The organism is Dehalobacter sp. TeCB1, from assembly GCF_001707455.1.
Taxonomy (GTDB): Bacteria; Bacillota; Desulfitobacteriia; order Desulfitobacteriales; family Syntrophobotulaceae; genus Dehalobacter; species Dehalobacter restrictus.
In genome coordinates this window covers 1-56761 of the sequence record NZ_MCHF01000020.1, presented here as the reverse complement: position 1 = coordinate 56761, position 56761 = coordinate 1, and the positions used below count along the sequence as shown (strand labels likewise).

Below are 56761 nucleotides of genomic sequence, written 5' to 3'. Positions count from 1 at the left end.
ATGGGAAAAATATCACAAAAAAAATGATACATAATTTTGATCGACTTTTATTTTTAAACGGCAAATAATGGTGTGGTTTTTGGTCGGCAATATAGACTGTTTTGGCCGAATTTAGCCGAAAATAATCAACTGACGGAAATAGACGATTCTTTAATCAACGAACGTTCAGTTATCTGCGGTATGAATTCGCTTTATAGTACATCCGGCTTTTGCAAAAAATACGGATTATGTATAAAATGATATGGAAGCTATATGTATAAAATGATGTGGAAGCTAATAAAAATGAACTAGTGAAAACTAATTATATCTTAGTTTCAGATGTGTAAGGTTCCTTTGGATCATGGAGCGTTATTCTAGTGCATGAAACGGTCATTCGAGGGCGGGCCTAAGAATCCGCTAAGGGCATACCGATGAAGTTCCTGGTGGTGGCTTGGGACGCCCAGTCGTGGGCTGCTGCTGGGAGTTAAGGACAGAGGGGGATCCGCAATGGCATGTGGGCGCTACCCTTTATCCGTGGAGGCCCAGGTACGTGGTTTGAAACATAGCTACGGCTTGGGGATGAACCTGCATTAGGAAGGAACTTAGTGCAGTGTAGCCTGCCTTGAGGTGGAAAAGTTGGAAAGGCGATGATTGGTTAACTGGTGTTGGCAAACATCCGTTATACCTGCCGGAAATTCTTTTCTGCAAAAGAGGCTAGGGTGACCGGGAGTGTTAAGGAAAACTTCTAGAGCGTTTTATTGAGAAGGATTGAAGTGCGGACTAAGTGGCGATCAAGTTCTGAGAAATGGCAACATTTCAGACCAGGAGGAAGGGGAAACCGCCCTTGCAGGAAACCAAAGGGATCCTGGTGGGAAAACCTACTTGACCTAAGCCGCAACATTTACTTCTCGATATCCTACAATCCAAGGGACTACCATCAAAAGTGGTATGTAAGATAAGGTTCTGTATTGTAGGGATAACCCCCTAAATAAGAGTAACTCCAAACCTATAAGATGCTGTTAATAGTTTTATACTGTTGGCAGTATCTTTTTGTAAATTTAGGGGTTTATATCGTGTCCCCAACCGCTTTTCGGCTATTGACCATTCATGGAGCTTTAAATAAATATTTAGTAATAAAAATATTTTGAAAAACAAAATTTTTCTTGAGTAAAATGTTTTATAATAGTATAATTAAGAACAAATAAGAATTTTTTAAATTTAAAATGACGATCATTTGGTAGCCGATTTACACTTCTTCTAAAATTATAAAACTTCTTTTAGAAAGTGAGTAAGCATTTTTGCATACACATTTGGCTGTTGAAAAAAGGAATTTAATAAATTCATTAAAAAACAGACTCATATATGAACAATTGCTAAATAAAGTTTCTCTTATTACTCTTGAAGATAGTGATATAGACGATTGCATAAATAAAAGTCTTCAAGTTCTTGGAGAAACTCTATTAGTTAGTCGAGCCTATTTATTAGAACCTTATCAAGAAACAAATATAAATAATAATTTTGTATGGGTTTCGCCCGGTATCGTGCACGAAAAAAATAATCTTCATGATATGTCGGAATGTTTTACACCTTGGTTACTAAATCAAGTGGAAAATAATAAAATAATATGTTTTTCAGACATTGAAGATATTCCCGATGAGATGACAAAAAAAATAATACTTAACCAAAGGATAAAATCTCTTTTTATTATCCCGTTATTTGTTAAAAATATATACTACGGTTGTTTAGGTTTTGATGTATGGGGAAATTATCGTGAATGGCTGGAAGTTGATGTTAACTTTCTCCAGTCTATTGCTAGAATTCTTTGTTCAACTATTGCAAATGATATGGCGAAAAAAAGCATGAATTTCGAACGTATTCAATACTGTACTATGTTTGATAGCATCAATGCGGGAATTTACGTTTCGGATATAGAAAACTACAAAATACTTTATGCAAATAAATTTATTAAAGATATTTATGGTAGAGAACCGATAGGAGAGTTATGCTATAAGGTCTTGCATAATAAAGATTATCCATGTATTTTTTGTACAAATCAAATTATAAAAGAAACCAAGGACAAACCATATATCTGGGAACATTATAATACTTTTGTAAATAAATATTTTGAAATTACCAATAAGATAATCCGTTGGAGGGACGGCAGGGATGTTCGCTTTGAATATATGTGTGAAATGTCAAAGTATAAGCAAGTGCAAACGGAATTATTAATGGAAAAGGAAGCAATTAAGTCATTGGAAGCAAAACTAAAAAAAACCAATGAGAAATTACAAATCCTTTCACAATCTACAATTACAGCATTGAGTGAACTGTTAGAACAAAAGGACTCATATACGGCTTCTCATCAAACAAATGTTGCTAATTTGTCTTGTGCTATAGCCAAAGAAATGAAATTACCGGAGGAACAAATTAAAGGAATAAAAGTAGCTGCACTACTACATGATATTGGAAAGATAGCTATACCTTTAGATATACTTAATAAACCTCGTAATTTAACAGATAATGAATTCAATTTAATCAAAGAGCATGTTCAGAATGGTTTTGAAGTTATTAAGACCTTAGACTTTTCCTGGCCAATTGCTAAAATAATTTTACAGCATCATGAAAGAATGAATGGCTCTGGGTACCCAAATGGTTTACGAAATAATGAAATACTTATAGAAGCAAAGATATTAGCTGTTGCGGATACGATAGATGCGATGTCTTCTCATAGACCTTATAGACCTGCCCGTGGTTTAGGAGAAGCAATGGCTGAAGTATTAAAACATAGTAATGTTTTATATGATAGTGAGGTAGTCAAAGCTTGTTTGTCAGTACTTATGAAAGAAAATAAAAAAAATAAAGTTATAACTCAAAAAAATTTTCAATATGCCTCTAACCATAGCGAAATTAATAAAATAAATAAAAATATCGTATGTTATAATATCTAAGAACTTAGACCTCAAGAAGATATGTTATTGGACGAAAAAATTCCTCATATTTGACACAGAGCTAAAAAAGGAGTTTTGCTGGGCTGCTGTTACAGCATTCCTGCAAAACTCCGAATCCGAATATGCATTGTTTCTTAGGACTTTTTTTCAGGGGAAGCATCATCGCGATGATCTATACTGTCAGAGACGATCGAACTTGTACCGACAAAGATGGCGCCCTGGTCGATTTTAAGCTGTTTGGCGGTGATGTCCCCGTAGAGGCGGGAGGTAGGACTTAATTCCAACAGGTCTTCGACCTTAATGTTCCCGCAGACAACACCCGTAATCGTTGCTGTAGCAGAAGAAATATTGGCTTTTACTGAGGCAGACTGACCGATGATTAAGTCGCCACCGACTTCAACAGTGCCTTCGAGCTTGCCGTCTATCCGAATATTGCCGCTCGATACCAAAGACCCCTTGAGTTCACAGTCTTCGGCAATGTATGTAATATTTGTGTTCGTGCTGATATTGCGGATAACCGGTTTTGTGTCGTTTTCTTTTTTACTAAACATGCTTAGCCGCTCCTTTGTTTATTGCGCTTCGGTATAGGTAGTAAAGACTGTCGGGTCAACGAGTTCGCCGTCAACATAGGCCTGGTAGTGAAGGTGGCTGCCGGTGCTCCGGCCGGAATTTCCGCTGTACGCGACAATCTCGCCTTTCTGAACCGTGTCTCCGACTTTGACTGTCAGTTTGGAATTATGGGCATAAAACGTTACAACGCCATAGCCGTGGTCAATCTGCACCCTTCGTCCCCAATAACCGTCATAGCCTGCATAAGTGACGGTCCCGGCAGCAACCGCCTGGACAGGTGTGCCATAATCGCAGGCAATATCAATACCGGAATGAAATTCACTGCTCCAGCCGCCAAAAGGATTGCGGCGATAGCCAAAAGGTGAGGAGATTGGGCCATTGACCGGAAGAATATTCGGTGTCCGGTTCAGCTTGTCTTTGTATTCTACGGAAGCATCATAATACTCCTGCAGGGTTTCCACATGAGAATTGAGCAGATTTGAAGCCTGATCAAGGCTTTCCGGCTCGGAATATGACTGTACGGAGTAACTGCCCCGGCTGACTTCCGTCGTACTTTTCTGCTGGATTTTAAGAATGCCAGCAATTTTAGATTCCAGTGAGGAGATGGTTAACAAGTTCTGATTGATTTCGGATGTCTTTTCATTTAATCTCGCGATTTCCAGATCCTTGGCCTGCAACTGATCTTCAAGCTTATCGACATAGGCAATTTTTTGCTGATAAACATTGATGTAATGAGCCTGGTAAATGTCATAAGCAAAAAGTCCCGTGAAAAAGATACCCAGTGCAGCTGAGCTGGTAACAATCATTTTTTTCGTTTTGACTGAAAACTGAATCTGCCGGGGTGCTTTGTCGTGGTCAGGGTGGATAATAATAATTGAGTATTTGTGCTTCAAAATATCACTCCTGAATAAGACACAAAAAACGAAAATATATTATATTTTCGCGTTTTTGTGAGTCATTAATCCATTTTCTAGGATATACGTGTTTGACTGTCTTGTCAAGGCAGGAAGAAAAATCAAACAAACATCAAAGAAATTTTTAACAAGATATAAAATAATATCTTACCTGTTTTTACGTGTGGTGAAAGTGGTTATAGACTTCTTGGGCGGCCACTGCCGACAAACCGGACTTAATAAATTCTTCAGGTGCAGCATTTTTGATCGCATCCAAAGAATCAAAAGTTCTGAGGAGCATTCTTTTTCGTTTTGGCCCGATTCCGGGGATACCATCCAGCTCCGATGCGGTCATGTTTTTAATCCGCTGCTGCCTGTGGAAAGTGATCGCAAAACGGTGCACTTCGTCCTGGATTCGCTGGATCAGATAAAACACCTCCACTCTGGTGTCAATAGAAAGCTCACGGCCTGCTTGATTGATCAGACTGCGCGTTTCGTGCCGGTCGTTTTTAACCATACCGGCAACCGGAATGGTCAAGCGGAGCTCCTTCAGAGCATCAAGTGCGGCTTTGACTTGTCCTTTTCCGCCATCAACCAGAATCAGATCCGGCATTGCGGATTCTTCTCTCTGCAGACGGGAATAACGGCGCCCGATAATATGCTTGAGGTAGGCAGTATCATCATTGTTGTTCGTGAGCGGAGCAATATTAAATTTGCGGTAGTTTGCCCGAAAGGGTTTTCCGGCTTTAAACTGAACCATACCCCCGACAATATTGCTGCCGAACAGTCCTGAAATATCGAAGGCTTCGATCGTATCGGCCTGAGCGATTCCGAGAAGTTCACATAATCCTGCCATCGTTTTCTGAATCTCTTCATTTTTGTCTTTTTCCAGGTCCATTTTTTCTTTCAGAACAGTCTCAGCATTCGAGGCGGCCATTGCCAGAAGTTGTTTGGTTTTACCTTTTTTGGGTATGGTCAGAGGAAGGATGTCCATGACTGCGGTCAATTGGATTTCAGGAATACAAATCTCATCCGGAATGACCATATCGTCCGTATAGTACTGGATCAGAAATGAAAGAAATGATTCTTCCGGTTCATCGTAGTAGGCAAAGAAGAAACTGTCCCGGGTAACCAGTTTACCCTGACGAAAACAGAAGACCTGAATATTCATTAGCTCCTCATTAAACGCGTAGGCCACGATATCGCGGTTTCGCAAATCACTTAGCGTAATATTTTGTTTTTCACCGATGGTTTTCAGGTCTTGAATCAGATCCCGGTATTCTCTGGCTGCCTCAAACTGCAGCGCTTCGGCGGCTTTGGTCATTTTTCCTTCCAGCCAGTTGATGATGCTTTTTTGATTGCCGCGGAGGAACATGATGGCTTTATCGAGGACCTCCTGATATTGTTCAGGCTCAATAGGATGGATACATGGACCGAGACATTGTCCAATATGATAATAAAGACAGGATTTGGTAGGGATCTGACTGCATTTGCGGAAAGGAAGCAGCCGGTTCAGCAGGCGGGCAGTTTCTCTGGCCGCTGTTGCATTGGGATAGGGACCAAAATATTTGCCGGCTTTTTTGGAAACTTTACGGGTGACAATAATCCGGGGGTGTTTTTCTGATGTTATTAATATATACGGATAAGATTTATCATCCTTCAGCATAATGTTATAGTACGGGTCGTGTTTTTTGATGAGGTTGCATTCGAGCAGGAGAGCCTCAACCTCAGAAGATGTCAGGATATATTCAAAGTCGGTAATTTCACTGACAAGTTTTTGGGTCTTCTGATCATGGGACCCTGTAAAATAAGACCTTACCCGGTTTTTCAGCACCTTGGCTTTGCCAACGTAAATAATCTTACCAGTAGCATTTTTCATCAAATAAACGCCAGGATTATCCGGCAGCAATTTCAGTTTCTTTTGCAGCAAATCCATCAAAATTTTTCACCTCAGTTAAATTGTAGGGGGAATATTTAAAAGATGCAACGTCATATTCTCCAATAAATGGACGTATATTTTCTTGGGGTGGTATTATGCGCAGCAACGCCTGGGGACGTCCTCCTCAAAATGATATCTGGGGCGATATTAAAGTGCTTGCATTATGGATATTCATCGTCGGTATTGTCGGATATTTGCTATTCCCGGATTTTTTTCATAATGTTTACGATCAGCTAACCTCCGCAACTGCAAATACTGAAGAAATAGGCGAAATTACGCTGCCAACCTCAAGTGAGGTTAAGGATACCACAACAGGGGATGGGACGGATACAACTAGTGTCTATAATTCCATCTACACTGGGGATAGTGAAATCTCAGACGGATACTGGGCGTTGTTTGTCGGCGACAACGAGTTTCAGCAACTTTCTTTGTCGACAGAGAGCTATGCGTATATTATAAGGCTGATCGATGGAGATCGGAAAGGGGAAGCAACAAAAATATTGCTGCTTTCCGCTAATGGCAATATTCACAAATACGTGGTCACGGAAGAAGTTTATAATATCCTCTTGAATTTAAATATGATCAATAACCGTTCCGGAACAATCTAGTATTTATTTAAACAGCAGCTTTGCCCCACCGATAAAAAGTGCAAGACCCAGCAACTGCCACGGATTCCAACTTATTCTTTGGACCCCGAAAAGCCCAAAGTGATCAATAATGACCGCAAGGCCGACTTGTCCAAGGATAATGGCTGTCGTGGCATTGCATACGCCGATTCTGGATATCGTTATGGCGACTAAGGCAACGATTCCGACACTTAACGCTCCTCCCAAATAGAGATACCAGGGGATTTGCAGCCATTTATGCCCAAACATAGGTACTTTCCAAGCCAATACGGCCAAAAGGGCAATCAAACTGCCAATGATGTGTACGATCAGCGTCGAAGAAAGCAAAGAAGTTTTTTGCGTCAGCTGTGAATTCAGCGTTCCCTGCACGGCCATTGCAGCTCCGGAGATTGCTGCTAGAACAGCAGGCAGCGAAAAAAATTTTAACATACTCTAACCTCCACTAAATTAGCACATATATTAAAATAAAGATTTGATGTTGGGCAAGAACACCAAGTCAGTAAAAAATATAGTAGTATTTGTTCCGTCTTACAGGGAAAAATGTTGATAAGCAGCTAATGAAAAGAGGTGGCAGAATGAATATAGATCCTGAAATGGTCAGAAGGGCGCAGATATTGCTTACTTTAGATCATTCTTTGCCTCAGGTTAAAGAGATTCTTTTACGGGAAGGTTATTCGGATGATCAAGTGGCTGATCTGATAGATGCGACAGAAGAAGTACTCAATTATTTTGTTCCGCCTGTGTTTGACGACAATAAAATCGCGATAGATATCCGCCATTCCAATAAAGACCTTGACGGTGATCCGAGCCCCGATCTGCTTGTAGACCGATTCAGCGGCAAGATAGAGCTGCTTACTCCTCATTTGCAGGAAACCTGGAGGGTTGCCAACGAAATTCGCAAAACCTTAAAATGTCAATGCCAGTATTTATAACGTTCTATAACAATGAAGAGAACAGAGATGAATATCTCTGTTTATTTTTACATATTGTCTGTTAAATTATGTAGACAGCTATTGGCAAATCAGCAATTATTCATTACTATTATATAAATACGAAATTAACCAAATAATCCGAAAAGTATTAAATGTGGAACATGTATCCAAAGCAGTCTGACAGAACGGGAGGAAAGAAATGAAAATTGCCATTCTTTCTGATACACATATTCGCTATGGACGGAAACTCCCTTCATTTGTCTGGAATGTTTTAAGTGAGGTTGATACAATTATTCATGCAGGAGATGTTGTGACGAAGAGTCTGATTGAGGAACTGGATTTGATTGCACCGGTCATTGCAGTCAGAGGAAACTGTGACTGGTTAATGGAAGAGCTGCCGGAGAAAATCATAGCCAAACTAGGTTCTCTAAGGATTGGTGTTACGCATGGTTATCTTGGATCCGGAAAGAATACCCCGGAAAGGGCTTACAATTTCTTTTCGGGAGAAGATGTAGATATGATTATCTTTGGACACAGCCATATACCTTATAAAAATGTCTATGAAGGGGTATTACTGTTCAATCCTGGATCTCCAACAGAAAGAAGAGGACAGCCACAGTTTTCGATGGGCTTATTAAACTTAAGTGAAAAAGGAAATTTTGATATCCAGCATCTGTTTTTTTAATTATTTTTGTCCTGTCCATCGCACAGTTTGAGGTTATCATATGAAATTTCGCCGCAATAAAATTAAAAGGGAACACAGCATCATAACCGGCGCCCTGGACTGGCTGGAGGATTTGAGTAAGCGCCGCGAAATCACAGACATTATTCCCGGGGTGATTGATGTAACCAATACCAGGGAACGCGGTGCGACCTATCAATACGAGACACCGACCGGATGTAAGATCCTACTGAAAAATGGCGGATCTGTTCAGGAGGCCTTTATCGTTACCCGGAGCCCTGAGGTAGTTAAGGAATGGGCGGCAAAGCTCATGGAAGAAATCAATTATTTTCAAGCTGCTCTCGAAGAGACCAGGGATGCCCTCCCACACAAAGATCACCAGAAAACGGAAACTCGGGCTGCCAAACAAAAAGCTCCGGTCCGGACAAAGTCGGCAAAAGAATTAGTCCGGGAAACTTCAGAAACCTTTCTCAGCAGCAGGGACACTCTGCTTGCCGGGATTAAAGAAGATTATCAGCTCGTGGAAATCAATCGGGGTCTTCGGGATTCCTATGTGGAAAGCCTTGCCAGCATGGGAGATCTGGAAGATCCTAAATTGGAAGACGCTTTGCAGCCGGAGATACGCCAGGCGCTGGAGAAACTGCAGGAAAAGCTCCAGGGAAAGGGAAAAATTCGGCAAAAGCAGCCAAAGCGAAGATGATTGTTTTGGTTGGAAATGGCAGTCATAGCTTTATCAAAAATGACTAAAACTATTTGAAGATTGTCAATGATTATGGAGGATAAAAATTATGGCTAAAGTACTGTATATTAAAGCAAATCCCAAGCCGGATGAGCAGTCGAGGACGTTTCGCCTTTCAGGGAGTTTTATCACCGCCTACAGGCAAAACAATCCTGGTGATGAGATTATTACCCACGATCTCTACCAGGAAGGTGTCAAGCCGCTGTCTGCTGAGGATCTACAATCTGTTTTTGGTCCAAAGGACGCGGATTCCATCAATCATCCCGTTTTAAAGTATGCTTATGAGTTCAAGGCCAGTGATAAAATCATTATCGCTGCTCCAATGTGGAATCTCAGTTTTCCATCCATTCTCAAATGTTATCTGGATAATATTACGGTCACCGGGATTACCTTTCATTACACCGAACAAGGCCCCGTGGGCTTATGCCAGGGAAAAAAAGCTGTTCATATCGTAACCCGGGGCGGCGCTTATTCGGAAGGAGCAGGCGGTGCTTATGAAATGGGTGACAGGTATTTAAGAACAATTTTCGGTTTTCTGGGCATCACCGACTTTACAACAATCGCTGCGGAACAACTTGATGTTATCGGATTTGATGCGCAGGGAGAACTCTCCCAAAAAATGCAGGAAGCCGAAGAAAAAGCCAGAACATTTTAAGCTAGATACTGGTATTAATAAAAATAATAAATATACGAATGACCCGGCTCTTCCGGGGTATTGTTCTGTCTTGATGCTCAGATTAAAGATTACAGGTAAAAATATACATCTATATGAATCATTTTGAAAAATACTTCCAAAATTATGATTGTTATCCAAAAAATATCATGTTATGATTTTCAATATGACTGGTATTAATTTAAAAAAAGAATAGAGATGGGGTTAGTGAAGGAAACGAATCTTAAGCAGGGGTTTTATCTAGTCCTGTTAAAGGCCATGATACTGCTATCAGCGTTTTCAATTATTGGAAATCTTGCCGTAGGCTACCCATTAAGCCTCAATATTAAATGGATTTTTTTACTCGTTTTAGCAGTATGCAGTATATTGTATGAAAGACATAGAGGTTTTTCCGACCGCAGCAAATTTTTGTTCTTTTTGGTTCTGACAGGGATTGTTCTGCCTTTTGGTTTTATCGATGCCGGAGGAAGTAACAGCTTTACGATTGCGTATGTATTTTTTCTCTTGATTGTCGCCAGTTACATTCTTGACGGCTGGTACCGCAATACAATTATCGCTGTGATTATTCTGGCTTTTATCGGTGTCCACACTTACGCCCATTATTTCCCGGAAAGAATACCCATACTGGATCCCGGCAGTTTTTTCGTGGACCAGCTGATTCAGATTCCAATTGTCCTGTTTTTGAGTTTCTTAGTTGTACGCTATTTTGCTGATGCTTACTACCAGACGAATCGAAGGCTCATGCAACTCGCTCACTTTGATGAGCTGACGGGGCTGCTGAACCGAAGAAATTTTAATGAGATCCTACAGCAGCAGTTTGAATCCGGAAATCATAACGGTCATTTGATCATGCTTGATGTTGATAATTTTAAGATGATTAATGATAAAGAAGGACATCTAGCCGGAGACGATGGACTTAAACGTTTGGGGGCTATTTTAAGGCGGTATTTTGATAATGGGAAAAATATGATCAGCCGCTGGGGCGGCGATGAATTTATTATTATTTATTTTGGTGAAAGCGGACACGTGGAGACAGTTTTGGAACAAGTCAAAGCAGAATTTAAAGACTATGTGAAAAATATTGAACCGAAGGTCGACCTTAGTTTCGGGATTGCCCCGTTGCAGGGATGCCAGACCCCGAATGATGTACTGGCAAAAGCGGATGAGGTCATGTATGAAAAGAAAAGAGAAAAGAAGAACAGTTAGCCTGATTTTCTTTTCTTAGAGATTATCGATGTACACTTGTGCTAAAAGACAGCGAGGTGTGCGTTTTTTTTGCTCGGATTTTTAATTGTTGCCAACTATTTGTCATTGACATGAAAGAAAAATTATTTTTCTCACAGATTAGGTAAGTTTATTAAGTCGGTTTTCCTCTGTTCTTGTCTATCCCGCGACCGGTCGGATCAAAGAATTTTGCTCCCTTGGCTTCTTCGGGCAGGTAGTCCTGTTCGACCCAGTTGCCCGGATAAGCATGCGGGTAAAGATAGTCTAAACCATGGCCAAACTTCTTGGCGCCGGGATAAGAGGCATCTTTCAGATGCAGCGGCACTTGGCCGGCTTTGTTTGCTTTGACGTATTCCTGAGCCTGATTGATCGCCGCAACAACAGAATTGCTTTTCGGAGCAGTCGCAATAGCCAGGACAGCTTGTGCCATCGGTATTCTGGCTTCAGGCAGGCCAACCCACTCCAAGGCATTGGCTGCGGCATGGGCCTGGAGCATGACTGACGGATCAGCAAGGCCGACGTCCTCGGAAGCATGCACGATGATCCTGCGCATGATGAACCGAGGGTCCTCGCCGGATTCCAGCAGAACAGCAAACCAATACAGGGCTGCATCAGGATCGGACCCGCGCATACTTTTGATCATCGCCGAAATCATGTCGTAATGGTTGTCACCATTTTTGTCAAAACGGAAGTGTCTTTCCTGAACGGACTCTATGGCGGTTTCCAGATCAATCCTGCGGATCCCGTCTTCAGGAGCTGTGGTCAGAACTGCGAGTTCGAGCGCATTTAACGCCCGGCGCAAATCTCCGCCGGCGAAATCAACCCAATGCTGAAAGGCTTCTGCTGTAATCTCCGTATGGTAATTACCAAGACCCCGCTCATTGTCCTTCAAGGCATTCTCAAGCCCCAGACGGAGTTCATGTTCTGAAAGAAGATTCAGTCTGAAAATCGTGGAACGGCTTAAAAGAGCGGAGTTGATTTCAAAATAAGGGTTTTCAGTGGTTGCTCCGATAAAGGTGATCATACCGCGTTCAATAGCCGGGAGTAGAACATCTTGCTGGCCTTTGTTGAAACGGTGGACTTCATCGCAGAACACAAGCGTCTTCTGCTGATAAAGATGCAGCCTTTCCTCGGCTTTTTCCAGAATATCTCTGAGCTCTTTGACGCCGGAAGAAACAGCATTGATCCGGATAAAGTTTGAGGTTGTTTTATTGGCGATGACCTGGGCCAGGGATGTCTTACCTGTTCCAGGCGGACCGTATAAAATGATCGATGTCACCCGGTCTGCTTCAATGGCGCGGCGCAGAAGTTTGCCGGGCCCAAGAATTTCCTGTTGGCCGATTAATTCTTCGAGGGTACGGGGACGCATTCTGTCGGCCAGGGGAGCAACTTTGCCGGAGTCAAAAGCAGCCGAAAAAAGATTCATTTTCTTTTTCCTCCAAAATTATTCTTGCAGATATACTTGATCATTGATAAACCAATAATAAAAAGGAAATGTTATGAAAGATGAATCCATTATATCAAATAAAATTGCAAAAGAATAACCAGAATGCTTATTGACAAATTCCGATTGGTTTAGTAGGATATAAGCGTACTGACGAAGGGTAACATTTTGCATGGCATGAGGTGAATTGCGTGAGATTTTCTACCAGGGGCAGATATGGCGTACAAATCATGGTTGATTTAGCCCAGCACGCGGCTGATGGTCCGGTTTCCCTGAAGTCTGTCGCTGACAGGCAGAAACTATCTGAGCATTATCTGGAACAGCTCGTTCCTGAGCTGCGTAAGGCAGGGCTGGTCAGAAGCATCCGGGGGCCCCAGGGCGGGTATGAACTGGCCAAGCGCCCTGAACAAATCAATATCGGCGATGTGATCAGGGTACTGGAAGGGCCGATCGCACCAGTCGAGTGCGTTACCCAGTCGGAAGAAGACTGCTGCCAGAAAACAGATTTCTGCGTAACGCGGGAAGTATGGATGAAGGTTAGGGATTCCATCAACGGTGTCGTTGATTCTATTTCTCTGGCTGATTTACTAAAAGAAGCAGGTAGCGGCGGAGAAAACTTGGGATTTCTTCAATAGGTGTCTGAGATGATGATTTTGCTACGATCTGTCAGATAATTGTCGACAGATAAGAGCTGCTTAATGGGGGATAAGATGAAACGAATATATTTGGATCATAGTGCCACAACGCCGGTTGACCCGCAGGTGGCAGAGTTAATGATGGTGTACTTTACAGAGTACTACGGAAATCCATCCAGCGTACATTCCTTTGGAAGACAAGTTCATAAGGCCATCGACGAAGCCAGAGAAAAGGTTGCATCTCTGATTGGAGCAAATCCTTCGGAGATTACCTTTACCAGCGGCGGAACGGAAGCTGATAACCTGGCCATTCAGGGTGCCGCCAGAATAAGAGCAAAAAAAGGCACGCACCTGATTACTTCGGCGATTGAGCATCATGCTGTTCTGGATACTTTTAAATACCTGGCTAAAAACGGCTACGAAATAACCATTGTGCCGGTCGATGAGGAAGGCTTGGTAAGTGTTCAGGATATAGAAAAAGCAATCCGTCCGGACACGATTTTAATCAGTATTATGCACGCCAACAACGAGGTCGGGTCGATTCAGCCTGTCGCTGAAATAGGCCGGATTGCCAGGGAAAAAGGGATCCTGTTCCATGTCGATGCCGTCCAGTCTCTTGGAAAACTGCCAATCGATGTAAATCAGATGAATGTTGACCTGTTAACGATATCGAGCCATAAAATCTATGGCCCGAAAGGGGTCGGGGCTTTATACATTCGCAAAGGCGTCAGGATTTCTCCGCTTGTTTTTGGCGGTTCGCAGGAGAGAAAAGTCCGTTCCGGTACGGAAAACGCTCCGGGGATCATTGGTTTTGGCAAAGCCTGTGAGCTGGCCGGACAAAGGATGGCAGACGAAAATATTGAACTGGTCAGACTCCGTGATAAATTATTCGACGGAATCCTCGCCAGCATTGATCGTGTCAAGGTGAACGGCCCGCGTGGCGCCAAGCGTCTTCCGAACAATGTCAATATCAGCATTAATTTTATTGAAGGAGAATCACTGCTCTTAAGTCTCGATTTGGTTGGAATAGCCGGTTCCAGCGGTTCGGCCTGTACTTCGGGATCTTTGGATCCTTCGCATGTTTTACTGGCCATGGGTTTAAGCCACGAGGTTGCCCATGGTTCTCTGAGGCTCTCGCTTGGCAGACAGAATACGGATGAAGAGATCGATTATGTGTTACAGGAGCTTCCGAAGATCGTGCAGCGCTTAAGAGAAATGTCTCCCTTATATCATAAAGCAATTTGAACTAGCTTAAAGCAAATAGATAGTTCCTCAAAGCAAGTTGAAAGACAGGAATAAGACAGGAGTGAATCAGATGTATTCAGAAAAAGTAATCGATCATTTTACGAATCCCCGCAACGTAGGTGAAATTGAAAATGCAAATGGCGTTGGGCAAGTCGGCAACGCCAAGTGCGGCGACATTATGCGGATTTCAATGGTTGTTGAAAACGATGTTATCAAAGATATCAAGTTTAAGACATTTGGCTGCGGGGCTGCGGTAGCGACCAGTAGTATGGTTACGGAAATGGTCAAAGGCAAAAGCGTGAATGAAGCCCTGGATATTTCGAACGCTGCTGTTGCCGAAGCCCTTGGAGGTTTGCCTGAAGCCAAGCTGCACTGTTCCAATCTTGCCGCAGATGCTGTTCATGAAGCTATCAAAGACTACATCCAGAAAAAGACCAAGGTCTGAGGAAGGATGAAGGTTAAACGTATGAAAGTTGCTGTTGGAATGAGTGGCGGCGTGGATAGTTCCACCGCCGCTGCTTTACTTCAAGAAAATGGTCATGAGGTGATCGGAGTCACCATTGTGACCCATGAAGGCGGACTTGCTGAAACCGCTGCGCTGGAAGCAGCTGAGCAGCTCAGGATACCGCTGCATGTGCTTGATTTCCGGACGGTTTTTAAACAGGAAGTCATTGATTCGTTTGCGGAGAGCTACTACAGAGGGGAAACGCCAAATCCGTGTGTGCTGTGTAACCGGAAAATCAAATTTGGAGAATTGCTGAAACAGTCGCGCAGACTTGGTGCCGACTATCTTGCGACCGGTCATTATGTTCGGAAAATGGTTGACGAAACTTCAGGCCGCTGGCTGATCCAAACCGGGCTGGACGCGAAAAAAGACCAGAGTTATGTGTTATACTCCTTAAGCCAGGAGCAGATTGCCCATGCACTTTTCCCGCTTGGTGATTATACGAAAGAACAGGTCAGGGACTTGGCGAGGAACAGAAAATTGACAGCTGCTGACAGCAGTGAGAGTCAGGAAATCTGTTTTATTCCTGACAACAACTATGCGGAATATATTAGGACGGCAATGGGCAAAGATTCTGAACCAGGTGATTTCACGGATTTCTCCGGCCGCATTATCGGCAGACACAGGGGATTGATCCATTATACGGTCGGACAGCGCAAGGGATTAGGGGTAACATTTGGTAAACCAATGTTTGTGGCTTCGATTGACCCGGTTGGCAACAGGGTAATACTTGGAGAAGGAAATGATCTCTATACCGATGTTCTCTGGGCGACAGATCTGAACTGGATTGCTCTGGAAAGGCTGTCCGGCCCCTTGAAGGTGCAGGCCAAGATTCGTTACAAGGCGAATCCCGCAGCAGCTGTTCTTTATCCTGAAAATAATCTTGTCAGGGTTCAGTTTGAGACTCCGCAGCGGGCAGTTACTCCCGGTCAGTCGGTTGTGTTCTATGACGGGCCGACGGTGTTGGGAGGAGGGGTCATTGTATCGGATAAGTGCGGAATCCGCCAAGATCTTCTTAAGGCAGAATAAGAAGTGATTGACGGAGGGCTGACCCGTGCGAAATACTTCTTTCAGCGATATTTCAGTTTTATGTCATAATATAAAATGCGATATTGCTGAAAGGAATATTATCCTGATATTCCGGCAATAATACTGGATATAATCCTAAGGCAAATGAGGGAATTATGCGGAGGATGAGAGATATTGTCCGGCTCCCGGTGATTGATCTAACTTCCGGGGAACGTCTGGGCTGGGTAAAAGATATCATATATAATGAAAAAGACAATACGGTTTCCGGCGTCATCGTGGAAAAAGATTCTCTGCTCACGCACCCGCTCGAAGACATGAGCAGAGATGATATCGTATCTTTCGGCAAGGATTCCCTTGCTGTTAAGAACCCAGAAGGGAAAAAGATTTCAGGTGCATCCTGGTCTCAGAAAGTCGGAAACAAGGTTTTTAATGGAGAAGGCGATATCAAAGGAACGATAGGCGATATCTATGTGGACAACACAGTCCAAAAAGTACTTGGTTATGAAATATCAGACGGTCTTTTTGCGGATTTGGTGAAGGGCAGGGAGGCTGTATTTGAGGAAAACATTCTTTGCGAGAGCCAGGATGTTGTTGTGATTGAAGGAGGTTCATTGTCATGATTTGCCCGGTTTGCGGGGGACGACAGACCGGAAAGGTCGGTGTGGAACAATACTATTGCTGGGACTGTTTTATTGAATTCAACAGTCATACCGATCAGGTAGTCGTATTTGATTTGGAAGAAGATGGGACACTGGTAGCGTGGGAAGATTTCTTCCTTGAAAGCGAGCAGATCGTTCAGGCTCAGGCAGCTGCTGAATGACGCCGAATTGCCATGTCTATACCTTCATACCGTGCATGTGTAGGATAGAGTTGGCGCTTCGCTTATACCATGGATGGCAAGTAGCGGCAAGGCCAAGAAGCTAAGGCCACGGCCTGTCCATCGGGGGTTGGGATTTTCAAATTCATTTTGAAAAGACCACCCTTTATTTGTCTTAAAACATAACAGGAGGCGAGTATGGGACAGACCAAGCTGCGTTGGATTTTTGGCATCTTGTTGGTTATAGCAGGCTTCCTTCTGTTTATGAAGGTTAAAAAGATTGCTTTTTCTTTTGCAGCAGGCGCCGTTATAGCCTATCTTTTAAGTCCCATGGTCAATTGGCTCGAAAAAAAAGGCCTGCGCCGACGGTGGGCAATTGCCTTGATTTTCCTTTGGATTGTGGTTTTGCTTGCTGTGCTGTTTTTGTTGCTGCTGCCTACGTTTTACCTGGAGCTTGGAAGACTGTCCGTCGTACTGCCAGAGAGGCTGGAAGTCATTTACCATTATGTACAAACTGGGAAAAGTGTCTACCCGCAAAATATCCTGCCTGAAGAGCTCAGCAGATTAATGGATAAAAAACTGATTCAGGGGCAATCCTATCTGACCGGCTGGCTGGAAAAGGTCATGGAAAATATTCCGGCTTTGCTTTCTTCCATCGGATTAATGGTTCTTTCCCCAATTCTGGCCATCTATTTTTTGACCGACTGGAGAAAAATCGCGGATGGGGTTTTAATGCTTGTTCCTGGCAGGATGAGGGAGCAGTGGCACAAGGTATTACAGGAAATTGATTATGTGATCAAACGGTATATCCAGGGCAATATGATTGATGCGGTCATCGTCGGCCTTCTGATCGGCATAGGGATTAAGCTCATCGGTATGGAATATGCGCTGATTATCGGGATCATTTGCGGAATTACCAATCTGATCCCATATTTTGGTCCGATCTTAGGTGGCATACCGTCAATTTTACTGGGCTTAAGCAGATCCCCTCTGATGGCTGTAAAAGTCACCCTGGTAATCTTCATTGTCCAGCAGCTGGACAGCAATCTGATCAATCCGCGTCTGATGAGTAATAAAATCGGGCTTCATCCGCTCTGGGTCGTTTTTGCTCTTTTGGCCGGCGGGGAAATCGGCGGTTTGCTCGGAATGCTTTTTGCCGTTCCACTGGCAGCGGTCCTGCGTATTATCATCAGAAATATTTATTATTATCTGATTGCACCGCGAGATCTGAAGTCAACGAAGAATTAAGTAGGATTTGTGGCTATCAGGTCTGTTGACAGGCAACTTCTCTTTTGGCTATACTTATTTTAGTGTATCAGAAAGTTTATTATTTTAGAGTTGACAAGGCACGAGGAGCCTTCCATATAAGGAGGAAGTAGATGTATACCGGAAATCAACTGCGTGAAATGTTTCTGAAATATTTTGAGGGAAAAGGACATGTTATTCAGCCCAGCGCCTCCCTGATCCCGAAAGATGATCCTACTTTGCTTTTAACGGTAGCCGGAATGGTTCCGTTTAAGCCATATTTTTTAAGGCAAGTGGAACCTCCGTTTTCGAGAGCGACCACCGTTCAGAAATGTGTCCGGACCCCCGACCTGGAGAGTGTCGGCAAAACGGCCAGACACCATACTTTTTTTGAGATGCTCGGTAATTTTTCTTTTGGTGACTATTTTAAAGAGGAAGTCATTCCATGGGCCTGGGAATATATTACCGTCATACTGCAAATTCCCGTCGAAAAGCTCTGGGTGACCATCTATCCAGAGGACGAAGAGGCCAGAAGTATCTGGTCAAAGGCAGGTGTAAGTCCGGATCGGATTGTCGCCGATCCCGAGAATTTCTGGGCTGCCGGACCGGTCGGACCTTGCGGGCCTTGTTCGGAAATCTACGTAGATCTTGGAGAAAGCCGGGGCTGCGGCAAAGATGATTGTGCAATTGGCTGTGACTGTGACCGTTTCCTGGAGGTTTGGAACCTGGTCTTTATGCAGTACATAAGAAATGAAGCCGGTACACTGACTCCTCTGCCGAAGCGAAATATTGACACCGGGATGGGATTGGAAAGAATCGCATCGGTGATTCAGGGAGTTGAATCCAACTTTGATACGGATTTATTTATGCCACTCATCAATAAAACGGCAGAAATCGCCGGCTTGCAATATAAAAAAGATCCGAAGACGGATGTTGCGTTGAAGGTCGTTGCCGACCATGCCAGAGCAGTATCTTTTATGCTGGCGGACGGAATTAGGCCGAGCAGCGACGGACGTGGTTATGTTTTGCGGCGAATCTTACGCCGGGGCATTCGTTTTGCCCGGCTTTTAGGAATTGAAAAGCCGTTTTTGGAACAAATATTCCGTGTTATCCAGGAACATTATGCACACTGGTATACGGAGCTCAAGGAGAATGAAAATTTTATCCTCAATCATTTGCGGCTGGAAGAAAAGAATTTCCAGGCTACCCTCGAGCAGGGCATGCTGATCCTTCAGGATAAGGTGAAAGCGTTCAGAGAATCGGGTCAGAAGATCCTCAGTGGGGAAGACGCTTTTCACCTGTATGAGACCTATGGTTTCCCGGTAGAATTGACGGAAGAAATGTTGCTGGAAGAGGGGATCTCCGTGGATATGGAGTCGTTCGACAAAGCATCGGAAGAACACCGTCTGCTGGCGAAAGAACAATCCCGTCAGATGAAGGCTGCCGGGGAAAACAGCCTGCTCACAGAAAAAGCAAAAAGACTGGGGCCGACCCGTTTTCTCGGTTATGAACAACTGGAAAGTGACAGCATCATTGAAGCGATGTTCAATGAAGAAGGGGAAGTGGATGGGGCCGGTGAAGGAGAGGAAGTCATTTGTCTTTTGGATCAGACACCTTTTTATGCTGAGAGCGGCGGACAGATTTCAGACGAAGGAATCATCCGGACCGGCAAGGCGTATGCTGAAGTACTGGAATTGCGGAAACTTCCGAGCGGCGCGATCACGCACCGTCTGCTGATCAAGGACGGCGTGCTGAAAATAGGGGAAAAGGTCCACACCGTCGTCAATAAGGAAAAACGCAAGGCCATCGCCGGACACCATAGTTCAACGCATCTTCTGCAGACGGCGCTGCGTAAGATCTTGGGAGATCACGTCCAACAGGCAGGTTCTCTTGTTACGAGTGAACGCCTGCGGTTTGATTTTTCACATTTTTCACCGCTTACGGCTGAACAAATTACCGAAGTAGAAAACAACGTGAACAGGAAAATTATGGCGAGTCTTACGGTGCAAGCGGAGGAAATGAGCATGAACCAGGCCCGCGAAAAAGGCGCGATTGCGTTATTTGGCGAAAAATACGGAGAAATTGTGCGTTTGGTCGAAATGGGTGATTACAGCAGGGAACTCTGCGGCGGAACGCATGTCAAAAATACAGGGGAAATCGGCTTGTTTAAAATCATTTCCGAGGGCGGTATCGGCGCAGGCTTAAGAAGAATAGAGGCTGTGGCCGGTATGGAATCTTTGGCATACTTAAGAGAAATGGAGAGCCAGTTCGATGAGATCAGTACGGTGCTGAAAGTTCAACCAAAGGAAAGCGTGAAAAAGGTTCACCTTATGACTGCTCAGATCAGAGAACTCGAAAAAGAAATTCAGCAGCTGAATGCTAAGCTGTCTAAATATGAAGCGGACAGCATCATGAGCAAGGTTCAGGATATCCACGGCGTAAAAATACTTGCTTCCAGGGTTCAGGCCCCGGATATGGAGACACTCAGACAAACAGCGGACATGCTCCGGGACAAGCTGAAAGAAGGTGTCATTGTACTGGGCGCTGTTGCCGACGAAAAAGTAAATCTGGTGACTGTGGTTCATCCGTCGGGGTTAAATGGACTTCATGCCGGCAAAATTATTAAGGAAGTGGCTTCGATTACAGGCGGCGGAGGCGGGGGCCGTCCCGACATGGCCCAGGCCGGTGGCAAGGACTCTTCCAAGCTTGGCGAGGCGCTGGATAAAGTGCCTTCCATAATCCGTCATTTTTTGGGGCATAATAGTTAAAGATTACTAAAAAAGTGAAAATATTTTTAACAAACTGACAGGTAATCTTTGGATCAATGCAGAATAATGTATAACATACTGGTGAAAGAAAGGAGGTATAAACCTTGAGTAAGATGGAAGAAACCATGATGTTCAAATCCCATCCAGGTGACAATTCGCCGCGGGAAATATTGCAACAGGTTTATGCTGCACTGCAGGAGAAAGGATATGATCCGATCAATCAATTGGTGGGTTATTTGATGTCCGGAGATCCTGTCTATATTACCAGTCATAATCAGGCCAGAACCAAAATCCGTAAGCTGGAACGGTATGAATTGCTGGAGGAACTGGTAAAATTTTATTTGCGCGATCTATAAAAAAGATTTTCTTACTTTTTATTTTCACCTTTTTTCTTTAGGAATTTCTTTTGGCATCTGAATACCTTGCGTTTTTTTGAATTTTTTCAATTAACACGAATGGTTCTTATTTTTGCGTTGCGTTTGATTAGCTGCCCTCACAGTACGTGGGGGTTTCGTTTTGGAGGACAGTCATTTGCTGAAGGTCAAATTAGGGCTAAAGGGTCCGACGGTGTCGGAGATATGTTTTGGCAGCCTCGCGATTTCTTCGCTTCAGGGCAGAGTGAGCGAAGAGCAGGGAAGAGAGATCCTTCAATATGCGTTTTCAAGGGGGATAGATTGGGTCGATACGGCAGAACTCTATGAAAACTATAGTCAGTTAAAACCTGTTCTGACTAGGAACCCCGAGATGAAAGTAGTATCCAAATCTTATGCGGTGACGCATCAGGAGCTGGATGCGAGTCTGGAGAAAGCCAGAAAGGAACTGGGCAGGGACTCTATTGATATCTTTCTACTTCATGAGCAGGAAAGCCATCTGACGCTCAAAGGACATGCTGCGGCCTGGGAAGGACTGCTTGAAGCAAAGGCCAGGGGTCAGGTCGGGGCGATCGGAATCTCGACCCATGCGGTTCAAGGGGTAAGAGCAGGGGCACTTCAGCCGGGTCTTGACGTGATTCACCCGCTCATTAATTACCAGGGGCTCGGTATTATCGATGGAAGTCTTGGGGACATGCTGGAAGCTATTGCGTTTGCAGCTGAATTAGGTATCGGGATCTATGCGATGAAGGTTTTTGGCGGTGGGCACTTGGCGGCTGAACCGGAAAGGGCCGTGAATTTTATCCGGAGTATTCCAGGAATTCAGGCGATGGCTTTAGGCATGTCATCGATTCCGGAAGTAGACTATAATCTGGCACTGCTAAACGAGGAACCTATATCCGATGAATTGCGTCAAGCGGTTCTGCACCGGGAGAGAAAACTGTACATCGCCGACTGGTGCCAGGGCTGCGGAAAATGCGTCGGCGGCTGCCCGCAAAATGCGCTTTATCTTAACGATGGACAGGTTTGTCTGCAGCCGGAAAGATGTGTTCTATGCGGATACTGCGGCAGATATTGCCCGCATTTTTGTTTGAAGATTATATGAAAAAATTTAAATAATATCTTCCGTAGACTGGGATAATAATAGCGAAGAAAAATGTTAGGGTATATAATTAGGATAAGAGACGTACATCTGAAAATAACCGAATAGTGATACCAAAATATACAGACAGGGGGACGCTGTTATGAAAAAGAAAGTTCAGGAGTATTGCATTGAGTGTGGCGAAATTACTGAATTCCTGTATGATGGCGAAGAATGGTTGTGTAAGAATTGCGGAAGTCACAATTCGCAGGGTGTAATGAACGACTCTATTCCATTAAACAACGATGACGAGCAGGACCGGGCATAGACCTTGCGTGGTCAGGCAGTTGCTGAGGTGCATGAATGAGGATAATGGGGCTGGATCTTGGTGAAAAGACGATTGGCGTCGCGATGAGCGATCCGCTGGGTATTACCGCCCAGGGAGTGGAAGTCATAAGAAGAACTAAAAAAGAGAAAGAGCGGGAAGAATTAGCCCGCCTGATTCGGGAATACGAAGTGGATGAAATTGTTCTGGGATATCCGAAGAATATGAATGGGACACTCGGTGAAAGGGCGAAGCTGACGGAGGTTTTTGCCGAAGAACTTCGCGAAGGCTATTTACTGCCGGTGAAGTTGTGGGATGAACGGCTGAGCACCATCGGAGCCCAAAGGGCCTTGCTGGAGGCAGATCTATCCAGAGCAAAGAGAAAAAAAGTCATTGATAAAATGGCGGCAGTATTCATTCTCCAGGGATATCTCAATAGCAAGTGAATGGAAATTGAGATACCATTTGACTTTCTTTTCCTGCCAAGGTAGAATTACAATATCTGATTTGAAGAGGTGATACATATGTCCGATGAAATTAATAAGCAAGATGATCTTGATGATGAAGAGGTTTTTGATGTCATTGTCTTAAATGATGACGAAGGAAATGAAAACGAATTCATGCATCTTGCCACCCTCGAAGTTGAAGGCAGTACGTATTTCGTGCTTCTTCCTGTTGAAGAAACAGAAGAAGACGAAGAGGAAGCCGAAGCCATTATTCTGAAGCTTGGCAAAGATGAAAACGGTGAAGACATGCTCATGGATATTGAAGACGATGAGGAATGGGAAAAAGTTGCCGATGCTTGGGAAGAAATGGAAGACGAGTTTGACGAAGAATAAGCAGAAAATTTGTTCTTAAAGTCATAAATAATTTTAGAAACTCACGCTGAAAAGCGTGAGTTTCTTATTGACGAAAAAAAAGGTATAATAGCACATAGCAGGTTTGTCAATTGATCATTATTTTAGTCATCTAAATTCTGGGATAAGGAAAGAGAGAGGTAAAGTGAGGAGAAAACGCCGAAAGGCTCCTGTAAGAAAAAAAATCTATAGGATTGGCATTGTTTTGGTTTTGCTGCTTGTGCTGTTGGCCAGTGGATCATGGTGGTCAGGGAATTTAAAGCCGGTCTCCGATTCTTCCGATAAAGTTGCCTTTGTTCTGGAGCCTGGCATGAATGCCTCTGAAGTTGCGGCCAAGCTTGAAACTGACCATTTAATTCGCCAGGCAAGTGTGTTCCGCCAGTTATGCCGGATTAACAAAGCTGATTCCAAGTTGGTTGCGGGATTATATTATCTTTCACCTTCCATGAGCGCCAAGGAGATCCTGGATACGCTGATGAAAGGACCGGAACCGGAAGTTGTCCGGATTACGATTCCGGAAGGATATACGGTTGCCCAGATTGTCGATAAGCTCGTCGAGAATAGCTTGGGAACGAAGAATGAGTTTTATGACGCTATGAAACGATTTGATCAGGATGATTACAGCTTTTTGGCAGATATCCCTTCGGGTGAAAACCGGCTGGAAGGCTTTCTGTTTCCCGACACGTATTTCTTTGATAAAAAAGCTACGCCCTCACAAACCATTGATCGATTTTTACAGCGTTTTAAACAGGAACTGACACCTGAAATCACGAAACGGCTGGCTGAACGGAATATGTCTGTTTCTGAGTGGCTCATCAAAGCTTCTCTCGTCGAGAAAGAAGCGAAGAAAGCTGAAGAAAGACCACTGATTGCAGGTGTTTTTGAAAACCGTCTGAAAATTGACATGCCGCTGGAATCCTGCGCAACGATTCAGTATATCTTGGGTGAAGTCAAACCGGTACTGACCATTGCGGATACCCAGATCGATTCTCCGTATAATACGTACCGGAATACCGGGCTGCCTCCCGGACCGATTGCGAACCCCGGTCATGCTTCTTTACAGGCCGCCCTTTACCCGAAAGGTACCGACTATTTCTTCTTTGTCGCCAAAAATGACGGGTCACATGCTTTTGCGGTTACCTATGAGGAACATTTAAAAAATGTAAGCATCTATCAATAGAAATATTTGATAAAAACGTGATGATTAATTGTTTAAGTTTAAAAATAATGCAGCGGAGAAACTGATGAATAAACCGGAACTCCTGGCACCTGCCGGGGATTTTGAAAAGTTAAAATTTGCGTTTGCGTATGGTGCTGATGCGGTATATGCAGGGGGGGCTTCGTTTGGCTTGCGGGCTTATGCCGGGAACCTGAATGATAATGAACTTAAGTGGGGAGCCGAATATGCGCATAGGCTTGGCCGGAAAATCTATATAGCCGTTAACATTTTTGCGCATGAACAGGATTTTGCCGGACTTAAGGATTATCTGATCAGATTAACGGAGCTTGAAATTGACGGGATTATCGTCTCTGATCCCGGGATATTGTCCCTGGCCCAGAAGGAAACGCCGGGTCTGCCCGTCCATTTGAGCACGCAGGCCAATTGTACGAATGCAGCCAGTGCCAACTTCTGGTTTTCCCAGGGCGTGCGCAGAGCCGTACTTGCAAGGGAACTTACACTGGAAGAACTAAAAACCCTCTGTCCCCAAGCCCAAGGCGAATTGGAAATCTTTGTCCATGGAGCCATGTGTATGTCGTACTCGGGACGCTGCCTTCTGAGCAATTACCTCACTGGTCGTGACGCCAACCACGGAGAATGTACCCATCCCTGCCGCTGGGGCTACGCGCTGGTCGAAGAGAAGAGACCCGGACAGTATTTTCCGTTGGAGGAAGATGTCAGGGGAAGCTATATATTTAACTCCCATGATCTTTGCCTTCTGCCCCATTTGCCTTTATTAAAAGATTTAAATCTGGCAAGCTATAAAATAGAAGGTAGAATGAAAAGCGCCTATTATGTAGCGAGTACGGTCAAAGTATATCGTGAAGCTTTGGACGTCCTGTGGGAACAAGGAGAAACAAAATTTAGAGAAAAAATTCCCTCCTGGCTTGCTGAAATGGACAAGGTGAGTCACCGTGACTATTCGACCGGATTCCTTTTTGGAAAACCGGGGGCTGAAGCGCATAACATTGAGACTTCCAATTATATCCGCGAATACAGTTTTGTCGGAAGAGTGCTGGAACAAGAGGAATGCGCGGCAATCGGGAAGGAAACCGAATATGGCTGTTGGATAGAGCAGCGTAATCATTTTCGGGAAGGCGACGAGCTTGAAGTGCTTGCCCCGGAAGGAGAACCGTGGACATTTAGAGTGAACGGCCTCTGGAATTTGGACGGGGAGGAAACCGATGTGGCAAGGCATCCGCAGCAAAAACTGAAGATTGCGGCTCCCGCACCGTTGCAACCTTTCAGTATCCTGCGAAAAGTTGTGCCTGCCCGTTAGGTTCATGATCACCCAAATCATTCATACAAGCTTGATATACCCTAGGGAAGAACAACCTGAGATAACAACAAAGAATAAAAGCATCGGGCAAAGACACAGGAGAAAGACCAGATGAAAAAAGACGAGAATACGGAAAACGAAAATCTAAAAGCGAAATCAATTGCTGAAGAATCCCATATCAGCTGGGAAGATTCTGATCTGCTGGTCAAAGCAAGGATTCTTCGCTCGGATATTCAGCTTCTGGCCAAATATGTCGAAGGACTTGGTCACCTGGGTGTGATCACAACGACCGATAAAGCCAAAGGTGAAGTAATGATCCAAACGACCAGGTACTGCTGGCCTGAACTAGAAAAAATACTCTCGGCACTTCCTTTGCAAATGGAGATTTTACCCTAACTGGAATTTGATATTCCTTGAATTATAATTGGATATTCTGCCAGAATCTTGTTGTTCTGAGAAAAATCCTATACTATTATAGTGTTATGGGTGATACGAGAAGAGTAGGAGAGACTTTCCGCATGAAAAAACACTGGCTGGCTGTCATCGGTGAAAATGAATTGTCAATAGCCACAATTGCTGTCGGAAAATCTAAAGAAATTGAGATACATATGCATGCATCATACAAGGAACCGGGCGGTAAAAATATTGGCTATGCCGTGCCGGCCGGTTATGATGTTTCGGGTCTGAAGAACTGGCTTCAATACCAGCGGATACCGCTCCATAAACTAAAAATTGCCGTTTCGGGTCAAGGATTAATTACGACCATTATTACACTGCCGAATATGGCGGATCAGGAACTCGAAAAATTTATTGCCGGAGATATGGATGAATATCTTGAACGGTATACCGATCATTATATTGTGGACTATCGCATCCTGAAAAAATATCAGGAAAACGGGGTACCCATGTTAAAAGTCCTCCTGGCAGCTTTCCCGGCCGAAAAAATGAAACAGGTTCAGTCGTTTTGCCGGGATCTTGGGATTGAGCCCAAGACGGTGGATCTTACTGCGGATTGCCTGGCCAGAATTTATTCTTTTTTGGCAGAAAGAATGCCTGCACATGCTTCCCAGGGAAATACGGAACAAGGACAAAACAATAACGATTTCGCGATTGTTTCTTTAAATCCGGGGCTGATTGAGTTTGTACTGCTGGAAAATGGCAGCTTCTTTTTGTATACCGATTTAAAAGTTAATACGGACGAGAAAACCGTCCATGCAGAAGAAACTCTCAATGCGGATGAAAGAAATCAAAATGCGGGTAGAACAGGCAATACCGAAAAACATGCTTTCCCCGAAGACTTGCCCCAATCAACAGGCCAGGAACCTTCTGATCTGTTAAATGAATTAATTGGGTTGGAGACCAAAGATGACGAATATCCGCGGCTCGATTTTTATAAGGTTCAGAACCTGCGGAATAATCAAGAAGCATTATCTCTGGAGGAATTAGAAGCCGCGGAATTCTATTATTCCCAGCTGGAATCCGTCAAATCGGTCAAAGAAAAAGACGAGTTTGTCCTGGAAGATTTATTTGTGCCTTACGAGTTATTGGACGAGGAATTACCTATCTCTTCTACATATCAGGATTTAGAAAAAGAAATGGCCGCTAAAGCTGACAAAAAAGCTGATAAAAAAGCTGACCTGAGTATGTACAGTTCGCCGAGAGAACTTTCCGATATTTCCGGTAAATTAGATTTAAGCCCGATCATATCCGCATTATCCAAGCTATTGAACTTCTATTCCGACCGTCATGCCGGAAATTCGGTAGGGACAATCTATCTGACCGGAGAGTACTGCCTGTGGCCGGGACTGGAAGAATATTTTCGAAAAAGTTTGCGGATCAACACTGAAACGGGCTTTCCAAATAACTGGATGCCGCTGTTTAAGGCGGACGGGGATACAAGCCTAGCGGAAAACTGGCAGAAGTATGGCAGTCTGTATGGGCTCGCCTTACGTGAAGATATACACTAGCTGGAGGGGCAGATGAACGAAAGAACACAGTTTAATTTTGCGCTGCGCTGGGAAATTGAAGCCGGCAGCGGAAAACAGCCTGTTCGAAGAAAGCTTAGCGTCGTTGTTAGGATAATCGCTGTTGTTTTTGCTGTCATCATTCTAGCCTCCCCGTGGGTTTGGCAGCAAAAACTGGCCTTAGATTTAGGAAGGATTGAAGCCAGCATTCAGTCCTACAATGAAGTTGCTGCTGTCATGGCAGAAAACGACAGGCTCCGTTCCCTGATCACTGATCAGCGCAGCTTTCTGGAGCTTGGGACAAGGGGATCAATCAGCAATCCGGCAGTTATAAGGAGTCAAATAGGCGGACTTTTGCCGGGAGACGCGCAGGTCACTTCTTTTCTGCTTCAGGCGGATAATAGGGTCCAATTGCAGCTGATCCTGCCTGAATCAGTAAATATCCGCAGTTTGGAAAATATTTTCATTGATTCGGGTAGGTTTGAAAGTTTTGATATCCAAACGATTTCATTGAATGACAGGGGACAGACGTTAAATCTCGCTCTGAAACTGAAACCGTAGGAGAAATAGAAACCATGCGTATGAAGAAAAATGGCATTTTAATAACAGGCCTGATCATTCTGCTCGGGATAGGTTATGTCTATCTGCTGGTTGGTCAGTGTGGGGTGCTGCAGAAGAATTCAGCTCAACTCCGCGAACGCGAGGCTTATTTGGTGACGTTGCAGAACAATTACATCAATTTGTCCGGGCTGAAACAGGAACAGACGGATTTAACAGCTCAAGCTGCTGAACTGGATCTGACCGTTCCGAAAAACCTGGTCAAACCGGATATGATGGTCTTTATTTTCAATCTGGCTAAAGACAGCGGGATCAATTCTCGGGATCTGACTTTTGAAGAGATGAAAGATGAAGGCAGTTATTGTTCTCTGGCTATGAATTTCTCCTGTACGGGGTCAACCGCCAAAATCTATGCCTTTGTGGAACGGCTTCGCAAGGTAAGTCAGTATAATCTGGCGCTGGACAGCATCCAGGTAACCGAAGGCGAAAAGGATACGACTGCAGCCAGGATTAGGATCATTGCTTTCGGATACAAAGAATAAACAACTGAAGGTGATTTTAAACAAAAATGCATCCATTTTGGGGTATTGTTTTACTTGCTCAGGATGGTGTAGCCTTGCACAGATACTGCGCTCACACGTTCTCGCTGCTACAAACATAACCCCTTGCTAATATGCCAAAACCTCTGGGCTTTCTGCAAGTGAACCGTTGGCATATTTAAAAGCTGCTGGTTTATGTTTGCTAAACGCAGCTGGCACTTGCGTTCACTTCGTATCTGTGCAAGGCTGCACTGCCCAAGGGAAAAGAAAAACTGCAAATGTAACACTTTATGGCTGAGTTTTGTACAGCCATTTTTGTTTGACCAAAAAATTTCCGGCTCAGGATAAGCAGTATTCTTTTGCTCCGCGCATAGTTATTAAAAGAGCATGCGTAAGGAGTTGAAGGGTTAATGATTGCTGAAGCTTTTCTTGTCGGGCTTGCCTTATCGGTGATTAAGGGCGTTACCCTGCTGGTATCATATATTAATAATAATGCGTTCCCCCAGCCGTTAGGAGAAAGGGAGGAAGCCGAATATCTGAGTATCCTGGCGGACTACAAAAATGCCGGAAATTTTTCCAATGAACTTGTCGCGGAAAACGCGCGAAATAAACTGATTGAGCATAATCTGAGGCTGGTCGCGCATCTTGTAAAAAAATATGACGGAACCGGAGCGGACAGTGACGATCTAATTTCGATCGGGACCATCGGCTTAATCAAGGGCATCAATACGTTCAACACGGAAAAGGGAACCAGACTCGCCACCTATGCGGCACGCTGCATCGAAAATGAGATTCTGATGTATTTGCGCTCCCTGAAAAAATCCCGCGGGGAAGTGTCCATTTATGACCCGATTGGTACGGATAAAGAAGGAAACGCGATTAATCTGATTGATGTCCTGGGTACAGATCCGGATGCAATTTCGGATCAGGTGGAAAGTCAATTTGAACAAAAAGTGGTCCTGGAAAAACTCAAATATTTGACAGGAAGGGAACAAACGGTGATAAAACTTCGTTTCGGTCTGATGAACACGCCCAAAAAGACTCAGCGAGAGATAGCCAAACTGCTGGGAATCTCCAGGTCCTACGTCTCACGGATAGAGAAAAAAGCGGTGCAGAAACTGATGGAGGAAATGAAGGATCACCGGGAAAAATAACAACCTGTCAGGTACAACTTGCCTTAAACTTGCCAGAAACAGGTTGCTCTTGGATATTGAGCTGATATATAATTATTTGGTAATATTAAATGGAAAGCAGAGGAACCGGTATGCGCGGAATCTTACGACCGGATTTTCAATATGAGATGCTGCAGGATATTCAGGCAGAGGATCTGCAGGCAAATGGCATCAAGGGTTTGATCCTGGATCTGGACAACACCATAACACCTTGGAATGACAGAACTTTAACCGAAGACGTGATTGCGTGGTTTAAAAAAGTGAATGACGCAGGGATTAAAGCCTGCATCGTTTCCAATAACAGAGGACCCGAAAGGGTTTCTGCGGTTGCTGATGTGCTGGAAATACTTTATGTTTACAGGGCCAAGAAACCGCAGAAAAAAGCTTTTCTGAGAGGGATTCGGGTCCTGGATATTCCGGAGTCCGAGGTCGCAGTGATTGGGGACCAGCTGTTTACAGATGTTTTTGGCGGCAACAAGCTCGGACTTAAGACCATATTAGTTTCACCGATTGCTCAAAGGGAATTCCCGGGTACGAAAGTCCTACGTTTTATGGAACGGCTGGTAGGCAGAAAAGCCAAGTATACCCGCACCATAAAATCTTAAGAATACTTAAGGCTATTAAGGGGATATGCATGAAGTATGCAATCATCGGTTATCCTGTGGAACATTCCCTGTCTCCGAAAATGCACGAGGCAGGATTTAAGGCTGCCGGTTTGCCTGCAATCTACGACAGGATAACAGTTCAGCCGACTCAACTGGCTGAAAGTATCGGATATCTCAAAAATAACGGCTATGACGGCTGGAACGTCACGTATCCGCTGAAGGAAAAAATCATTCCTTATATGGATGTCCTGACTCCTGAAGCGCAACGTATTGGCGCAGTCAACACCGTGAAAGTCCAAAACGGAAGACTCTATGGGCATAACACGGACGGGGGCGGCTTCATTCAGGCTTTGCTGAGTAAGGGTTTCGTTTTTGAGGGCAAAGAAGTTGTCATATTAGGGGCCGGAGGAGCTGCCAAAGCCATTGCGGCAGCCCTGGCATCCTTACAGGTAAAAATGCTTATTCTTAACAGAAGTGAGGAAAAAGCTGTGATTCTCGCCGGAAAAGTCAACACGCTCGGCGGAAATGCGGCCTCGGGTATTTTGGCACCCGGGCACTGGCTGGAGGTTGTGGATTTGCTGATTCAAACAACCTCGATTGGCATGAAAGGCGAAGCGTATACGATCGATCTTCAAGGCCTTAATCCTTCGGCTTGGGCCGTTGATCTGATTTACCATCCGGCCGTTACAGATTTCATGGCACAGGCCGCTGCCTGCGGCTGCCGGTCCATGAATGGTCTGGATATGCTGCTGTTTCAGGGGATCCTTGCCTGGGAGTTCTGGCTGGAGCAGAAGGCTCCGCTGGACATTATGCGGAAAGCTTTGCAGGAGAAATTGGAAGGTAACAAAGGATAGAAATGCAGGGGATAGGAATGGTAGCAAAGCGAAGAAACGGGTACTCATTGATTGAGATCCTGCTTGTGCTTGCACTATTATCAAGTGCAGCCTTTACTTTCCTTGTGCACATTCCGCAGCAAATGGAGGAACGGAGACTGGAACTCTCAGCGGCAGTTCTGCTTCAGGACTTACGGGAAGTTCAGCAGACAGCTTTGGCTGAGAATGTTTGGTATAAAGTCAAATTTTCTGTTTATACCGGTGAATATAAGATCTTCAGACAGGGAGAATTTATCCGCAAAGTTAACCTGGAGAATGGTGTGCACTTTGCCAATAGTCCTTCTGATCTTACTTTTCGCCCGACAGGGACGCCTGACACCGGTCTGACGGTCATGCTGGCGTCAGGGGATTTAGAAAGAAATGTGATTGTTGCGCCTGTGATGGGCAGGATCAGGATGGAATAGAGAGGTGAAATTTCGTGTCCGATAGCCTGAATTCGATACCCCAAAATATTGTACTTATCGGCTTTATGGCTGCTGGAAAAAGCAGTGTCGGCAAGCTTCTGGCCAGGGAACTCCGCTGGGCATTTCTGGATACGGACAGTGAGATCGAAAGAGTGACAAGGTTGAAAATCCCGGAAATTTTTCAAAAATACGGTGAAGCAAGGTTCCGGTCGGAAGAAAATCTGCTGGTTCATAAGATTTCCGGATTTACCGATACAGTTATTGCCACTGGCGGAGGAACGGTTTTAAATCCGGAAAACTGGAATATTCTCCACGGACTTGGGAAGTTGGTTTACCTATATGTTCCATTGGAGATTGCTTTACAGAGAGCAAAAGAACATCACGATCGGCCGCTTCTTTCCAGCAGCGAGCCGGAACAAATAGAAAAGCTCTGGAGAGACCGGGAAGTGATTTACAGAAAGGCGCCTATAACGGTTGACACATCGGATAAAGATGTTCAAACCGTTGCGGCGGAGATCCTCGAACTGCTGAAAGGAGAACACATTACAGCATGATACAGAGAATAGATGTCAGTAGAGGACACGGTTACCCACTGTTACTGGGAGCAACTTTGGACGAGCTTGGCGGTCATTTGAAAACAGCATACGGCACGAGCGGGCATTATCTTCTCATCACAAATGATGTTGTGGCCGGATACCATGCAGATAAACTTTTGGACGGAATGAAGGACTTAAAGACCGATTTGATTACCGTTCCTGACGGTGAACAGGAGAAATCACTGGACAGGATCAGTAAACTGACGGAACAGGCGCTGCAATTCAAAGCGGACAGGGACACTGTGGTACTGGCCCTCGGCGGAGGGGTGATCGGGGATTTGTCCGGATTTTTTGCAAGTATTTTTATGCGTGGAATGCGTTACATCCATATTCCGACCACCTTGCTGTCCCAGATTGATTCGAGTATTGGCGGCAAGGTGGCGGTGAACCATCCTTCCGGTAAAAACCTCCTGGGGTCTTTTTATGCCCCCCAGGCCGTCTGGACGGATTTTGACACCTTGCAGACACTTCCGTGGCAAGAGATGCGGAACGGGCTTGCCGAAACCATTAAACACGCGCTTGTCGCTGATCCGGATTTGTTTGAATTCATCGAAGAACATGCTGATGCTATCAAAGGATTGGACTACAAGATCATTAAGGAAATGTCCCTGCGGTCTCTGGCTGTCAAAGTTAAGATTGTCACTGAGGATGAGAAAGAAAAGGGAAACAGGATGCTTCTAAATCTCGGACACAGTTTCGGGCATGCTCTGGAGACAGAGGAAGCCTATCAGGGTGTTATGCACGGCGAAGGGGTCAGTATCGGGATTGCCGCCGCAGCCAATCTGTCCAGAGAAAGAGGTTTGGTTAACGACAAACAGCTTGACAGAATCCTGAATCTCTTAATGAAAATGGATTTGCCCACTACGGCCAAAGCGCATGACCGGGCAGTACTTCTTGGACACATGTCTGCAGATAAGAAGAATAAAGCCGGTAATAAGGTGCTGATTTTGCCGGTCGGCATTGGGAGATCGGTCATCGCTGCAGACTGTAACGATGAAGAAATCCTTAGGGCCTGGGAAAAAGTCATCATTTAGGTCAAATAAGTACTAATAATATAAATTGCAGAATAAAAAACTGTAAGTTGAGATTTACAGCAGTACCTTTTTGTTGTTCCCCCAAAATACCAATCTTAAAGGAAATAGAATATTTGTGTAGAAAATATGTAATTAATTTACATATTTTTTCGTTTTATCAGAGACAAGAAAGGAATCGTTATGCCAAAAGCTTGCAAGAACGGTTTTACTTTATGGGAAGTATTATTGGTCATCGCTTTGTTGGGTATCCTGGCCTCTATGATTCTGCCATGTTACAGCGGCAGTATCAACAGTACAGAATCGGAAGTGCACAAAGTCAATATTCTCAAAATAGAAAGTGCTGCAAGACTATACCGTCTTGACGTGGGCAGCTATCCGGAAAGTCTGAATGATCTGATTACCTGCCCTTCTGCTGATCTAAACTGGCAAGGACCGTATCTTGAGGAAATACCGGCATGCCCGTTTGATCCAAGCAAACATTATACGCTTGATGATGGAAAAGCAGTGGTTCGTTAAGCTAAGGATACTAATCCAAGCAAAGCTTGTTTTTTTAATTTTTATAGGATTTACGAATTAATCTACTTAGGGGGGAGGCGCAGGAATGAACGATAAGAAAAAAGGTTTTGTTTTGCTTGACGTTTTAACGGGACTCTTTATTTTTAGTTTGGGATTTGCAGTCATGCTGGCATTGATCAATACGGCTTACATCAAGAATAGCCATACGGATAATATCCTGCAGGCAGTCAATCTTGCCAGCTCGACAGTAGATGAAATTACGGTGGTCCTGCTCGATGATCCTTCTGCCGTTAATCGTTATTTGAACGGAACTGAGCGCGATGAATCCGGCCGGTTTTCCAGAACTGTTTGTTGTGAATGGGACTCTCAAAATCTGCTGAAAATTTCTGTAAAAATCATCTGGACAGAGTTGAAAGATCAAAAAGAGTACAACCTGACCTATCTGCATTATATTGCAGAATAATAATTAATTTGGGAAAATAAGTAAATTATTTTATAAAACAGGCAGGAAGTTTAAGAAATATGTAGAAATATAGTAATTAAGTTAAATAATGGAAATAAGTAGATGAGAGTTTGACTATGCTGGTTGGAGTAACATATGGCTGGGTTGACAAAGAAAACGGTACAGCAAAATGACAAGGGGTTTACGCTGTTAGAAGTCCTCGTTTCACTGGTCATTACCGGAATCATTGCGGCAATGGTTCTTCAATTGTATATCAGCCAGTACCGGATGGCTAAAGGGTTAATGGCAGATGGCGACCTTTCCTTTGCAGCTGTCCGGGCAGGCCAGGTATTGACCGCCGCTGTTTCTACAGCAGAAGGTGTAGCATGGACAGGCAAAGTATTACGTATCAACTGTCTTGAGGACGGTAAGATCATTACAGACAGCTACTATCTTGCGGACAAGGACTTTAACGGAGTTTTGGACTTGTACCGTGAACATCTTGGCGTTCCGATTCCGGTAGCAAGCAGGATTTGTGAATTTCATTGTACTGGGGTTAGGGAGGGATTATGGCAAATATCTTTAACAGCAGCGCAGGCGGAAAGAGCCGTTTATTGGCAAAGAACTGTTCGCTTAAGAAGTTCTTCGGAATAAATTGGGAAAGCGGTAATGTATCTTTACTAATACTTCTTGTTACGTTTTCTTTATCCTGGATGGGAGTTCAGACCTTTATTCTGATCAGCTCACAGGAACGTATCGTTGTCTGTGAGGCCCAAAAAATTAAGACCGCTTATATGGCTGACAGTGGGCTGGAATACGCCAAAGCAGTTCTTGCTCATGATCCTTCCTGGCAGGGGAGCATTCAATACGATTCGGAAGGAATGGTTGTAGAAATTGATGTTATACGGGCCAACGATGTAACTCAAATCACATCCAGGGCAACAATGGGGAATATGAAACAGTGCAGAGTTGGGGAGCTTGTGTTGGGAGAAGATGGGAAGTACGACCTTACCGGGTACAGGTACGTTTATGATTGATCAGTCCAAACCAGGATTTTGGAAAGATTTTGTACTTAAAGAACTTTACGTGTATGCCCGTGAGAACAAGGTGCTTATTTCAAATGCCGATGAGATAGCTACTCAGCTTGCCCTGCTTGACCAGGGAGCAAAACTTGAAGAACTTCTTGCAGCGTATTTGGCAGAAGAGGAAATCCTGGAATTTAAAAGCCGGATATCAGGAATTAACATGATCAGTCTTGCAGAGAGACCTGTCAATGTTTCAGCAGCAAAGTTGGTTTCGGAAGAACTGGCCCGGAAATATACGCTGATTCCGATTGCGGCTCAGAATCAAAGAATCATCATCGCTATGGCGGATCCTACAGATAGAACCGCGTTGGATGATGTGATGCTTTTTACCGGATATCAGGTTGATCCACTCCTGGCTTCCGCTGAAGAAATCAAAATTGCGATCCGAGAATGTTTTACATTGGAAAGATCAACTGGGGAACATGCTGTTCTAAATCCAAACGAATCAGTGAGCTGGAAGATTGAAGAAAATATCAATGCCCAGGAAACGCCGGTCGTCAGCCTTGTTGATTCGCTGTTCCGACAGGCTGTTATCGAAAAAGCAAGTGATATACACTGGGAACCGATCGAAACCGGATTCAGCGTGAAATTTCGGATAGATGGGCTGCTGATGGTTAAGGAAAACTTGCCAAAGGATCTGTCCAGAAGTGTTACCGCCCGTTTGAAAGTCATGTCGGGTCTGGATATAACCCAAAGACGTCTCCCTCAGGATGGCAGAATCATGCTGGACATTTCTGATAAGAAAATTGATGTCAGAGTTTCTACTTTTCCGACTGTCTATGGAGAAAAAGTCGTGACCAGGATTCTGGATGAAAAGACCGCACGTCTCTCCCTGGAAGAACTGGGTATGCGGGAGGATGTCGAATACCAAATTCGAAAGCTTATCCGCCAGCCGCATGGGCTGATTCTCATTTCCGGCCCGACCGGGAGCGGCAAAACCACCACATTGTATGCCCTGATCCGGGAGCTGCAGTCTGAAACCATCAATATGGTATCCATCGAAGACCCTGTCGAATACCGGCTACCGGGAGTCAGTCAGGCCCAGGTCAATGCCGGTATTGGCCTGGACTTTGCAAGTGGCCTGAGATCCATTCTTCGTCAGGATCCGGATGTTATCATGGTAGGGGAAATAAGAGACAGAGAAACCGCCAAAATTGCAACAGCGGCTGCAATGACCGGGCACCTTGTTTTATCTACCGTTCATACCAATACTGCAGCAGAAGCGCTTACCCGTTTATTGGATATGGATATCGATGCCTATATGGTAGCTTCGGCGGTTTGCGGGGTACTGGCTCAGAGACTTGTCCGGAGACTATGTCTGAATTGCCGGAAATTAAAACCGGTTTTAGCTGAAGAGAAACAAATTTTTCACGGGGAAGCCTTATCAGCTATTTATGAACCGGCAGGCTGTTCCAAGTGCCATGGGACCGGATACAACGGCAGGATAGGGATTCATGAATATCTTCCCTACAATCAGGAAATTAAGGAACTAATTCTGCAAAAAGGCAGTGCCGCCAGCCTTGAAAAGGTCTCTGAAAAATCTGGAATGCTTACGTTGAAAGAAGATGCGCTTAGGAAAGTCGCTGCCGGAATAACTTCTCTGGAAGAAATCATGAGACTGTGGGCGGAAATATAGATTAGGACAATAAGAGGGTTTGCGATTGCTCTGGAAATGGAAAGCCGTTGATCAAAATAGCAATATACGGAAGGGCTACTGGGCGGAGGAAGATCAAAGCAGAGTTGTTTCCGGGCTTAGGGAACAGCATTTATATCCCGTGGAGATCACCAGGGCATTATTCACTTCGGTGTGGATCAGATACAAGACGGGAAATAGAAAACTGTTTTGGGGGAGGACAGCTCGTAAGCTGGGAACAATGCTGGAGGCAGGCATTCCTCTGCTTGCGGTATTAGATGTCATTGCGGAAAGAGAAAGAACCGGTTTAGATAAAAATCAATGGAAGCAGGTTAGCCGCTCTCTTCAAGCTGGCGTCGAACTGCATGTCAGTTTGCAGGGCATCATTCCCTCTCCGGGGCACTTGTTTGCCACGATGGTCAAAGCCGGCGAAAGAAGCGGGACCCTGCCGACTGCGTTGATCGATATCGCAGATTATCTGGAGGACGCATATTTTTTTGAGAAGAAATTCAAAAATGCTTTATTTTATCCGGTTCTGCTTCTTGTCGCATCTTTGTTTATTATCTATACCCTCAGTATTATGATTCTGCCGATGTATGAAACCCTTTTCCGCGGGTTTGAGACGGAATTGCCGCTGGCAACCAAAATAATGTTTAATGTGGGTTGTTGTATCCCGTATTTGACAGCCGTTATCCCTGTTTTGGCCATAACGGTGTGGCTGCTGAATAAAAAAGGATATTCCTTCATCATACCTGGAACCGGTAAGATCAACAGAACCAGGCAGCTCATTCAATTTTGTTCGGTCCTGGGAAGATTGCTGGACGCGGGGCTGTCTCTGCAGGAATCACTGCTCCTGGTGAAAAACCTTTTCAAGGATCATCTGATGCAGGAATTGACAACCCAATTAATTTTTGCTGTCAACGAAGGAAGAAGAATGTTCTCGGTCATCATGACGAGTAAGCTGTTTCCTCCGGAAGTTGCAAAAATGCTGGAGGTTGCGGAGGAATCCGGCAAACTAAGTGAAATGCTTGCGTATATGACTCGGATGTTCAAAAAAGAGCTGGAGGAGCGAATTGAGCAGTATACGAAGCTCTTAGAGCCTGCTCTAGTGTTTCTTATGGCGGGCCTGGTCGGTTTCGTGGCTATCGGAGTTCTCCTGCCGATCTTTGATATAAGCTCACAGATTCATTAAGCTGATATTTTGTACAATAAAAAAATTCAACATGCCATTAAATCACAGGAAAAAATTAAAATAACCGTCAAAAAATACAGGGAGGAATGTCTTAAGTGGTTAAAAACGAGAAAGGATTTACCCTTCTGGAAGTTATGCTGGTGGTCGTTATTCTGGCCATCCTAGCCGCAATTGTCATCCCGCGTTTCGTTGGGAATGCAGAAACAGCTCGGGAGAAAGCCGACATCACAACAGGACGTGAAGTCAAAGCAGCGCTGGACAGGTATCAGGTCGACAATGGAATATATCTCAGGATTGATGAACTTTCTGCTGCAAACGGAACGATCACGGGTTCAGGACTTATCCCTGATTATATTGCCAGACTTGATCCAACGGTGACGCAGCAAAAGGCCGAGACAGGGAAAACGGGCTTTGGTATTGCAGAAATTACCGGAAATACCTTTCCTGACCCCGGAAATTTGATTATGGTATATCTAAGTTCGGATGGATCTCAGGCTGAAGTTAAAGTTTTTGACGAAAGTCTTGCCAGTACTTTATGGTCGTCTATTTAGAAGGCAGGCCGAGAAAAAATGCTTTTTTTAGAGATTGATGCCCAAGAAATAAGATTTTTTTATCGCTCGAAGCGTCTTGGAAACATGGGTTCCGAGATTGTCGTCTCCAGCTTTCCACTGGAGACTTTTTCAGGGTCCGAAGGCAGTGACACCGAAGAAAATCTTAAAATGGTTCTGGATGAATATCGTCAAAAAGACTGTCAGGGACGATTTGGGCAACGAAAATGTTCGAGAAAAGTCCCTGTTTATCTGTTGCTTCCTTTTCAGAACGGGCTGATCAGGGAATTTTGTATTCCTTGGGTTGTTCCGAAGTATCGGGATAAAACAGTTCATCTCTGGCTTGAACAGGAAGTTCCGGTTCCAATCAGCGAACTTAGTTATGAATACGTGGTATTGGACGAGAAGAAGGATGAATATCTTCGGATCAGCGTCATTGGCGTAAGGAAAACTACGCTTGAGCTTTATGCCCGGTGTCTTCAGCAGACGGGATATGAACTTTGCGGTGCTGAATATACTGTTCAGGCATTTGGCGGGATCCTGGCACCTTTAAAAGAAAAAAGAATTCTTTGCCTGTTTAAACTTCATAATCAAAATATCCAGGCTGTCCAATATCGCAATGGCTTGCCGGAAGTGATAAGGGTGATCCCGGGCAGTGAACCGGAGACTCCGAAATATCAGATTTATACTGCGCTGAAAGACTGCACAATTCCTTTCAATATCGTTGTCACGGATGGAAGCGCTGAAGCCACCCGGATCGCAGATATCCTGATTGATTCAGGAGAGGCTGAGGGTGCCCGGACACTGGAATCCGTTTATCAGGAATTCGATTCCAGTGATTTTTCGGCAGATAGCCATTCTATGAATTTTCATTACCTGGCACTGCTGGCTGGTAGGCAAAGAGTGAAAGAAAAGAAAAACTGCAATTTTGGCTGCATTTTTTTGCGGCCGGCCAAAATAAAAACATGTCTGCTGGTCCTGATGATTTTTATTGGAATGATCTTCGGGATAGGTTGTTATTGCTATCCGCTAATCAATCATATTTCTGAGCACCAGATAGAAATTACGGCACTGCAGGAACAGGTCGATGAACTAAACGCGGAACGGAAAAATCAGATCTGGTCGGAATGGGAACGGAACCGCAGCGATACATTTGGGGATTTGACAATGGTTCAGAAGTCCTTAACCAGTCTTAACAGCAGTATACGTTTGAATCGCCTGAGCTATCGGCAGAATACGCTGTACCTATATGCGGACTGTTCCGATAATCTTAGTATCACAAGTTTAATCGGGGTTTTGACGGAAGAAGGCTGGAGGGAACCAGTCCTGACCGATTATGATTATCGGGATAAAACAATTTCGTTCTGCTTGCGTGTAGAAAGAAAAATTTGAAGTGAGGTAAAGATGTGTCTTTTAAATACCTTCAATTTTTAAAGCACTTTTTATCTGATAGAAACATCTCATCTCAGAGAGATTTCTTATCTGAGCCTGCTACAAGGTGGCGGTTTTTAGATAGGTTAAGTTTAAGCAGAATTGTGATCATGGGCGGGAGTATCATTCTATTGGCCGTCATCGCAGTCCAGGTCCTGGCAGTGCGACCGCTGACCCGGCAACTAGATACCGTCAGTGCAAAAGAAAACTTACTCCGGCAGGAATACCAGGACATTCTAGCAGAAGGCGCCAAGAACAATGTGCTGATACCGGATCGCGCCGATCTTCCGCATATGCTGGAACAGATCAATCATTGCCTCAAATCCGAAAATGTTTCGGTTAAGGCAATGGATATCACCCAGCCGTCAATGAAAAGAGGGGATTTCTTTCAAGCCACGATCAAAGTAAACGGAGAAGGGGAACTGAAGAAAATACTCCGGGCGGTGAATACAATTCAGCTTCAGAAGGAGGTCCCTTTTTTGATTCAGGAACTGGATTATGTAAACGGAGAAGCGGAAATTCGTCTGAGTATTCTTATTCGCTCCGAATAGAGAGGGCGACTTTGATCATTTCCTACCTAAATATTTATACTTATCCTATTCATTTTCATCTATTTTCTCGAGCGATTTCTTAATTGAAACCGCCGCAGACATTAACGCGTCAAGCTCTTCATCGGACAGTAGATCCAGCTTTGATGAAAGTCCGGTTTCTACATGCGTATAGATCTCATTAAGAGCGTTTCTTCCCTCTTCGGTCAGCCGGACATAGACAATACGAAGATTATTCTTATCAAGATAACGCTCAACGTAACCCTTTCTCAGCAATTCACCAACGATGATGGTAAGCTGCTGCTTCGAGACCAATAGGTCCCGACCGAGTTCTGACATGGTCATCTCACTGTAATTTGACAGTGCGATCAGGGCGTACTTTTGCGAAGGCTTTACATTCACTTTGCAATTTGATTCTATGGGCCGGGTTAGAATCTTGCGAAAAAGATGCCCGACATCGGTTAGTTCCTTTATTAGTTCGGATTTATTCTGCATGATCGTTACACCTTATTACATCATTTTATTACGGTAAAAAATATTTTACTTTACCGTTGACAATGGTAACATCTGGTAGTATCATTGTCAACGGTAAAGTTTTTTTTACCATAAAGTAAATATTACTTCGAGAGGTGGTCTGCCAGGCATATGAAATAGAAGGAAATATCGTATGAATAACAGGTGGTTTGTTAGGGATCGTCGGGAATTGGACTAGCGGGAACAAATATGAAGTAAGCGCTTGTCCCAAAATGAGAATTTAGGAGGGGAAGTTATGTCAATAGAAATAACCAATGTACAGATTTTTGATGGCATAAAATTAACGAATCATAAATCGGTTGTGATTGAAAATGGTTTCATATCCCACAAAACCAAAGGGGACACGGTTATTAACGGCGAGGGGGGTACACTGCTGCCCGGACTGATTGACGCGCACGTCCATATGGAAGCATTAAATGATCTGGAAAATGGTGTAAAATACGGAGTCACCTCTATGCTTGATATGGCGGCTCATTCCACGGAGTTTATAAACAGCCTGAAAAAACGCCCGGGATTTTCGGATATATTGACTTGTTACACAGCTGCGCTTTATCCTATTGACGATCCCAAAGCTTTCGTTGCCGATCAGGTTAATAAAGGCGCAGATTATATAAAAATCATCATTGAGGATCAACCGCGTATGGCGGAAAAGCCCTTATCCCCGGAAACAATTACCGCCTTGACGGAGGCAGCACACGAACATAAACTTCTGGTATTCGCTCATGCTGTATCGATGGCGACTTTCAAAACGGCCATTGATGCAGGTGTTGATGTTATTACGCACATTCCGGTTGAAGCCCCGATGTCGCAATCCCTGATCGAAGAAATGTTGAAAAAAGGGACTATTACGGTTCCTACTTCGGGCATGATGAAAAAAACGATCGCTTTTCTAAATCGTATCCCCAATGTCAACTTGGATACGCAAAATATAGATATGACACTAAAAGCCTTAATGAATGCGGGAATACCAGTCATTGCAGGTACTGATGCAAATCATGCACCCTTTGCCCCTGCCAGTATCGACCACGGCATTGGTTTACTTGATGAAATCGAAGCGTTTGTGGCTGCAGGCATGACTCCTGTGCAGGCGCTGCAAAGCGCAACCAGCCTTCCAGCCAGATTATTCGGATTCATCACTGACAGAGGGATGATTAAACCGGGTCTCAGGGCGGATTTGCTTTTGGTTGATGGTGACCCTACTACCGATATTAAAGCCCTCCATAAGGTTAAACGCGTATGGGTCAATGGGATTGAGTCATCTATTACCGCATAAAGGAAACGTGAATAAAAAATGAAGATTATTACAATTGAAGAGCATGTAAATAATAAAGAAATAACCGCAGCGTCATGGAAAAATTTGTTGCAAATGACACCGTACATTTCCGATTCCCACTCGCCGGGGTTGTCCTATTACACAACGAGTACCGATGGGAATGTTGAGGAAAAGTGGTTGGAAAGCATGGATGCAGGAAAAATAGATATGCAGGTGCTTTCTTATACCACAGCGACTCAGCTAATTCCGGCACCGGAAGCTGTTTCGATAGCGCAGGCAGCCAATAATGAAATGGCGGAGAGGGTTAAAAGATATCCTGACCGCTTTGCAGCTTTTGCAACACTACCGTGGGCAGACCCGAAGGCGGCGGCAGATGAACTGGAACGCACCGTCAAAGAACTTAATTTCAAGGGGGTTTTACTTAGCGGACGACCGTCTGCAGACGCAACCTTTCTTGATAACCCTAAATTTGAGCCTGTTCTTGAGATGGCAAACTTTTTAAAGGTGCCCATTTATATGCACCCGGGATTTCCTGCCAGAACAGTGCAGGAGGCGTATTATGCCGGATTGGATCCAGTTGTCAGTGCAAGGTTGTCAGCGTTTGGCTGGGGGTGGCACGCAGAAGTAGGCGTCCATATGCTACGAATGATATTAGCGGGTATTTTTGAAAAATATCCCGATTTACAGCTGATTGCAGGTCATTGGGGCGAGATGGTGCCGTTTTTCCTTGCACGTCTTGATGAAGCACTTTCCAAGGAAGCGACACATCTCCCGAAAACAATATCTGAAACCTTTATAAACCATGTTTATGTTACGCCAAGCGGTATGTTTACGCTGCCGCACTTCCAATTTATCTTGCAGGTATTGGGAGCAGACAGGATCATATTCTCTGTAGATTATCCTTATATCGGCAACGAGAACGCGCGAGCGTTTCTTGAAAATGCACCAATCAGCCCTTCCGATAAGGAAAAGATTGCCCATGGCAATGCAGAGCGTCTGCTCAAGCTGTAAATTTCAACTTCATATTAAAGCAGTTGCCGAGAACATTTCCCCGGCAGCTGCTTTAATTTGTTTTTACCACCCTAACTACATGATTTAATTTAATCGGTTCATCTTTCGATATATCAAATTCATCAAGAGTAAGGGTTCCGTCGTTGTGTTTAATTGCTATCAATAGAACGGCAAGTCAATCATTTCATTAACCGAAGAATTTGTAGGCGCGTACAAATTCTTTAAATTAAAAAAATTTGCCGTATCGAAGATTCACATCGAAAGACTTGACAACAAGTCATGCGGGGAAAGGGAACAACAATGGATGACTGTTAATCATTTGCACATATGCCTTTTACAGTAGCATAGTAGACGTAAAGAAAGTAAGGATGTAAAGGATAAAAACAAGAGGTAAATGAAGCTACATGTTGGAGCTTCTTTGGCCAAGAATCGCTGATACCGTGGATATTTTACCATTTCTCAGGAGTGATCGTAATTTTATCGACGACTTGATGTTTATAAATTTCGTTAAAGCTGTCAAAGACCTACTAGATAAAAAAGAACCTGACAACCTTGATCTCCATAATATGGAAATGTAGAAAGGGGTAGGGCCGTTGAAAAAGTATGCAATAAAGTCAGGAGATACATTTTTCCTTTTAGCCAGCCAAAACGGGTGCTGCTGGCAGGATATCAGCAAAGCAAACCCCGGCGTTGATCCCTGCGCTTTGGTCATAGGACAGCTCATCAATATTCCGGATCGTCAGGCTTCCGGTTATGGTGCTTCCGGATCTGCCGGTTCAGCTTACGCCAACAATCCAGGCAATTCTTTTACCGGTGCCCAAAAACGGTATGATGATGTAATCCTTGAAGTCGAAGGCGTAAAAATCCGGGTTGCCAGAATCGGCGAACCGACAGTTCCGCATGAGGTGCATTTTATCCTGCCAAGGACTGAAATCCGGAAAGTGGAATGTCCCGGAAATGGAGTTATTGAAACCAGCATCATGCTGAGCAATATTAACATTGTCAATTCTCCGCGGATCGAAGGCGAAAAATCTGCGCTTGGAGTTATTTATCGTCAGACCCAGAACAGTGAGAAGACGAACAGCGAAGCGCCAAAATAGATGTCCCTGACGCGGTTCATAACGATTTGAAAGAAATCACTAAAATGATTTTAATAATCTTCATTTTTTCGTTATAATGAGATATGCCTTATTTTAGATAGAAAAAGGCTATGTCATTATTTTGTTTTCTATAGAAAATAATAGATAAAGAAGGAGAGACCTATGAACCGTATTCATGTTTTCCATGGTGTCAATCTTCATCTTCTCGGGCAGAGAGAACCGGATATATACGGCAGAATAACCCTTGATGAAGTGAACGGCAGACTGATCGAGACGGGGCAAACACATGGCTTCACTGTCGAGTGCCGTCAGACGAACTATGAAGGAGAGCTTGTGGACTGGATTACAAAGTTAACGCCGTCTGATTTTTTAATCCTTAACCCCGGGGCCTGGACCCATACGAGCTATGCGCTTTACGATGCGATCAAAGGGGTCAGCGTACCCGCTCTCGAAGTGCATCTGTCGAATATTTACGCCCGGGAAAGTTTCCGTTCCCATTCGGTGATCGCTGGAGCTTGCGTCGGGCAAATCAGCGGACTCGGGACAGACAGTTATTTTCTGGCCTTAGCCTATGCGCTGGAATTTCAAAAGTACCGTCAGAAAGAAAGGAATAGCAACCATGAGGCTGGAAAAGATTCGCCGGAGACTGGCCGAGAATAAACTTGATGCGCTGATCGTGACCTCACCGCCCAATATTTTTTATTTGAGCGGTTTCACGGGAACCAGTGCAACCTTGCTGATTGAACCAGAACGTTCCATTCTGTTCACAGACTTCCGGTACATGGAACAGGCAGCAACGGAAGCTCCGGGTTTTGAAATTGTCAAAGTGGCCGGAGATCCCTATACAGTCATCGGGGAAATGCTTAAAGGGCTGATCGTGATAGGGATTGAGGAAGAGGCTTTGTCCCTGGGCGATTTCCAGAAACTGCAGAAGACTCTTGACGGGCGCAGATTCGAGAATGCCTCAGCACTCTTTAAGAAGCTTCGACAAATTAAGGATGAAACAGAAATTGCGCTGATTCGCCAAGCGATTGGAATCACGGACCATGCCTTCGCCCAGACGCTCAGCAAGATTTATCCAGGAATGACGGAAGAAGAGCTTTCTCTGGAACTGGAATTCTCGCAAAGAAAAATGGGTGCCAGCAGTCGTTCGTTTGACTATATTGTGGCCTCAGGGATACGCTCCTCGTTGCCGCACGGTACAGCTTCCAGCAAAAAAATGCAAAAAGGGGAATTTTTAACGCTCGATATTGGAGCGGTCTACCAAAGGTATTGTTCCGATTTCACACGGACGCTGTTTTTGGGAAAGCCTGAGAGCAAGCACCTGGAAGTTTACGATATCGTGCTCGAGGCACAACTGACCGGGCTTAAAGCTCTGAAGCCCGGCGTTAAGGCCAAAGATGTCGACGCGGCAGCCAGAGAAGTGATTACGCGTGCTGGTTACGGTGAATATTTCGGTCACAGTCTGGGACATTCCCTCGGGATCGAGATCCATGAGACACCGTTTTTAAATACCCGTGATGAAACGGTACTCGAACCGGGTATGGTACTTACCATTGAACCCGGAATTTATATCCCTGACTGGGGCGGTGTCAGAATCGAAGATGTTGCGCTTGTCACAAATTCTGGTGCGGAAGTATTGACACAAACGCCAAAGCAGTGCATTATTATTGATTAGTGGTATGACTTGTATCCGTTATTGATACATAAAAGAATCTACAATATTATGGGAGGATCAGCAAAATGATTTCTTCAAACGATTTTAAAACCGGAGTGACTATTGAACTGGATGGCGATATATTTCAGATAGTCGAATTCCAACACGTGAAACCTGGAAAAGGCGCTGCTTTTGTGCGTGCCAAAGTTAAGAATGTCAGAACGGGCGGCGTTGTCGAAAAGAAATTCAATGCTGGGGAGAAAGTTCCCAGAGCCCGTCTGGATCGCCGTGAGATGCAATATTTGTATAAAGACGGTGATCAATTCGTTGTGATGGACAATGAAAGCTATGAGCAGATTATGCTGACCGAGGCTCAAATTGGGCAGGAAGTCAAGTGGCTCAAAGAAAATATGAACCTTGGTGTCTTGCTCTATAATAGCGAAGTCATTGGGGTAGACCTTCCCAATACAGTTGTGCTTAAAGTAACGGAATGTGAGCCCGGAGTTAAGGGTGATACGGCCACAGGCGGTACGAAAGCTGCCACTGTCGAGACTGGCGCTACGGTTCAGGTTCCATTCTTTGTGAATGAAGGCGATGTCCTGATTATCGACACCAGAAGCGGAGCGTATGTTTCCCGGGCTTAGTCATCTTATCTACCGCAAGAAGAATAATTAGAATAAAAAGGGTTGTTGGGCAAGTAATTTTCTTGAGCAACAACCCTTTTTTATTTGGCTCATTTCCGGATCGTAAAATTATCTTCCAGCAAAGCCCAGTTTTGAGGGAAGGGATAGGCTAAAGCCCAATAACTAATACCTCTTAAGCCATAAGCTTTGACGGTATCAAATTTGGCCTGGGCACTGCGGGCATCCTCAAACCACACTTCGTGACCGCTTCCCTGCGTATCCGTATACCGGTAGAAAGGGGACTGGGTAACCGTGTCGTACTGGATCTCAGCATGGTATCGAAGGGCTCTGGACATTGCTTCATCCATCCCAAAGGTTTCGGCAATTTGGCCGGAGACGTGCGGCAAAAGCCAATCTCTGGCATAAATTTGAAAGCCAAAAAAGATTTTGTCTCTTGGCATGACTAAAACAGCATAATCCAAAACCCGTTTGATCTGATTCAAGGGAGAAATTGCCTGCGGTGAAGCACCACGCCAACCCCATTCATAGGTCATGAGAACAACGAAATCTACAATTCGGCCATGGGCTGGATAATCGTGCGCCTCATAGAGCAATCCCCGTTGCTCTGCGCTTAATTTTGGCGCTAAAGCCGTTGAAACGAAGAAACCCTCTGCATGAAGACGGGTTACGGCTATTTGAAGCAAAGCGTTATAAGCTTCTCTATCCTCGGGAAGTACGTTTTCAAAATCAATGTTAAGTCCCCGATAACCCTTTTCTTTCATGATATTGATGACATTTGTCATTAACCGATTAATGGCTTCAGTATTGGTTAAAACGAGATGAGCAAGATTTTCTCCACGCGTAGTGGACGTAAAGTTGGTAATAGACATCATCGGGGTCACCTTTTTTGATATGGCAGCTTGAATGAGCGGAAGATCATCAATTGTCTGCAGGCTTCCATCCTCTCTAATCAAGTAGGCAAAAGGACTTAAATATGTAAGATGTTCAGCTTCCCGATTGACAGTAGCAACCGCGTCCTGACTGAAACGATAGATATAGCCATTGACATCGATGGTCGGCCGAGGTTTACGAGGGATAATGAGTACGGTGCCCGGATAGATCAAATTGGCGTTCGTGATGTTATTGACTTTAATGAGGTTTTGTAAAGAGACTTGGTATTTTTGAGCAATAAACCATAAAGTCTCCCCAGCAAGGACGCGATGCCGCCTGGCAGGAATGGTGATCAACTGACCAGGATAAATATTGGCAGGGTTCGTAATTTGATTGTTTCCGAGAATGACTTGTACGGTCGTTCCATAAATCTGGGCAATTCTCCATAATGTTTCTCCCGGTTTCACAGTATGGAGGACATCTTCAGTCGGTATAACTAATGCTAGTCCGGTTAGCAATTGTACAGGTTCAACAAGTCCATTCACGCTTATGATTGATGCCGGCGAGACCCGATATGTAATTGCAATCTGATCCAAAGTTTGATTCGCTTTGACGACATGGATAAGCATAGAGCACCTCCCACTCCTTTTCATGTAGGATATGTAGAAAGGGGACTCAAGGTGATTTATCTTTGGCAAGGGGCCTTTCATGTTTAATTTTCCTTAAAACGGCCATTGAGGTCGTTTTTTATTTTCTCCGAACAAACTGGTAATTCTAAAAACGTTTATTAGGACATACCTTCTAATACAGAGGAGGTTAAAACATGAAGGTAAGCTTTGCTTCACCTTTAACGGAATTTCCTAGGAATAAAAATGATGTACTCTTTAATCCGGAATCAGAGGGTGAAGGGATTATCCGTTGGTTTGGGGAACGGCTGGGCGGAATGATCCGCAAGGCGGCAGGGGCTTTACCCGACACGGAAAATATTGAAGAAATTCGTCTCAGAATCAACCAGCCTGTCCTCTTCAGAACAGGGACCAGGGAATATTTCTGTACTTCGGCGGGGCAAACCGGAACAAAGAATCTAGCGTATATTGTCAAGCGTGAAGACCTGTTGGAAACGCTGGAAAAAATGACCTTCAGTTCTGTATATGCCGCTGAGGAGGAATTACGGCAGGGTTTTCTGACTTTGCCCGGTGGGCACCGCGTGGGATTAAGCGGAGAAACAGTCGTTGAACATGGCAAGATCAGGATCATGCGCCATATTTCCGCTTTGAATATTCGTTTAGCGAGACAGCCGGAAATGATCGTTCCGGAATTGCTGGGCTTACTGATCAATCAGGAAAATACAGTCTGCCATACGTTGCTTGTTTCACCTCCGAGAGCAGGGAAGACCACAATGCTGAGATTTTTAGTAAAAAATCTCAGCAACGGTGTACCTCAGCTATGCCTGAAAGGTCATAATGTCGGCGTGGTTGATGAAAGAAGTGAGATTGCCGGAATGTGGCAGGGCATTCCTTCTTTTGATCTTGGCTGCCGCACAGATGTGCTGGACAGATGTCCCAAGGCCCAGGGACTGATCATGCTGATCAGGTCTATGGCGCCTGAGGTGGTTGCTGTTGATGAACTGGGGGGGCGGGAAGATGCCGCGGCGCTTGGGGAGGCCGTTCGCTGCGGCGTAAAAATTCTGGCTACGGTCCATGCCGGTTCTCTGGACGAACTGCAAAAAAGGGCCCATCTCAGGGAATTGCTGAATAGAGAGACGTTTGAAAGGATTGTTGTGTTAAGCAGGGCAAACGGTCCAGGCACGGTGGAAGCTGTTTATGACATGGCGAGCGGCGTTAATTTGTTTAATAAGCAAGAACGTTTTACGCATTGATCGGTCCGCTTTATTAGGCCGTTGGAGGCGAAAAGTATGTTGGTTGCAGGGTATCTTGGGCTGATTATAGGGTTTGGTTGTTTGGGGATTATCAGAGCAAATCAAATTAAGAAACGTCCGCAGGAAATCAGGGAAATGATCAACGCCTTGGCGCTGCTGGATACGGAGATATACTGGGGAGCAACACCCCTGCCGGATGCTTTCCAGGTACTTAAGGAAAGAACCGGTCCTCCCTGGCAGCTGTTTTTTGCGAGTCTCGAGGAAAAGATCAGAGCCGGAGAAAATGCTTCTCAGGCCTGGAAAAAAAGCATTGAAATGCACCGCCGGAAAACCTGCCTGATAGAGGACGATTGGCTGGTGATCAGTGGAATTAGTCAGGGATTGGGCAGGTCGGACCGGAATGAACAGCATAAACAGCTCGAACTTGTTCAGCGGCATTTGGCAGGCGTAGACGAAAAGGCCAGGCAGCAGGCAGAAAGCAGGGCAAAGATGTGGTCTTACCTCGGTTTCCTGGGCGGAATTGCGGTTGTCATTATGATCATGTGAGGAGGTAGGGTTCGCGATGAGTATTGACCTCATTTTGAAGGTAGCAGGTATTGGTCTATTGGTGGGCATTTGTGCAATTATCCTGAATGAGGCCGGTAAGAAAGAGCAGGCCCAGATGGTTACCATTGCCGGGGTTGTTGTCGTGTTGTATCTGGTCATCCAGGGAATCTCCGATCTGTTTGTTCTGGTGAAAAGCGTATTTAATCTATACTAGGGGGCTCTGGCAATGGAAATAGCACAAGTGATTGGACTCGCCATCATTGTCACGGTTCTCGGAGCTGTTCTGAAACAAATTAAACCTGAGATTGCAATTCAGCTAAGCATTCTGGCAGGGGTAACCATATTTCTGCTGATCATGGACAAAATCAGACTGGTGGTTGATCTGCTGCAGAAACTGGCTGATCAGGCAGATATCAGTTCCTACTACTTGTTCATAGTTCTTAAAATCGTGGGAGTAGCCTATTTGGCGGAATTGGGAGGCCAAATCTGCCGGGATGCCGGAGAGAATGCACTGGCCACAAAAGTTGAAATTGCAGCCAAAGTATTCGTGGTCATTTTGGCTATCCCGATCATTGCAGCGATTATGGAATCCATGATGAAGCTGCTGGCGTGAGGAGCGATACGGATGACAAAAAAAGTCTTGGCTGCGCTGGGGCTTGCCATATGGATGACCCTGGTATTTGCTTTTCCAGTGGTGACCCTGGCGGCAGAAAGTCAGGAGACGAGTTACACAGGGACGGAGGCGGATAAACGATTTGCGGAAGCAGAGACTTCCGGGGAGATGGGCGTGTCCGGAAAAGTAGATTTGTCTGAAGAGATAGATTTATCTGAAGTCAGAGAATTTTTGAATCAACTGGACCGCGATGTTCAGGACTCTCTGCCTGATTTTTCTTTAACAGAGATCTTTGAAAGCATTAAAAACGGCGAGGTTAATTTTAGTCTGCAGGGCATCGGCAGCAGTATTGTCAAGGCTCTGCTAAAACAGGTAGTCACCAACGCGCCTTTGATTGCAAAGCTGCTGGTGCTCGCTGTGATCTGCGCAATCATCAATCAACTGCAGTCTGCTTTTACTGGCGAAGTAAGCAGGATAGCCCGAATGCTCGTATATCTTGTTCTGCTGGCGCTTGCGATGACATCTTTTCGTATTGCACTGGATGTTGGCAATGCGTCCATTGACAATATGGTTTCTTTTATGCAGATCATCCTCCCGGCCATGTATACTGTCCTGCTGACCATGGGCAGTCTGACCAGTGCAGCCTTGTTTAAACCAATGGTCATCGGAAGTCTGATCTTTTTGGCTACGGTAATCAAAAACATTGTGTTGCCGCTTTTTTTCCTGAGCATTATCCTGAGGCTGTTCAATAACATTTCCGAACAGTTCAAGCTCAGTAAATTAGCCTCTCTGCTGGAGTTCGGAGGTAAACTCAGTATTGGTATCGTCATGACGGTTTTTATCGGCATTATGTCGGTACAAGGCGTAACAGGGGGGGTAGCCGACGGGGTCACGCTGAGGACGGTAAAATATGCAGCAGATTTGATCCCGGTTGCCGGCAAATTTTTCAAAGACGCTGTTGAGATCGTGGCAAGCTCAGGTCTCTTGCTTAAGAACGCGCTGGGGATCGTGGCAATGATTGCAATTATCATCATTACCTTTCTGCCGGCGATTAAGATTATCGCGATGATGTTTACTTTTAAACTGGCTGCGGCGCTGGTCGAACCTTTGGGAGAAAAAGAACTTGCGGATAGTCTTCAGGACATGTCCAAAGGTTTATTATATATTTTTGTAACCGTTACATCCGTCGGTATCATGTTTTTTATGACGATTGTGATCATTGTCGGGACTGGAAATTTGGCGGTAATGCTTCGCTGATTTTGAGGTGTGGGAAAATGGAAGGATTAAAGACGCTGATTCGCAACCTGGCTTTCATTCTATTGCTGGCCTCCTTTCTCGAGATGCTTCTGCCGAATAAATCCATGCGGGGATTTGTGCAGATGGTCATGGGGCTGTTTGTGATTGCGGCAATCCTGAATCCGTTGGCAGATCTACTGAACTGGGACTTTGAAAATAGCGTGCCGGCCTGGGCCGGCAGTTCTTCCGGAGACTTGCCTGTTCTGGCACAGGAAAATAGTTCTGACGGAGAAGACAATTCTTCCACGGAAGCAAATGCTCTGGTGATCGAACAATACCGCAGGATTCTGGTTAGCCAGATCCAGGCCCTTGTATCCGGGGTGGAAGGGGTCAAAAGCTCGGATACGAATGTTGAACTGGAGGACGGTGGAGAAGGATTTGCCGACTATCCGCAAATCCAAAAAGTCGAGATCCATTTCAGTCAGCAAAGTGTCAGCATTGAGCCTGTTAAGCCGGTCATTATCGGAGGTGTCAACACAGACCAGGCCGAGGGCCAGGGAGCGGCTGAGTCAGCGAAAGCAATGGAAATAAAAAAACAGGTTGCAGCACTCATGCAGCTGCCGGAAGAAATCGTGTTTGTGCAGGAAGAAAAATAGGAGGAAGGAAGTCAGTATGGGATTTTTCAAGCAGGTGATCACAGAAAAGATTACGTTGGCCGTGATCTTGCTGGTAATCGTCGCAGCAATTCTTATTTTTACCTCACAGGAGGATCAGTCCGCTGCATCAGTCCAACTCCCGGCTGAAACGGTAACAGCCGTTCCAGAAAATGAATCGGGTTTTACTGCATTGGAAAAACAACTTGAAGAAAAACTTGCAGCCAATCTGGAAAAAATTCAGGGCGTTGGCAAAACGAAGGTCCTGGTTACCCTGACCTCCGATGTAAAGAAACAGTATGCCAGGGATGAAAGCGTTACGAAAAAAACTTCCAAGGAAACGGATAAAGACGGCGGAACCAGAGAGACGGAAGAGGTGACTCAGAATAACAAGATCGTGGTCGTCGGCGAAAATGCTTTAATCATTACGGAGGAGCGTCCACAGGTCACGGGAGTATTGGTTATCGCGCAGGGAGCAAGTGATCCCAAAATAAAGGAACAAGTATTTGAAGCGGTCAGGACGCTGTTGAATATTGAACCGGCCAAAATCAGCGTTGTTCCAATGGGGGGCGTCTGAATTGGACCTAAAAATAAAAGCATCCTTAATCTGGATCACCGTGATTCCGGCCATCGCGGTATGCTCCATTGTTTGGCTCAGCCAAGCATGTTTTGGGCAGCAAAAGGAAGAAGGCTTGCCGGTCAATATCCCGGATTCCGTTTGTTTCTCAGCAGAAATTATTGAACTGACGGAAAATCAGGGGGAAAACTACTTTGTTAATTATAGGATCAAACGGGAACAGACCAGACAGGAAACACTTAACATGCTGGAGCCTCTGCTGGCGTCCGATATCACGGAGACACGCAGTCAGGCGCAGCAGCGCTGGCTGGACTTAAGCGACAAGATCAGCAGGGAAGCCGAAATTGAGAATGTGCTGAAAATGAAAGGTTTTACAGATATTGTTTCGGAAGTCAACACGCAAAAGGCCACGGTTACAGTCCTGACAAACCAATTAAAAGTTCAGGACATGTTTATTATCCAAAACACGGCATCGGAAATTACCGGTTTTTCAGTTGATCAAATCGAAGTAGCAGTCGTCAAAGACACGTCGGAAAAAATCTGAGAATCGGGTCCGGTGGGAAATGTTCCATATTTGCGTTATTCAGGAATGAAATTTACGTTAATCAGGCAGGGGGATTTGCGGCAACGGGGGATTCTGTTATAATAAAAATAATAACAGGTTGAAGATGGAAAATGAGGTGCGATAATGGATAATAACAAAATAGATCATTCAATCGGTTCAGTCAAAATTGCTGATGAGGTCGTCGAAGTGATTGCCGGAATGGCAGCTTCGGAAGTTGAGGGAGTCGCTGAGTTAAGCGGAGGTTTCGCCCAGGATATCGCCAATATTTTAGGCCGGGGCAAAAATACATCCAAAGGTTCCAGGGGTATCAAAGTTGAAATTGACGAAAAAGAAGCTTCCGTGGATTTGTTTATTGCCGTCCAGTACGGGGTGTCAATTCCTGATGTAGCCCAGAAGGTACAGGTCGTTGTGAAAGAAGCGATTGAAGGGATGACCGGATTAACCGTCATGGTCATCAACGTTCATATTCAAGGCATCGCGTTTAAAAACACGGCTGAGATCAAGGACGTCAAAGACAGCAAAGATAAAACGAATAAAGAAAAAGATTTGAAAGAAAAATAGAACAGTGCAGCAGGGTGGAGAGATGAGCAATTTCTGGAGAAATATCGGAGATAAACTCAATATTTTTTTTCTATGGTGTCTTAATAATCATCCTGGTAAATTTTTTGGTTTTTTGATTGGTTTTTTTGTGGCTTTGATGTTTATTTTGCTGGGATTTTGGCAGACGCTGCTTTTAGCTGCCTTATCCTGCGGGGGATATTACTTGGGAAAATGCTGGGATGATGGGGTTTGGCCTACCGGACTGAGCAAAGTAATACATAGAATACCTTTTTGGGGCAAACATAAAACGTAGAATGAAATTCCGGAGGCATATTCATGAGTAAAATAATGGGCCGAAGAAAGGCCCGCGAAACGGCACTGCAAATACTTTATCAAATTGATATAACGGGAGAAACGGACAAGCGGGAACAAGTCCTGCAGCATTGGATCCAGGAATTTGCCGTCTCTGATAAGACGGCAGATTTTATTAGGGAACTGGTTGAAGGAACCCTGCAGAACAAAACGGATATTGATGCCAAGCTTGCTTCGACTTCCCACGAATGGGCCCTGGACAGGATGGGCAATGTGGACCGTAATCTGATGCGGCTTGCTGCCTATGAAATGCTGTACAGCCCCGGCACCCCCCAGCGGGTCACTTTAAATGAAGCGATTGAGATTGCCAAAAGGTTCGGCGGAGATGATTCAGCAAAATTCATTAACGGTATTTTAGACAAGCTGATGGACGAGAGTGAAAAATGATGTTCTTAGGTCTTGATACAAGCGCATACACGACATCCGTTGCCGTGGTGGATCAAGAAAAGCATCTGGTCTGCGAAAAAAGACGCCTACTCGAAGTTCCTCAGGGAGAGAAAGGCTTGGCCCAGTCGGAAGCTCTTTTTAATCATATTAAAAATCTTCCGGAACTACTGGCCCTGGTTCCGCCAACGATATGGCCGGAAATTGCCGGCATTGGCGTCAGTACGGCGCCTCGTCCGGCAGAGCAATCCTATATGCCGGTCTTTCTGGCAGGAAGGTCGGTTGCTTCATCTCTGGCCAGCGCTTTAAATGTAAAGCTTGTAACGACGAGTCATCAGGAAGGACATCTGGCTGCAGGATTGGAATCCGCCGAAGGTTTTGCTTTGACGGATTTTTTGGCTGTCCACCTTTCGGGAGGAACAACGGAAGTATTGAAAGTCCGGAAGGATTCTCCGGGAAAACTAAGTTTGCAGATTCTTGGCGGAAGCAGTGATCTGCATGCCGGTCAATTTGTAGACAGGGTCGGCGTGCGTCTGGGACTATCTTTCCCGGCGGGAAAGGAGCTCGAAAAACTGGCTTTAAAATCAGCGCCTGGATCTGCTTCCCTGCTGCCTTCCTCGGTCAAAGGATATGAGATGAGTTTTTCGGGCGTCGAGTCGGCAGTTCAGCGTCTGATCGAAGAAAAAAAACGTCCGGCCGATCTGGCCCGGGCGGTGGAAGGATGTATTGTCCGGACGATTTATAAGGTATTGACCAAAGCTGTTGACGATACCGGACTCACAGATATTCTGATTGTCGGCGGAGTAGCCTCAAATCAATATCTAAGGAATCAGCTTGAAAAGAAGCTGGAATCTCAGGCCAGATTATTTTGGGCAAAGCCGGGATGGAGTTCGGATAATTCGATTGGGGTCGCACTTCTGACGCGGGAAACGATGCTGTCGGACAATCATTAATTGTTTTTATCTTCTATAAAGAGATTTAAAAAAGAGATTTAGGGAACCACTGATTAATAACGTTTTTTATCATCCCAATAAATAATAAAGTGGGATAATCCCAAGTTAGCGGCCCTATCGCCGCCGATTTCAGCTGCCTTTTCCGAGTAATTCTCGAAAAAAGGCGTAC

The 56761-nt window shown here is 44.7% G+C and carries 67 protein-coding genes (1 of these 67 cut by a window edge); 60 read left to right on the top strand and 7 right to left on the bottom strand.

Annotation, left to right across the window (positions count from 1 at the left end; translation table 11 throughout):
* Both A7D23_RS05850 and A7D23_RS05845 read left to right on the top strand, forming a co-directional pair.
* Positions 1-68 carry the end of a GNAT family N-acetyltransferase gene (locus tag A7D23_RS05850; RefSeq protein WP_019225774.1) on the top strand. 559 nt of this gene lie to the left of the window's left edge, so only the last 68 of its 627 coding nucleotides appear in the window; its start codon lies beyond the left edge, outside the window; the stop codon is at positions 66-68.
* 1209 nt (positions 69-1277) lie between these two features.
* Entirely contained in the window at positions 1278-2927 is a 1650-nt protein-coding gene (locus A7D23_RS05845; RefSeq protein WP_019225775.1) for an HD domain-containing phosphohydrolase, read from the top strand.
* A 134-nt stretch (positions 2928-3061) separates the two neighbouring features.
* Here the strand turns inward: A7D23_RS05845 and A7D23_RS05840 are convergent, their stop codons facing one another.
* The 3 genes from A7D23_RS05840 to uvrC all read right to left on the bottom strand — a co-directional run bounded on the left by A7D23_RS05840 (position 3062) and on the right by uvrC (position 6326).
* The gene (locus A7D23_RS05840; RefSeq protein WP_068883426.1) at positions 3062-3478 is read right to left on the bottom strand and encodes a polymer-forming cytoskeletal protein; all 417 of its coding nucleotides are present in this window, start codon (positions 3476-3478) and stop codon (positions 3062-3064) included.
* 18 nt (positions 3479-3496) lie between these two features.
* On the bottom strand, positions 3497-4390 hold the full coding sequence (locus tag A7D23_RS05835) for a M23 family metallopeptidase (RefSeq protein ID WP_068883425.1): 894 nt from the start codon (positions 4388-4390) through the stop codon (positions 3497-3499).
* Positions 4391-4568: 178 nt separating this feature from the next.
* Positions 4569-6326: an excinuclease ABC subunit UvrC gene (gene uvrC, locus A7D23_RS05830; RefSeq protein WP_068883423.1), complete on the bottom strand. Its 1758-nt coding sequence runs from the start codon at positions 6324-6326 to the stop codon at positions 4569-4571.
* A gap of 98 nt (positions 6327-6424) precedes the next feature.
* Here uvrC and A7D23_RS05825 point away from each other — a divergent pair, with 98 nt between their 5' ends.
* On the top strand, positions 6425-6937 hold the full coding sequence (locus A7D23_RS05825; RefSeq protein WP_068883421.1) for a hypothetical protein: 513 nt from the start codon (positions 6425-6427) through the stop codon (positions 6935-6937).
* Positions 6938-6940: 3 nt separating this feature from the next.
* On the opposite strand, the gene A7D23_RS05820 is transcribed toward A7D23_RS05825, so the two are convergent.
* The gene (locus A7D23_RS05820; RefSeq protein ID WP_068883419.1) at positions 6941-7384 is read right to left on the bottom strand and encodes a DMT family transporter; all 444 of its coding nucleotides are present in this window, start codon (positions 7382-7384) and stop codon (positions 6941-6943) included.
* 146 nt (positions 7385-7530) lie between these two features.
* On the opposite strand from A7D23_RS05820, the gene A7D23_RS05815 reads away from it, so the two are divergent.
* The 5 genes from A7D23_RS05815 (at position 7531) to A7D23_RS05795 (ending at position 11187) form a co-directional block, all read left to right on the top strand.
* Positions 7531-7887: a hypothetical protein gene (locus A7D23_RS05815; RefSeq protein ID WP_068883418.1), complete on the top strand. Its 357-nt coding sequence runs from the start codon at positions 7531-7533 to the stop codon at positions 7885-7887.
* 199 nt (positions 7888-8086) lie between these two features.
* Positions 8087-8572 carry a metallophosphoesterase gene (locus A7D23_RS05810; protein ID WP_015042461.1) on the top strand — a complete coding sequence of 162 codons (486 nt, stop codon included), beginning with the start codon at positions 8087-8089 and terminating at the stop codon, positions 8570-8572.
* A 40-nt stretch (positions 8573-8612) separates the two neighbouring features.
* Positions 8613-9269, top strand: a complete 657-nt coding sequence (locus A7D23_RS05805) for a DUF2103 domain-containing protein (protein WP_068883416.1) — start codon at positions 8613-8615, stop codon at positions 9267-9269.
* 88 nt (positions 9270-9357) lie between these two features.
* Positions 9358-9963: an FMN-dependent NADH-azoreductase gene (locus tag A7D23_RS05800; RefSeq protein WP_068883414.1), complete on the top strand. Its 606-nt coding sequence runs from the start codon at positions 9358-9360 to the stop codon at positions 9961-9963.
* Positions 9964-10179: 216 nt separating this feature from the next.
* The gene (locus A7D23_RS05795) at positions 10180-11187 is read left to right on the top strand and encodes a GGDEF domain-containing protein (RefSeq protein WP_242871504.1); all 1008 of its coding nucleotides are present in this window, start codon (positions 10180-10182) and stop codon (positions 11185-11187) included.
* A 151-nt stretch (positions 11188-11338) separates the two neighbouring features.
* On the opposite strand, the gene A7D23_RS05790 is transcribed toward A7D23_RS05795, so the two are convergent.
* Complete coding sequence (locus A7D23_RS05790; RefSeq protein WP_025205466.1) at positions 11339-12631, bottom strand: replication-associated recombination protein A; 1293 nt, start codon at positions 12629-12631, stop codon at positions 11339-11341.
* A 209-nt stretch (positions 12632-12840) separates the two neighbouring features.
* Here A7D23_RS05790 and A7D23_RS05785 point away from each other — a divergent pair, with 209 nt between their 5' ends.
* From A7D23_RS05785 to A7D23_RS05625, 34 genes are all read left to right on the top strand, one after another.
* A complete protein-coding gene (locus tag A7D23_RS05785) occupies positions 12841-13284 on the top strand; it encodes an Rrf2 family transcriptional regulator (protein ID WP_019225784.1) in 444 nt (147 codons plus the stop codon).
* Positions 13285-13359: 75 nt separating this feature from the next.
* Positions 13360-14529, top strand: a complete 1170-nt coding sequence (gene nifS / locus A7D23_RS05780; protein ID WP_019225785.1) for a cysteine desulfurase NifS — start codon at positions 13360-13362, stop codon at positions 14527-14529.
* Positions 14530-14599: 70 nt separating this feature from the next.
* Positions 14600-14974 carry a Fe-S cluster assembly scaffold protein NifU gene (gene nifU / locus A7D23_RS05775; protein WP_019225786.1) on the top strand — a complete coding sequence of 125 codons (375 nt, stop codon included), beginning with the start codon at positions 14600-14602 and terminating at the stop codon, positions 14972-14974.
* A gap of 21 nt (positions 14975-14995) precedes the next feature.
* Positions 14996-16063, top strand: coding sequence for a tRNA 2-thiouridine(34) synthase MnmA (gene mnmA / locus A7D23_RS05770; RefSeq protein ID WP_019225787.1), 1068 nt, complete (start codon positions 14996-14998; stop codon positions 16061-16063).
* Positions 16064-16218: 155 nt separating this feature from the next.
* On the top strand, positions 16219-16683 hold the full coding sequence (locus A7D23_RS05765; RefSeq protein WP_019225788.1) for a PRC-barrel domain-containing protein: 465 nt from the start codon (positions 16219-16221) through the stop codon (positions 16681-16683).
* Positions 16680-16883, top strand: coding sequence for a hypothetical protein (locus tag A7D23_RS05760; protein WP_015042471.1), 204 nt, complete (start codon positions 16680-16682; stop codon positions 16881-16883). Before A7D23_RS05765 ends, A7D23_RS05760 begins: the two co-directional genes overlap by 4 nt.
* Before the next feature lie 195 nt (positions 16884-17078).
* Positions 17079-18128 (top strand): AI-2E family transporter, encoded by a 1050-nt coding sequence (locus A7D23_RS05755; protein ID WP_019225789.1) that lies wholly within the window; start codon positions 17079-17081, stop codon positions 18126-18128.
* Between the two features lie 131 nt (positions 18129-18259).
* On the top strand, positions 18260-20893 hold the full coding sequence (gene alaS, locus A7D23_RS05750; protein WP_019225790.1) for an alanine--tRNA ligase: 2634 nt from the start codon (positions 18260-18262) through the stop codon (positions 20891-20893).
* 104 nt (positions 20894-20997) lie between these two features.
* On the top strand, positions 20998-21249 hold the full coding sequence (locus A7D23_RS05745) for an IreB family regulatory phosphoprotein (RefSeq protein WP_015042474.1): 252 nt from the start codon (positions 20998-21000) through the stop codon (positions 21247-21249).
* Positions 21250-21409: 160 nt separating this feature from the next.
* A complete protein-coding gene (locus A7D23_RS05740) occupies positions 21410-22369 on the top strand; it encodes an aldo/keto reductase (RefSeq protein WP_019225791.1) in 960 nt (319 codons plus the stop codon).
* A 139-nt stretch (positions 22370-22508) separates the two neighbouring features.
* A complete protein-coding gene (locus A7D23_RS16010) occupies positions 22509-22673 on the top strand; it encodes a hypothetical protein (protein ID WP_015042477.1) in 165 nt (54 codons plus the stop codon).
* 35 nt (positions 22674-22708) lie between these two features.
* A complete protein-coding gene (ruvX, locus tag A7D23_RS05735; RefSeq protein WP_025205471.1) occupies positions 22709-23116 on the top strand; it encodes a Holliday junction resolvase RuvX in 408 nt (135 codons plus the stop codon).
* Between the two features lie 78 nt (positions 23117-23194).
* The gene (locus tag A7D23_RS05730) at positions 23195-23509 is read left to right on the top strand and encodes a DUF1292 domain-containing protein (RefSeq protein WP_015042479.1); all 315 of its coding nucleotides are present in this window, start codon (positions 23195-23197) and stop codon (positions 23507-23509) included.
* A gap of 163 nt (positions 23510-23672) precedes the next feature.
* Positions 23673-24707: an endolytic transglycosylase MltG gene (gene mltG, locus A7D23_RS05725; protein WP_019225793.1), complete on the top strand. Its 1035-nt coding sequence runs from the start codon at positions 23673-23675 to the stop codon at positions 24705-24707.
* Between the two features lie 64 nt (positions 24708-24771).
* On the top strand, positions 24772-26025 hold the full coding sequence (locus A7D23_RS05720; protein ID WP_019225794.1) for a U32 family peptidase: 1254 nt from the start codon (positions 24772-24774) through the stop codon (positions 26023-26025).
* 111 nt (positions 26026-26136) lie between these two features.
* Positions 26137-26421 (top strand): DUF4911 domain-containing protein, encoded by a 285-nt coding sequence (locus tag A7D23_RS05715; RefSeq protein ID WP_019225795.1) that lies wholly within the window; start codon positions 26137-26139, stop codon positions 26419-26421.
* Between the two features lie 122 nt (positions 26422-26543).
* Positions 26544-27992, top strand: a complete 1449-nt coding sequence (pilM, locus tag A7D23_RS05710; protein WP_019225796.1) for a pilus assembly protein PilM — start codon at positions 26544-26546, stop codon at positions 27990-27992.
* Between the two features lie 12 nt (positions 27993-28004).
* Positions 28005-28550: a hypothetical protein gene (locus tag A7D23_RS05705; RefSeq protein ID WP_019225797.1), complete on the top strand. Its 546-nt coding sequence runs from the start codon at positions 28005-28007 to the stop codon at positions 28548-28550.
* A gap of 14 nt (positions 28551-28564) precedes the next feature.
* The gene (gene pilO, locus A7D23_RS05700) at positions 28565-29089 is read left to right on the top strand and encodes a type 4a pilus biogenesis protein PilO (protein WP_019225798.1); all 525 of its coding nucleotides are present in this window, start codon (positions 28565-28567) and stop codon (positions 29087-29089) included.
* A gap of 407 nt (positions 29090-29496) precedes the next feature.
* Positions 29497-30240, top strand: a complete 744-nt coding sequence (sigK, locus tag A7D23_RS05695; protein WP_019225799.1) for an RNA polymerase sporulation sigma factor SigK — start codon at positions 29497-29499, stop codon at positions 30238-30240.
* A 110-nt stretch (positions 30241-30350) separates the two neighbouring features.
* Positions 30351-30863, top strand: a complete 513-nt coding sequence (locus tag A7D23_RS05690) for a YqeG family HAD IIIA-type phosphatase (protein ID WP_025205474.1) — start codon at positions 30351-30353, stop codon at positions 30861-30863.
* Positions 30864-30892: 29 nt separating this feature from the next.
* Complete coding sequence (gene aroE, locus A7D23_RS05685) at positions 30893-31717, top strand: shikimate dehydrogenase (RefSeq protein WP_019225801.1); 825 nt, start codon at positions 30893-30895, stop codon at positions 31715-31717.
* Positions 31718-31734: 17 nt separating this feature from the next.
* Positions 31735-32160 (top strand): prepilin-type N-terminal cleavage/methylation domain-containing protein, encoded by a 426-nt coding sequence (locus tag A7D23_RS05680; protein WP_026071867.1) that lies wholly within the window; start codon positions 31735-31737, stop codon positions 32158-32160.
* 14 nt (positions 32161-32174) lie between these two features.
* On the top strand, positions 32175-32714 hold the full coding sequence (locus A7D23_RS05675) for a shikimate kinase (protein WP_019225803.1): 540 nt from the start codon (positions 32175-32177) through the stop codon (positions 32712-32714).
* A complete protein-coding gene (gene aroB, locus A7D23_RS05670) occupies positions 32711-33790 on the top strand; it encodes a 3-dehydroquinate synthase (protein WP_019225804.1) in 1080 nt (359 codons plus the stop codon). The genes A7D23_RS05675 and aroB overlap by 4 nt, the downstream gene beginning before the upstream one ends.
* Positions 33791-33970: 180 nt before the next feature.
* Positions 33971-34306 carry a type II secretion system protein GspG gene (locus A7D23_RS05665; RefSeq protein WP_019225805.1) on the top strand — a complete coding sequence of 112 codons (336 nt, stop codon included), beginning with the start codon at positions 33971-33973 and terminating at the stop codon, positions 34304-34306.
* An 85-nt stretch (positions 34307-34391) separates the two neighbouring features.
* Positions 34392-34769, top strand: coding sequence for a hypothetical protein (locus A7D23_RS05660; protein ID WP_019225806.1), 378 nt, complete (start codon positions 34392-34394; stop codon positions 34767-34769).
* Positions 34770-34904: 135 nt separating this feature from the next.
* A complete protein-coding gene (locus A7D23_RS05655) occupies positions 34905-35402 on the top strand; it encodes a prepilin-type N-terminal cleavage/methylation domain-containing protein (RefSeq protein ID WP_019225807.1) in 498 nt (165 codons plus the stop codon).
* Positions 35363-35785 (top strand): hypothetical protein, encoded by a 423-nt coding sequence (locus A7D23_RS05650; protein WP_019225808.1) that lies wholly within the window; start codon positions 35363-35365, stop codon positions 35783-35785. The genes A7D23_RS05655 and A7D23_RS05650 overlap by 40 nt, the downstream gene beginning before the upstream one ends.
* Complete coding sequence (locus A7D23_RS05645) at positions 35742-37469, top strand: GspE/PulE family protein (RefSeq protein ID WP_242837058.1); 1728 nt, start codon at positions 35742-35744, stop codon at positions 37467-37469. Before A7D23_RS05650 ends, A7D23_RS05645 begins: the two co-directional genes overlap by 44 nt.
* 25 nt (positions 37470-37494) lie before the next feature.
* Positions 37495-38658, top strand: coding sequence for a type II secretion system F family protein (locus tag A7D23_RS05640; protein WP_019225810.1), 1164 nt, complete (start codon positions 37495-37497; stop codon positions 38656-38658).
* A gap of 95 nt (positions 38659-38753) precedes the next feature.
* Positions 38754-39209, top strand: coding sequence for a prepilin-type N-terminal cleavage/methylation domain-containing protein (locus tag A7D23_RS05635; RefSeq protein WP_019225811.1), 456 nt, complete (start codon positions 38754-38756; stop codon positions 39207-39209).
* Between the two features lie 18 nt (positions 39210-39227).
* Positions 39228-40598: a hypothetical protein gene (locus A7D23_RS05630; protein WP_019225812.1), complete on the top strand. Its 1371-nt coding sequence runs from the start codon at positions 39228-39230 to the stop codon at positions 40596-40598.
* A 170-nt stretch (positions 40599-40768) separates the two neighbouring features.
* Positions 40769-41188: a hypothetical protein gene (locus A7D23_RS05625; RefSeq protein ID WP_242837059.1), complete on the top strand. Its 420-nt coding sequence runs from the start codon at positions 40769-40771 to the stop codon at positions 41186-41188.
* A 45-nt stretch (positions 41189-41233) separates the two neighbouring features.
* On the opposite strand, the gene A7D23_RS05620 is transcribed toward A7D23_RS05625, so the two are convergent.
* The gene (locus A7D23_RS05620; protein ID WP_019225814.1) at positions 41234-41680 is read right to left on the bottom strand and encodes a MarR family transcriptional regulator; all 447 of its coding nucleotides are present in this window, start codon (positions 41678-41680) and stop codon (positions 41234-41236) included.
* 274 nt (positions 41681-41954) lie between these two features.
* On the opposite strand from A7D23_RS05620, the gene A7D23_RS05615 reads away from it, so the two are divergent.
* The 6 genes from A7D23_RS05615 (at position 41955) to efp (ending at position 47404) form a co-directional block, all read left to right on the top strand.
* Positions 41955-42992, top strand: a complete 1038-nt coding sequence (locus tag A7D23_RS05615) for an amidohydrolase family protein (RefSeq protein WP_019225815.1) — start codon at positions 41955-41957, stop codon at positions 42990-42992.
* Positions 42993-43010: 18 nt separating this feature from the next.
* On the top strand, positions 43011-44003 hold the full coding sequence (locus tag A7D23_RS05610; protein WP_019225816.1) for an amidohydrolase family protein: 993 nt from the start codon (positions 43011-43013) through the stop codon (positions 44001-44003).
* Positions 44004-44596: 593 nt separating this feature from the next.
* On the top strand, positions 44597-45103 hold the full coding sequence (locus A7D23_RS05605; protein WP_019225818.1) for a LysM domain-containing protein: 507 nt from the start codon (positions 44597-44599) through the stop codon (positions 45101-45103).
* A 162-nt stretch (positions 45104-45265) separates the two neighbouring features.
* Positions 45266-45763 (top strand): type II 3-dehydroquinate dehydratase, encoded by a 498-nt coding sequence (locus A7D23_RS05600; protein WP_019225819.1) that lies wholly within the window; start codon positions 45266-45268, stop codon positions 45761-45763.
* Entirely contained in the window at positions 45723-46781 is a 1059-nt protein-coding gene (locus A7D23_RS05595) for a Xaa-Pro peptidase family protein (RefSeq protein WP_019225820.1), read from the top strand. Before A7D23_RS05600 ends, A7D23_RS05595 begins: the two co-directional genes overlap by 41 nt.
* Before the next feature lie 65 nt (positions 46782-46846).
* Positions 46847-47404, top strand: coding sequence for an elongation factor P (efp, locus tag A7D23_RS05590; protein ID WP_015042509.1), 558 nt, complete (start codon positions 46847-46849; stop codon positions 47402-47404).
* Positions 47405-47493: 89 nt separating this feature from the next.
* Here efp and A7D23_RS05585 read toward each other — a convergent pair whose 3' ends face one another.
* Positions 47494-48903 (bottom strand): LysM peptidoglycan-binding domain-containing protein, encoded by a 1410-nt coding sequence (locus A7D23_RS05585; protein ID WP_025205481.1) that lies wholly within the window; start codon positions 48901-48903, stop codon positions 47494-47496.
* Positions 48904-49097: 194 nt separating this feature from the next.
* On the opposite strand from A7D23_RS05585, the gene spoIIIAA reads away from it, so the two are divergent.
* From spoIIIAA to A7D23_RS05525, 12 genes are all read left to right on the top strand, one after another.
* Entirely contained in the window at positions 49098-50153 is a 1056-nt protein-coding gene (spoIIIAA, locus tag A7D23_RS05580; protein ID WP_019225822.1) for a stage III sporulation protein AA, read from the top strand.
* 36 nt (positions 50154-50189) lie between these two features.
* The gene (locus tag A7D23_RS05575) at positions 50190-50699 is read left to right on the top strand and encodes a stage III sporulation protein AB (RefSeq protein ID WP_019225823.1); all 510 of its coding nucleotides are present in this window, start codon (positions 50190-50192) and stop codon (positions 50697-50699) included.
* A gap of 16 nt (positions 50700-50715) precedes the next feature.
* Positions 50716-50913, top strand: a complete 198-nt coding sequence (spoIIIAC, locus tag A7D23_RS05570) for a stage III sporulation protein AC (RefSeq protein ID WP_015042513.1) — start codon at positions 50716-50718, stop codon at positions 50911-50913.
* Positions 50914-50925: 12 nt separating this feature from the next.
* Positions 50926-51312, top strand: a complete 387-nt coding sequence (gene spoIIIAD / locus A7D23_RS05565) for a stage III sporulation protein AD (protein ID WP_019225824.1) — start codon at positions 50926-50928, stop codon at positions 51310-51312.
* Positions 51313-51324: 12 nt separating this feature from the next.
* Positions 51325-52569: a stage III sporulation protein AE gene (gene spoIIIAE / locus A7D23_RS05560; protein ID WP_019225825.1), complete on the top strand. Its 1245-nt coding sequence runs from the start codon at positions 51325-51327 to the stop codon at positions 52567-52569.
* A 17-nt stretch (positions 52570-52586) separates the two neighbouring features.
* Positions 52587-53204 carry a stage III sporulation protein AF gene (gene spoIIIAF, locus A7D23_RS05555; RefSeq protein WP_019225826.1) on the top strand — a complete coding sequence of 206 codons (618 nt, stop codon included), beginning with the start codon at positions 52587-52589 and terminating at the stop codon, positions 53202-53204.
* Positions 53205-53220: 16 nt separating this feature from the next.
* A complete protein-coding gene (locus tag A7D23_RS05550; RefSeq protein ID WP_019225827.1) occupies positions 53221-53778 on the top strand; it encodes a stage III sporulation protein AG in 558 nt (185 codons plus the stop codon).
* 1 nt (position 53779) lies between these two features.
* On the top strand, positions 53780-54322 hold the full coding sequence (locus A7D23_RS05545) for a SpoIIIAH-like family protein (RefSeq protein ID WP_019225828.1): 543 nt from the start codon (positions 53780-53782) through the stop codon (positions 54320-54322).
* Between the two features lie 144 nt (positions 54323-54466).
* Entirely contained in the window at positions 54467-54904 is a 438-nt protein-coding gene (locus A7D23_RS05540; protein ID WP_019225829.1) for an Asp23/Gls24 family envelope stress response protein, read from the top strand.
* Positions 54905-54926: 22 nt separating this feature from the next.
* On the top strand, positions 54927-55196 hold the full coding sequence (locus tag A7D23_RS05535) for a DUF2273 domain-containing protein (protein WP_019225830.1): 270 nt from the start codon (positions 54927-54929) through the stop codon (positions 55194-55196).
* Positions 55197-55219: 23 nt separating this feature from the next.
* Positions 55220-55642, top strand: coding sequence for a transcription antitermination factor NusB (nusB, locus tag A7D23_RS05530; protein ID WP_015042521.1), 423 nt, complete (start codon positions 55220-55222; stop codon positions 55640-55642).
* Positions 55639-56592: a peptidase gene (locus A7D23_RS05525; protein WP_019225831.1), complete on the top strand. Its 954-nt coding sequence runs from the start codon at positions 55639-55641 to the stop codon at positions 56590-56592. The genes nusB and A7D23_RS05525 overlap by 4 nt, the downstream gene beginning before the upstream one ends.
* Positions 56593-56761 lie beyond the last annotated feature (169 nt).

Bases quoted from the DNA above. Each gene is read 5' to 3' on its own strand.
- A7D23_RS05840 (WP_068883426.1), bottom strand. From the start codon at position 3,478: ATGTTTAGTAAAAAAGAAAACGACACAAAACCGGTTATCCGCAATATC.
- uvrC (WP_068883423.1), bottom strand. From the start codon at position 6,326: ATGGATTTGCTGCAAAAGAAACTGAAATTGCTGCCGGATAATCCTGGC.
- A7D23_RS05825 (WP_068883421.1), top strand. From the start codon at position 6,425: ATGCGCAGCAACGCCTGGGGACGTCCTCCTCAAAATGATATCTGGGGC.
- A7D23_RS05820 (WP_068883419.1), bottom strand. From the start codon at position 7,384: ATGTTAAAATTTTTTTCGCTGCCTGCTGTTCTAGCAGCAATCTCCGGA.
- A7D23_RS05815 (WP_068883418.1), top strand. From the start codon at position 7,531: ATGAATATAGATCCTGAAATGGTCAGAAGGGCGCAGATATTGCTTACT.
- A7D23_RS05810 (WP_015042461.1), top strand. From the start codon at position 8,087: ATGAAAATTGCCATTCTTTCTGATACACATATTCGCTATGGACGGAAA.
- A7D23_RS05805 (WP_068883416.1), top strand. From the start codon at position 8,613: ATGAAATTTCGCCGCAATAAAATTAAAAGGGAACACAGCATCATAACC.
- A7D23_RS05800 (WP_068883414.1), top strand. From the start codon at position 9,358: ATGGCTAAAGTACTGTATATTAAAGCAAATCCCAAGCCGGATGAGCAG.
- A7D23_RS05795 (WP_242871504.1), top strand. From the start codon at position 10,180: ATGGGGTTAGTGAAGGAAACGAATCTTAAGCAGGGGTTTTATCTAGTC.
- A7D23_RS05790 (WP_025205466.1), bottom strand. From the start codon at position 12,631: ATGAATCTTTTTTCGGCTGCTTTTGACTCCGGCAAAGTTGCTCCCCTG.
- nifS (WP_019225785.1), top strand. From the start codon at position 13,360: ATGAAACGAATATATTTGGATCATAGTGCCACAACGCCGGTTGACCCG.
- nifU (WP_019225786.1), top strand. From the start codon at position 14,600: ATGTATTCAGAAAAAGTAATCGATCATTTTACGAATCCCCGCAACGTA.
- mnmA (WP_019225787.1), top strand. From the start codon at position 14,996: ATGAAAGTTGCTGTTGGAATGAGTGGCGGCGTGGATAGTTCCACCGCC.
- A7D23_RS05765 (WP_019225788.1), top strand. From the start codon at position 16,219: ATGCGGAGGATGAGAGATATTGTCCGGCTCCCGGTGATTGATCTAACT.
- A7D23_RS05760 (WP_015042471.1), top strand. From the start codon at position 16,680: ATGATTTGCCCGGTTTGCGGGGGACGACAGACCGGAAAGGTCGGTGTG.
- A7D23_RS05755 (WP_019225789.1), top strand. From the start codon at position 17,079: ATGGGACAGACCAAGCTGCGTTGGATTTTTGGCATCTTGTTGGTTATA.
- alaS (WP_019225790.1), top strand. From the start codon at position 18,260: ATGTATACCGGAAATCAACTGCGTGAAATGTTTCTGAAATATTTTGAG.
- A7D23_RS16010 (WP_015042477.1), top strand. From the start codon at position 22,509: ATGAAAAAGAAAGTTCAGGAGTATTGCATTGAGTGTGGCGAAATTACT.
- ruvX (WP_025205471.1), top strand. From the start codon at position 22,709: ATGAGGATAATGGGGCTGGATCTTGGTGAAAAGACGATTGGCGTCGCG.
- A7D23_RS05730 (WP_015042479.1), top strand. From the start codon at position 23,195: ATGTCCGATGAAATTAATAAGCAAGATGATCTTGATGATGAAGAGGTT.
- A7D23_RS05720 (WP_019225794.1), top strand. From the start codon at position 24,772: ATGAATAAACCGGAACTCCTGGCACCTGCCGGGGATTTTGAAAAGTTA.
- A7D23_RS05715 (WP_019225795.1), top strand. From the start codon at position 26,137: ATGAAAAAAGACGAGAATACGGAAAACGAAAATCTAAAAGCGAAATCA.
- pilM (WP_019225796.1), top strand. From the start codon at position 26,544: ATGAAAAAACACTGGCTGGCTGTCATCGGTGAAAATGAATTGTCAATA.
- A7D23_RS05705 (WP_019225797.1), top strand. From the start codon at position 28,005: ATGAACGAAAGAACACAGTTTAATTTTGCGCTGCGCTGGGAAATTGAA.
- pilO (WP_019225798.1), top strand. From the start codon at position 28,565: ATGCGTATGAAGAAAAATGGCATTTTAATAACAGGCCTGATCATTCTG.
- sigK (WP_019225799.1), top strand. From the start codon at position 29,497: ATGATTGCTGAAGCTTTTCTTGTCGGGCTTGCCTTATCGGTGATTAAG.
- A7D23_RS05690 (WP_025205474.1), top strand. From the start codon at position 30,351: ATGCGCGGAATCTTACGACCGGATTTTCAATATGAGATGCTGCAGGAT.
- aroE (WP_019225801.1), top strand. From the start codon at position 30,893: ATGAAGTATGCAATCATCGGTTATCCTGTGGAACATTCCCTGTCTCCG.
- A7D23_RS05680 (WP_026071867.1), top strand. From the start codon at position 31,735: ATGGTAGCAAAGCGAAGAAACGGGTACTCATTGATTGAGATCCTGCTT.
- aroB (WP_019225804.1), top strand. From the start codon at position 32,711: ATGATACAGAGAATAGATGTCAGTAGAGGACACGGTTACCCACTGTTA.
- A7D23_RS05665 (WP_019225805.1), top strand. From the start codon at position 33,971: ATGCCAAAAGCTTGCAAGAACGGTTTTACTTTATGGGAAGTATTATTG.
- A7D23_RS05660 (WP_019225806.1), top strand. From the start codon at position 34,392: ATGAACGATAAGAAAAAAGGTTTTGTTTTGCTTGACGTTTTAACGGGA.
- A7D23_RS05655 (WP_019225807.1), top strand. From the start codon at position 34,905: ATGGCTGGGTTGACAAAGAAAACGGTACAGCAAAATGACAAGGGGTTT.
- A7D23_RS05645 (WP_242837058.1), top strand. From the start codon at position 35,742: ATGGGAAGTACGACCTTACCGGGTACAGGTACGTTTATGATTGATCAG.
- A7D23_RS05630 (WP_019225812.1), top strand. From the start codon at position 39,228: ATGCTTTTTTTAGAGATTGATGCCCAAGAAATAAGATTTTTTTATCGC.
- A7D23_RS05620 (WP_019225814.1), bottom strand. From the start codon at position 41,680: ATGCAGAATAAATCCGAACTAATAAAGGAACTAACCGATGTCGGGCAT.
- A7D23_RS05615 (WP_019225815.1), top strand. From the start codon at position 41,955: ATGTCAATAGAAATAACCAATGTACAGATTTTTGATGGCATAAAATTA.
- A7D23_RS05610 (WP_019225816.1), top strand. From the start codon at position 43,011: ATGAAGATTATTACAATTGAAGAGCATGTAAATAATAAAGAAATAACC.
- A7D23_RS05600 (WP_019225819.1), top strand. From the start codon at position 45,266: ATGAACCGTATTCATGTTTTCCATGGTGTCAATCTTCATCTTCTCGGG.
- A7D23_RS05595 (WP_019225820.1), top strand. From the start codon at position 45,723: ATGAGGCTGGAAAAGATTCGCCGGAGACTGGCCGAGAATAAACTTGAT.
- efp (WP_015042509.1), top strand. From the start codon at position 46,847: ATGATTTCTTCAAACGATTTTAAAACCGGAGTGACTATTGAACTGGAT.
- A7D23_RS05585 (WP_025205481.1), bottom strand. From the start codon at position 48,903: ATGCTTATCCATGTCGTCAAAGCGAATCAAACTTTGGATCAGATTGCA.
- spoIIIAA (WP_019225822.1), top strand. From the start codon at position 49,098: ATGAAGGTAAGCTTTGCTTCACCTTTAACGGAATTTCCTAGGAATAAA.
- A7D23_RS05575 (WP_019225823.1), top strand. From the start codon at position 50,190: ATGTTGGTTGCAGGGTATCTTGGGCTGATTATAGGGTTTGGTTGTTTG.
- spoIIIAC (WP_015042513.1), top strand. From the start codon at position 50,716: ATGAGTATTGACCTCATTTTGAAGGTAGCAGGTATTGGTCTATTGGTG.
- spoIIIAD (WP_019225824.1), top strand. From the start codon at position 50,926: ATGGAAATAGCACAAGTGATTGGACTCGCCATCATTGTCACGGTTCTC.
- spoIIIAE (WP_019225825.1), top strand. From the start codon at position 51,325: ATGACAAAAAAAGTCTTGGCTGCGCTGGGGCTTGCCATATGGATGACC.
- spoIIIAF (WP_019225826.1), top strand. From the start codon at position 52,587: ATGGAAGGATTAAAGACGCTGATTCGCAACCTGGCTTTCATTCTATTG.
- A7D23_RS05550 (WP_019225827.1), top strand. From the start codon at position 53,221: ATGGGATTTTTCAAGCAGGTGATCACAGAAAAGATTACGTTGGCCGTG.
- A7D23_RS05540 (WP_019225829.1), top strand. From the start codon at position 54,467: ATGGATAATAACAAAATAGATCATTCAATCGGTTCAGTCAAAATTGCT.
- A7D23_RS05535 (WP_019225830.1), top strand. From the start codon at position 54,927: ATGAGCAATTTCTGGAGAAATATCGGAGATAAACTCAATATTTTTTTT.
- nusB (WP_015042521.1), top strand. From the start codon at position 55,220: ATGAGTAAAATAATGGGCCGAAGAAAGGCCCGCGAAACGGCACTGCAA.
- A7D23_RS05525 (WP_019225831.1), top strand. From the start codon at position 55,639: ATGATGTTCTTAGGTCTTGATACAAGCGCATACACGACATCCGTTGCC.